Source organism: Psychrobacter sp. HII-4 (assembly GCF_904846595.1).
GTDB lineage: Bacteria > Pseudomonadota > Gammaproteobacteria > Pseudomonadales > Moraxellaceae > Psychrobacter > Psychrobacter celer.
This window is the reverse complement of the sequence record NZ_CAJHBJ010000001.1, coordinates 57,672-115,342: the sequence shown is the minus strand read 5'-3', so window position 1 is coordinate 115,342 and position 57,671 is coordinate 57,672. Positions and strand designations below refer to the sequence as shown.

Genomic DNA, 57,671 nt, shown 5'->3' with positions numbered 1-57,671 from the left:
AAATGCTTTCTTCAGGCTCTCTATAGTTATCCAGTACGCTGATCAATGCCCCTGAGGCCAGATATTGCTGCACATAATAATCAGGCAGCTGCACAATACCTAGACCCTTTAATGCTGCATCCACCAAGCTATGGCCGCTGTTATATTGCACGCTGCCTGAGACGCGTAGGTTTTTTTCTGTATCCGTTGGTTTGTGCGCTTGCTGATCCACTGTCTTGTTAGCCTGTTTATTATTTTCGATAAAGTGCCAATAATCACGTGTACCAAGTAGGCAGTTATGTTTGCGCAGATCAGACAGCATGTGTGGTGTACCATATCTTTTGAGGTAAGCAGGTGCAGCGCAGACAAAGTTGGTACGGCGACTGAGTTTTTTTGCCATCATGGTTGAGTCGCTTAATTTGCCAATACGCACCGCTAGATCATAGCCGCCCTCTATTAGATCTATTTTTTGATTGCTCAAAAAGGCCGTCACTTCGATATCGCGGTATTGCACCATAAAGTCATTGATTAGGGGCAAGAGTTGCTGCTCGCCATAGGTGACAGGGGCGGTGAGTTTGATTCTGCCTTGCGGCTTAGATTGTAAGTTACTCACCGCTTGCTCGGCGGCATCCAAGCCATCGAGCACGCCGCGGCAATGCTGATAAAACACCCGCCCTTCTTCTGTGAGCGCCACCTTCCGCGTCGTACGATAGAGCAATTTAATATTCAGGCGTTTTTCTAACGCACTGATCTGCCGACTGACCTGCGCGGTGGAGATGCCCAGCTCCTTTGCTGCTCGGGTAAAGCTCTCGTATTCAGCCACATAGACAAACTCACTAATACCATCCCAGCGCATGATTATTACCACTGTGAAAAAGATATTTGCAAATATAACACATTGTTATCACAGCAGAAACAACTATAATGCACAATATAAAACCAACGCCTATAGACGACTCAAACTAGCGCTTGCCTCTACAGTGTAAGCGCTATAAGCTAAATTGGTCTGAGCGTGATTAACGCCATCACTTATTTATGATTACAAGAGAGAATACTATGTCAGATAATTTTATTAAGTCCAAAGCCGCTATCGCGTGGGGGCCAAATGAGCCGCTATCTATCGAAGAAGTCGATGTAATGCTGCCCAAAAAAGGTGAAGTGCTGGTAAAGATTGTCGCCAGCGGCGTTTGCCATACCGATGCGTTCACCTTATCTGGTGAAGACCCAGAAGGCGTGTTTCCTGCGATTTTGGGTCACGAAGGTGGCGGTATCGTCGAGCAAGTCGGTGAAGGCGTGACCAGCGTGCAAGTCGGCGACCATGTCATTCCGTTGTACACCGCAGAGTGCGGCGTCTGTAAAATGTGTCGTTCAGGTAAAACCAACCTATGCTCGGCAGTACGCGAAACCCAAGGTAAAGGCCTGATGCCAGATGGTACCACGCGTTTTTACAAAGATGGTAAGCCGATTTACCATTATATGGGCTGCTCGACTTTTTCTGAATACACGGTGTTGCCAGAGATTTCATTGGCCAAAGTCAATAAAGAAGCGCCATTAGAAGAAGTCTGCTTGCTGGGCTGCGGCGTGACCACGGGCATGGGCGCTGTGATGAATACTGCCAAAGTCGAGGAGGGCGCAACGGTTGCTATCTTTGGGCTGGGCGGCATCGGACTGTCTGCTATCATCGGCGCGCAAATGGCCAAAGCCAGCCGTATCATCGCTATCGATATCAACGAGAGCAAGTTTGAATTGGCCAAAAAGCTTGGCGCGACAGATTGCATCAACCCAAAAAATTATGATAAGCCCATTCAGGATGTCATCGTCGAATTGACCGACGGCGGCGTGGATTATTCGTTTGAATGTATCGGTAATGTCGATGTCATGCGCTCAGCACTAGAGTGCTGCCACAAAGGCTGGGGCGAGTCGGTTATCATCGGGGTCGCAGGCGCAGGCCAAGAAATCTCAACCCGTCCATTCCAGCTAGTGACAGGCCGTGTTTGGAAAGGTTCAGCATTTGGCGGGGTCAAAGGCCGCAGTGAATTGCCCGGCTACGTCGAGCGCTACCTAGCAGGTGAAATTCCGCTACAAGACTTCATCACTCACACCATGCCGTTAGAAGACATCAACGAGGCCTTTGATTTGATGCATAAAGGTGAGAGTATTCGTTCGGTGGTGCACTTTTCTGAGTAAACATTAAGTTAAGCAGCAAACGATAAGCTGAAAATACCGCGCCTATTATGGGGCGGTATTTTTTTATGCTCAAGACAAACCATAGCGATTAGCCTTGCGCGCGATGAATGATTTGCTCTGCAAGCGTAGTCAAGTCTGTGGCCATAAAGTCCGGTGTTGGCACATTGGGGGCGGATAACAAGGCATTATAAGGACGTTTGAGAAACGCTTATAGCACCAGCTGGGCAAACCACTCTCTGAGCATGTTTTCGTCACCGAATAGGCGTGCAAATAACGGCGCTAAAGTGGTTATGTCGAGTAGTGTCTCGTTGACATCAAAGACGATAACCGCGGGTGTTGGGTGAGCGTGCATAAGATATCCTTTCATCGACAACGCTTAGGGTTTAGTCGGGCATATTAGCCAATTGCCCTAAGATATTGAGGTAATTGTCTACCCCTTGCGCGCCGCTTACCAAATGACGCTCATTAAAAATCATCGCTGGCACACTTTGAATGCCTTGCTGCTGCCAGTGCTGCTCTTCTGCGCGTATCTCTCGAGCAAACCGCTGGTCTGCTAAGACCGCCAGTGCCTCGCTTCGATCTAAGCCGACCTCTGCTGCGATATCGGCCAGTACCGTGTTATCCGATATATCGCGGTTGTCCGTGAAGTGCGCTGCAAAAAGCGCTTGATTTAACTCATGTCTGTGGCCTTGTTTTTCGGCCCAGTGCAAGAGCTGGTGCGCATTAAAGGTATTGTGCATCCATGTGTCGTCGTTGAAGTGAAACTGAAAGCCGACCTCATTTCCCGCCTCTGTTATTCTGGCACGGCTGGCATCCGATTCTGCCTTACTTGAGCCATACTTTTCCATGATGTGCTCACGCATATTTTGTCCTTCTTTTGGCATTTTTGGGTTTAATTCAAAAGGATGCCAATGTATCTCATAGTCTGTATTGCTTTGCTCAAGCGCTGCGGCCAGTTGGCGGTAGCCAACGACGCACCAAGGGCACACCACGTCTGAGACGATGTCGATACGTAGGGGAGTGTTGGTATTTTTCATATCTATCTGCCTGATATTATTTATATAATTGATATTGTTCAAAGTTATTTGAGGTTTATGCGCAATTGCTATCTATCAATTCATGCTAGAAGAATGATATTGCGATTGCAATCATATTATTAAATAAACTTTGGTTTGTTTTTTTTGACCAAGCAATGTCACAGCGGATTTACAAACCCCTAATGGCTCACTGGATCACGCGCCAGCAGTGGCAAGATGCGGCCATCACGTCAGGCGTTTTGTTATTGTTTAAAGTGGTATTACGGTCAAGGAAATACTCAACCGTCGGATGATAGTCAGTTGCAGTAATATCAGCACGTCTGTGGTTGAGTAGCAGGCTAGACAACGCCATGCCGTAGCCGACTTCTAAGATACGCTTACCAGCCGCAAAAACAGACAAGTAAAGGTTGGCATACGTCAAAGGTCAGTATGACGCAATACGGTGCTAGCTACTGTTACGTATGAGGGTAGTATCGTTGCGAAGTGTGCCGCTGTCAGCTATCTCATTGCTTATATAAAAGCATAGCGGTATGGTATAAAGATAAAGGAGGGCGTTGTGGATAAAAAGAGCGCGCACCGCACCAAGTTGTCTGCTATAAACGCAAACATAGAAGTGGGGTGCGTGCCTTTTAATGAGAATATGATACGTCAGTCATGTCTATTTCTATGTTGATGTTTATAAAAGTAATGACCGTCAGGAGTTATGAGCAAGTACGCCATAGGTGCTTAATTTAAAAATCGGAGTCCAGAGGTTTTGAGTGCCCAAACCAGCTCTACAAAAGCGCGGCTATTGGTGAGCGGCTCGCCATCGATGATCAGCACATATCCTGAGCCATCAATCCACAAAAACACAAAACTGGTCTCAGGAATCAACAAGTCAACCTGCTGAAAAAACGAAATTGCTTGGCTTTCTACTGCCCAGCCGCGTTGTTTTTGGCGCAGCATGAAGCCTGAAAAGTCAGCCGCCGCCACACTCAGCATATCCGCTTCTTCTTGGTTATAGCCGATGCGCGCCAGACAAAAGCCCTCATCAGAGCCGATAGCGGCACGGCGCTTACCAGATAGGCTTGCGACGACATAAGGCAAAAACTGATCCAATGGTAAGTTGGGCGCGGGCAAAAACAGGGACAACTTTTCGATCCAGCCGGCCTCTATAAAGCGCTGTAACCACGTCTCAGAGTAGCGCTCTAGCCAATCAGCGGCGAGTAGGGTTTGCTCATAAGAGAGTAGGTCTTGTAACGATAGCTGCTCCTCTGTAGGTTCGCTTTGGGAAAATGCCTCAAAAATACCGGCTGGGGTTAGGGTAAGATAGGTTTTATCAGCATTTAAGTAAGAGGACATAGCGGCTACCATTGTGATGAAGTTATAAAACAGGCGATAAGTTAAGTTTTGATGGTTTTGGTTTGGTCAAGACGTTGTTGGCAGTTGTTCCAGCGCTCATCAAAGTGCCAGTCGCTTTTGCCTAAGCGAAACCAAACCAAAGAAAAAGCCAGACGGTCATTGCGAGCGATACAGTGGGCAAAAAACTCGTTTTCGATTTGTTCAATCGTGCCCCAGTCCTCCTCGGCACGTGCTTGCATCAGCTCGGCGGTGATGTCTTTGGAGATTTCTTTGGCATCGTCGCTACTGATGCGCAGTCGCTGTTTTTGCTCATTGAGCGACGGCGATATCAATACACTCCAACGCGTCGCCAGCATACTGTTGCGCTGGATGTAGCGTTTTTTGTCAATGCAGTCGCGAAAGCCTTGTGCAACATGAGGGTACAGACGGTCTTTAATACGGGTAAATAGGTTATTGACATCGTAAGGAATATCGTACCAGCAGCCATAAAAAAAATCTGCCACCGCGCCCTGTAGCGGCTCTTTTTCGCTCAGCAGTAGGGCAGCGTTGATACGCTGTTCATGAAAGTGACGATTGGCAGGTGCCAAAAATACTTTGCGTGAGTAAAAGCGAAACGCACGGCGCGCCTCGGTCTCGGCTTCTTTGATCAGATCTACATCAGACATAACAGGATCCTTTAGATCACATCTTTGTTGCGGTTATTCTTGCCTTGATAGCGGCTGCGCCTATGGTGTTGCGTTGTATGGACATGACCCAATAATCACGGCGATGACGACTGTCATCGACCATGAAAAATAAAATCAGCCAAAGCAAGATAGCAAGTAACGACTAATCAAGCAAGGTTTCCATCAAATCAATCATAAACTCGGCGTCTTCTTCATCCATGACCTCAAATCCTTGCGGCATACCCAGCTCGGCCAATGCTTCTTGACCGTCTGGATCGTTGTGCAGGTTGAGTATGGCATTCATAAAGATATCGGTATCTGGAAAATCGTCTTTGATCAGCAGCACATGACTGATATCAGCCAAATCACTTTCGATCAGTACCGATAGCTGAGCTTTGGTCAGACGAGAAAAACCGTGAAATACCTCTGCCAAAAAGAACGCTGCCTGCGCATCGCCTTTGATGACTTTACGCGCGGCAGCTTGATATGTTTCGGTGACATCCCAGCTCAGATCAGACTCTTCTATATCGACAGCCTCAAGCAGGCGCAAACCGATCAGCTTGACATCGCGGTTGTTTGCCATCGCGATGGTGGCACCAGCTTTGATATCTTCTAAGGCGTTGATGTCGCTGTTGGCACCAGCGGCGATGACCATTTCGTCAGATTTGCCGATAGGACGTGCGACCGCTTTGTAGCCTTGTTCACGGATCAAAGTTACCGCATCAAAAGGATTGGCATAGATAACCTGAATGTCCCCAGCCGTGATGATTTGTTGTTGCTCTGCGTGTGAGGCTGGCGTATTTAGGTGCATGTTTAAGTTGGCACGCTTTTGAATCAAGGTGTTAAACATATGCCAACCTGCAAAACGCTCAGGCGAAAAATCAGGGGCGATTAACATATTGTGTGTCGTCATGATTTAGCCTTCCTCATCTTGTTTCATTTGGGCGTACTGAGCCATTGCCGCTTCGATTTTGCTGCGTGATGGCTTACGGCGTACTGAAGTGTATCCTACAGTTTCGCCGCGGCGAATATTGGGCACGACCGTGGCATATACCCAGTAGTGACTGCCGTCTTTGCATAAATTTTTGACATAGCCATGCCATTTTTGTCCAGACTCAGCAGTATCCCACAGGTCTTTGTAAGCGGCTTTTGGCATATCAGGATGACGCAAAATATAATGCGGTTTACCGATGAGCTCATCGACGTGGTAGCCACTAATCTCGACAAAGGCGTCGTTGACGTGAGTGATAATGCCGTCTAAATCGGTACGCGAGACAATGAGCTTACCATCTGGGTAGGGACGCTCTACACCTGTATCATAGACAGTCCGAGAGGTGCCATCATAGTAAGTCAGCGTCATCTGCTCAGCTGGCATATCCGGCTTTGGTGCATCAGGGATTGGCGAACCCATAGTAATCTCCTTTATTTATCGTTGTATTTATCTATCGTTGTATTCGTCGTGATTGACTGGCAAATAATGATCGATTAAATAAGTTTTGCTAGGGCTTCTGAGGCGCGTTTGATGTCCAAAAAGATCAAACCGAGCTTGGCGTTTGACTTGGCCATGATGGTCAATACCGCTTCATCGCCTGCTGAGGTCATGATGACATAGCCTTTTTCGCCTTGGATCATAATACGATCGATACTACCACGCGCCAGCTCGCGACCTGCACGGTCACCCAATGACAATAAAGCGGCTGACATAGCGCCAACACGGTCTTCATCAACGCCTAACGGTAGGGCTGATGCGATCATTAGACCATCGTTAGAAATTAGGGCAGATGCTTCGACATCGGCAGATGAGCTGTTTAGGTCTTCCAAGATTTGCTGGAACGAATCTGTACGCATATCACTTTCTCTATGACGGGTTATTGAATAGATGAGATCACTATCAGCGACACTAAAAAGGGCTGAAGCAAACGTCGATCATTATAAACCCTTACTACTTATATTGATATATGTTACAGCAAACAAATGGCTGGGTTCTGCTATTTTTTGACCGTCTAGTTGTCATTATCAACCTTTTATCCGTTGTTTTTAATTTTAAGACGAACTAAAGTTGGCGATAGGGTTTTATTCTCCCTATTTGGCTCAGCCGCTTGCAATCAGACAGTAGGCCTGTAGCAATTTTTGTTTCATTTACCCAGCGCTTTACTTTATGTTCTCAATGCCTAGCAGCCTGCGTAGCGGCCAGACAAACGAATGATTTATACAAAAAACGTTGACCATAACTTTTTATGATGGTGATATTCACTAGACTTATACCCCAAAAAAATGATATATAGTTATACGATAGAAACGGTCATTGCTACTGAGCGTCTTGTTCAGGCGTCACATTATCCCGCTTTTCTACTCCCACGAGCCTCTATATACCGCAGTGTATAGGGGCGATTGTAGTCTTACATCAATGTCCATAATCCCCTTCGTTTGTTGCCATACGACGCGACATCGATGTAAATAAACACGTCCACCATTTTTATCCTAAGGAACCTATATGAGTATCAGTCAGGCCATCGAAAAAGTCGAAGCGCGTTACGCCCATCAACCTGAATTTGTCCAAGCCGTAAAAGAAGTGGCACTGACTATCGCGCCTTTATATGATGCCCATCCTGAATTTCAAAAAATGAAGATATTCGAGCGTTTGGTTGAACCAGATCGTATTATCTGCTTTCGCGTCAACTGGGAAAACGATAAAGGTGAAGTACAAGTCAACCGCGGCTGGCGTGTCCAGTTCAGCAACGCTCTTGGCCCTTACAAAGGCGGCGTACGGTTTCATCCAACCGTCAACCAGTCAGTGCTTAAGTTTTTGGGCTTTGAGCAAATATTCAAAAACGCTTTGACGGGTCTGCCGATGGGCGGCGGTAAAGGGGGCGCTGATTTTGATCCTAAAGGCAAAACAGACAGCGAAATTCGCCGCTTTTGCTATGCGTTTATGCGTGAGCTGCACCACTATGTCAATAAAGACATCGATGTGCCAGCTGGTGATATCGGTGTCGGCGGCCGTGAGGTCAGCTATATGTTTGCCATGTACAAAAACTTAACGCGCGAATACGGTGGCGTGTTGACAGGTAAGGGGGTGGGATTCGGTGGTAGCTTGATGCGTACAGAAGCGACAGGCTACGGTGCGGTGTACTTCTTAGAAAACATGCTCGCTGCTCAAAACGAAAGTATCGAAGGCAAAAAAGTACTGGTGTCAGGGGCAGGCAACGTCTCGCTCCATGCCGCCGAAAAAGCCTGCATGCTAGGCGCGACAGTTCTGACGGTCTCCGACTCACAAGGGACGCTCTATGATGCAAATGGCCTAAATCAAGAAAAAATCGATTGGCTAAAAGCGCAAAAAGCCCAGAGTAAGCCACTGTGCGATTATGTCGATGTCTATGGTGGTGAGTGGTTCGCGCAGCAAAAGCCTTGGCACATCAAAGGTGATATCGCCATTCCATCAGCCACACAAAATGAAGTCAACGAAGACGATGCCAAACATATGGTCGAAAACGGCATCAGATATATCGTCGAAGGCGCAAACATGCCGCTGACAGCAGAGGCAGTCGATCATATCCGTTTGCACCGTGTGCACTATGCGCCAGGTAAGGCAGCAAACGCAGGCGGCGTGGCAGTCTCAGGTCTTGAGATGTCACAAAACTCGGTACGTCAATACAAGACCTTTGAAGAAATCGATGAGCGCCTAAAGCGCATTATGAAAAACATCCATGACGGTGCAGCTGAAGCATCAGCAAACTATGGTCAAACGGACAACGGCTATATCGACTATATGGCAGGGGCCAATATCGTTGGCTTTAAACGGGTGGCGGACGCACTGTGCGCTTATGGTATCTTAAACTAACACCTTCTGGCTGTTGAGGCACTGTCAAATACCGCACTTATCATATATAAGTGCGGTATTTTTTTGTCTGTATAAAATATTTATGAGTGCAAAGACTGGTTGTAAACTCGAGGTATAGTTAGCTGAATGTAAAACTGTTATGGATTTAAACGCGCTACTGGTATAAATTTTACTTGCGTGCTGCGTTCCCAGAGGCTGCGCAAAATTCATCCCAGTAGCGCTATGACATTTTTAGAGTGTGTCGATTATAGTAGACGCCGCCTAAAGTTTTTTGGATTATAAAGTATTAATTTATAAAAGTTTTTACATGTTTTACTTGAAGTTACATTAATCTATTTTTTTAGACAGTTTATAAGTAATTATCACCGATCTTTTTGACTATCATCAATTATCTCAGTGTTTATCGCACGGGTTTATATCATCAATCATTCATATCGCGGGCAAACGATGCCGCTGACAATGTCGATATATTTATCAAAGGATGAATCATGACAGTCAATAAGGAGGTCTATTCTGATGGCCGCTCAGGTATGTCGGACTTATATCCAGTAATACAGGATACGCCAAATGCTGAGCAGTTTGCTTGCAGCGTTGGTCAGAATCATAACGATAATGGCCGTGAAGCTATGAACAATCGAGCGGCGCATGTCTTTGGTGCTTATCTACCAGCGTCCAAACGCGCGCAGACCAGCTGGTATAAAGACCCTGTATTAAACATAAATAACCATATAAACGAGCAAGTAATCAGCCATCTACGTAGCAATGATTGCCTAAAGCCCTACCGCCAAAACACCCAAAAGGGTATAGAAAATGACACAAACAATGGCATGCAACCTGTCGGTAAATTTGAGCGGATCGAGCGTCTAGCAGATGATGCAGTCAGTACTATCGATCAGGCGAGGACTCATGCAGAGGGCGCGCAGCCGATACGCTTGAGCTTTCAGTTGATGACCCGTGCTGAGCCTACCACAATGGTGATTGCGACCATACAATCGCTACTAGCCATCAAAGCGGCCGACGATGAGGTTTTAATCATAGATAACAACCATATTAAGCGTGAGTTTTATAAGCCTTTAGCAGATTTTTGTCATGGCTTAGAGCCGCATCTCAATGTGCATTTTTATCATATCGATGCGGTGGCAGGGTTTAAGTCTGGTGCGCTCAACTTGGCGCTAGGACTGATGGACCCTAGCGCCAGTCATGTGGTGGTGGTCGATAGTGATTATCAGGCGTTGCCACATGCTCGTGATGCCATTATCAGCGCGATCCACGAGTATCCTGAGCATGCTTTATTGCAGTTTCCGCAGTTTTATCGTGATGCAGATAAAGCGGATGTCCATAGCGAATTAAACCATTATTTTAACCATCATTTATATCGATCTTTTAATCGTCAGCGGGCGTTATCTACCGGTACTTACGCGGTGATACGCCGAGATGCTCTGGTGGGTTTGGGCGGCTGGTCAGGAGCATCTATTACTGAAGATGCGCAAATGGGGGTGCTGCTCCATCGTATGGGTTTGTACAGTCGTTTTATACCCAAGGTGATTGCTACTGGTATATTGCCCACCACGCTGTGTGATCTGATCGCTCAGCGGCAGCGCTGGGTATATGGCAATGTACAGGTGCTCAACCGTTACTTTGTTACGCCGTCATCTCTAACCGCTGATAGCAGCGCAAATACAAATGTAAGCCAGACGATGGGCGAGCGTTTGCAGTATATGCGTGCGCATTTTTCGCAGCTGAGTGCCTGGATTAATTTTACGGGGATTTTTATCGTGCTGCATGTCTGTACGCTGCTTATCGTGCTGACGGCACTGGTAATAGGCGCACAGTTGGATATGGCGATGTTGCTTACGCCCTTATATGTGGTTTATGCCGCTTATGGCGTGTTTTTGTTGCGACGGCTGTGGGCCTATGTGCAAGACCGCTCACCGCTTAATCAGCAGGTAGCTCATCACGTTACGCCAACCTTTATCAATAAGCTACGAGCGTGGGCACTGCACCTAAACTTTTGGGAAATCGGCGCGTTGTCATGGTGGCCTGTGCTGTGGGGCCGCGACAAGCCATTTGTGTGTACGCCCAAACAGGCGGTGATTAGTAGCCGCCGCAGCGTATGGCAGGCCAATGTTTGTGCCTTACCAAAACTGCTACTCATACTTAATGTCATTACCTTGGCCGTGACCTCACCGCTATCAGCGCTGTATTCGCCTTTGTTATTTGTCAGTGCGCTTGTGGTCACTGTCCTCAAGCCATGGTCAGCAAAAGTGGCTTTTGATAATTATGGGTATCATCCTGAGGTGGATGATCGCTATGCTGATGAGCATGATACGTATGACGAGATCAATAACACTGTAAACCAAAGCGGTGTGATTAAAAATAATATCGCTAAAAATAACAATACCGCTAGAGATAATATTACTAAAAATAAGCGCCCAAATAACACCGATCCAATAAAAAATATATAGCTGAATAATAAAATAATAAATGGATGACGTATGCTGACTTCTATCAAAACCAACCCAAATAGTCATATAAAAGCTAAAACCCCTAACATCGTTATGGATAAAATATATGACTTGCCTGAGTCATCAGCGGCGTGTGAGACAACCGATGGGGCAAGCGCTAAAGTAAGAAGACCACTACGTATTGCCATCATCGCGCACTCGTTATATCCCATTGCCCAGCCTTATGCAGGTGGTCTTGAGATGATCACTCAGCTGATCTGTGATGAGCTGGTGGCGCAAGGCCATCAGGTGTTGCTCTACGCTCATGCGGACAGTCAAACCCATGCCACACTAGCACCCTTTATGACCCGTGATGAGTTTGAAAAAACAGTTTATGCCGATGAGCATGAGTCAGTAGAGATGAGCCGCGAGGAGCTTTATCAGTATCTGGTCTACCAGCAGGCGCTGCGCGATATCATTAGCCGTGATGAGCAAGGGATGATAGATGTGGTACACAATCATAGCTTGCACCATGTGCCGATGATGATGGGGCAGGCGTTTGGCGCGCGGTTTTTTACCACGTTTCATACGCCGATTTTTCCGCAGCTGCGTCTGGCACTACTGACGCTACGTCTGGGTACGCAGACTCAGTTTACGGCGATCAGTGGTCATCAGCAGCAGCTATTTGCTGAATTTGTGCCCTCGCATGTGGTCTATAACGGCATTGATGTCCACTCATTTACTGCCAATACAAACCCAATTGCTGATGAAGTGTATTTTTGGTACGGGCGCATTTGTCCTGAAAAGGGTACGCATTTGGCGATGGAATACTGCAAAGCGGCAGGCAAGCGCCTAATTATTGCAGGTCCCAAAAGTAATGAGGAATACTTCGATGACTATGTAGCGCCGCTATTAGAAGCCGATGGAGCGAGCGCTGCACCGTTATTTAATTATGTTGGTCATTTAAGTAAGAATCAAATCAACAAGCAGTTAAGCCAAGTCACCGCCATGCTATTTACCAGTACTTGGGATGAGCCTTATGGTCTGACGCTCGCTGAGAGCCTCGCTTGCGGTACACCTGTGATTGGCTTCGATGTCGGTGCCAGTGCTGAGATTATCACGCATCAGACGGGCATCATCGTACCCAAAAAGGATAAAAAGGCATTTATACAAGCGTTTACTGACATTCAGCATATTTCACGAGCAGCCTGTCGTGCTCGCGCTGAGCAGTTTTGTTCAGTCGCTGCGATGGTCGATGGTTATCTGCGTTTATATGAGCAGGCAATAGCGGTTGATGACAGCGATAGCATCCAAGACACGCCCTAGCGTTCTCTCCTTTTTTCTTTATGTCGTGACTATCAATGACTATCAATGACTATCAATGACTGCCTTCATCTCTTAGGAGCTTTTTTACCATGCGTATCGGCTATTATGCTCATCACCACGGCTCGGGGCACTGCCGCCAAGCAGATAAGCTGGCCGCCTTACTACCACCAGAGCTGCGTTCGAAAATGACGGTGTTTACCAGTTTACCGGCTGATGGTTATCGCTTTAGCAGTATAAATGATGAGCACATCGTACGTTTAGACGCGGAGGATGAGCGACCAGATGATGTGCTAGCGGGGCGAGCAGGTGAGTATTGGCAGCCAAGCTGTTTGCACTACTCGCCAGTGGGTAACAAAGACATCCAGAGACGCAGTTGGCAGCTGCTTGATACCATTTATCAGCGCCAGATTGACCTGATGATTATTGATGTTAGCGCCGAAGTCGCTATGCTATGCCGTACCGCTAGCGTGCCTTATCTCTATGTACGGCTGGCAGGCGAGCGTGATGATGCGCCGCACTTAAACGCCTTTGCGGGCGCGCTTGGATTGTTAGCTCCTTATCCTAAAGCATTGGAGGCGGCAGCCACGCCAGACTGGGTACGACAAAAAACGCTATATCTGGATTTTTTGCCAAGCAAAGCCCAAGGTTTGCCTAGCTTTTGTAAGTTTATGGACGAGCTTATGACATTGACCCATGATAATGCTATTCATAAACAACTGGTCGCCAGCGTCGATAAGTCTTTTATCGTTACTGTGATTAAAGGCTATGGCGGGCACGAAGCGATTGATGCCAAGTTGCCAAAGCTACGCCAAATACTACCAGACGCTATAATTGTCTCTCTTGGCCCTATCAATGATGAAGTACGGCATTGTGTCGATATTGCCGCCCACGTCGATGATGTGATGCCATTTATCGCCTATAGTCATCTGTTATTGATGGCGTGTGGCTTGAACGCAATTGCGCAGGCCTATGATTATGCCACGCCGCTTATTGTATTGCCTGATGTGCGCCCGCACCGTGAGCAAGAAGTGATGGCAGAAGCATTAATCGAACAAGGTCGTGCGCTTAGTTGGCCACAGTTTATCGCCAAAGCCTCTAGTATGGATAGTCAGAACCTATTGTCTTCTCTCTCCACGAATAATAAGTCAATTGACCATGAGCAGACTGCTTTGACAGATAGGCAAGCCAATCTGGCAGTGCAACGCTTTATGAATAGCATTGCTGACTACATTTCCGTAAAAGATTGGTTTGCAGAATGGCTATTGCCGCAGTTGGACTTAAAACCTAAAAAATAACAAATAACAAAGAAACTTATAATAATAAGAGCAAATATTTCCATGACAACGACAACCAGAACTCAAGACGCCGCACATAACACCATTCCCGTGAGTGTAATAACGACTTGCTATGGGCGCAATCGTCATCTTTATAATCTACTTGCTAGTCTGGCGCAGGGTAGCGTTAGGCCGCGCGAGGTGGTTATCGTTAATGATGACGCCGAGGCTGAACGTCTGGCAGATTACGATTTAAATATTATTAAGATAGCAACGACTACAGCGACTGAGCATGGATTGACGAGTAGCGCCTCGTTTGATATCGGTCGTAACCGTAATCTTGGCGCTGCACGTGCTAGCTATGAGGCTATGGTTTTTTTGGATGTGGATTGTATCGTCGCCTATGACTTTATCGACGGGTTATATGATAAATTGCAAACGTATCCTGATGCGCTACTGATGGGCCAGCCGCGTTATTTAACGCGCCCTTTGACGGATGATGAGGGTAGTCAACTACAGCAAGGTAAATTGGCCGCCGACGCCTTAGACCAGCTGTCGGTATTTAACCCTTATCGTGATAATTTTACCCAACATCGCAATGACAATGTCGATGCTAATATTAAAAAAACGCAAGACTATGACGCATTTTGGAGTCTTTGCTTTGCGATAATGCGTCATCAGTTTGAGCGGATCGGCGGTTTTGATACCGATTATGTCGGCTACGGCGCTGAAGACACCGACTTTGCTTTTATGGCACGTGCTTTAGACATTGATTTTTATTTGACCAACGACGTGGTTTACCATCAGCAGCATAGTGTCTACCGGCCGCCGCTCAATCATCTCGATAGCATAGTGATTAATGCCAATCGCTTTTATGATAAATGGCAACATTGGCCGATGGCAGGCTGGCTGGTAGCGTTTGCGCAGCTAGGTTTGATTGACTGGCAAGAGGCGCAGACAGTGCCCATTGAGATTCTTCGGCAGCCAAGTAGCGCTGAGATTGACGCCGCCCATTGTCCAGCTGCGCCGTATGTGTAGACGGCTCTTAGTTCTGCTAATCCCGATGCGTCACTAGTATCAATGAGTAGTTAGTATCAAAGAGTAATGAGTTTTGATGGGCAACTAATACTGACGGATAATCTTCACACCTGTCGGCGGCGTTGCAAGCGCTTGCCGCTCAAACGCCCAATTATGACCTTCCCAAAAATGCGCGGTCTTATCATCATGATTAAAACCCAACATCACTATTGATAGCAGCGTCTCAGCTTTCTGTTTTTGCTGAATATGCAGGCGTGCAGACAACAGTAACCGATATAATAAAAACCCTGACGTCGGCGCAGAGGAATGAATATCAGTAAAGATAGGATAATCCGCCACTACTTTATGCTGCTCTGATAGCACAGCGCAATACTCATCGCTATGTAATAGTTTCTCAAGCGGTTCTGGAATCTCTAGCACTCGGTTGGCCGTTATGGGATCATCAGCGGGGTTTGGATCATCGCATGGCATGGGAAACTGATAGGCAGTATTGCCAAACAAGATGCCAAGCGGTGCTTGCTTGGTCATATCGAGCATCGCTGTCACATTATTGCTGCGTGGTGGTAGGCCAAAATGCAGTTTACTGTCACCGATTTGTCTAAAAAATAGCAGCTTTGGCAAATCTTTGGCGAGCGGATGATGGGCAAAGAAGTCTGCATGAATAAAATCATTAAATAACACCAACATATCAGTAGGCTGCAACAGCGCCTTTAAGCTTGCTGTGTCTATCGACGGGTTGTTGGCGATCAATATCACACGCTGGCTTTGTATTAGCCGCGCCTGCATGATAGGCGGTAGCGCAGCAAATGCTTCTGCGGCAAGATGGCTACTACTGGTGTTTGATAATGGTTGATCAGGCATATCTGGCATATCAATATAGTTAAGGTATAGACGGTGGGTTAGGTTTTTGTCATGTGCTTATTATAGTATAGTCAATACACTCTAAAAATGTCATAGCGCTACTGGGATGAATTTTGCGCAGCCTCTGGGAACGCAGCACGCAAGTGAAATTTATACCAGTAGCGCGTTCAAATCCATAACAGTTTTACATTCAGCTAACTATATAAAGAAGAAGGTGCCTAGGCTCGTTTGAATTTTGAAAATAGAAAAAATCTGGCAATAAAGTATTGCCAGATTTTTTGTTGTGAATAGGTTTTTATAGTGGTTTGTTATACCGTCTCACGCCATCTGCCTTGTACCATGATACCTGTGATAGGGTTTAATCCCATCTGATAAGCAAGGTCAGCAGGGCGGGCGATGTCCCATAATACCAAGTCAGCATCACAGCCCACTTCTATCTTGCCTTTTTTGGCGAGGCCTAATGCTTGCGCTGCATGCACGGTTGCCCCTGCCAACACTTCTTCAGTAGTGAGATAAAATAGTGTACAGCCCATATTCATCGCCAATAACAGCGAGGTGAGCGGCGAGGTGCCGGGGTTGCAATCGGTTGAGATAGCCATTGGCACCCGATGCTTGCGCAATACTTCAATCGGTGGCAGCTTGGTATCACGCAGCGTATAAAAAGCCCCTGGCAATAGCACGGCTACCGTGTTGCTTGTGGCCATTTTTTTGATATCATCTTCTGCCAAGTGCTCAAGATGGTCGCTTGATAATCCTTGGTATTCTGCTACCAAAGCGCTGGCACCTATGTTTGAGAGCTGCTCAGAATGCAGCTTCACAGGCAAATCTAATGAGCGAGCAACATCAAAGACGCGCTTAATTTGCTCACTACTAAAGGCGATGTTTTCACAAAAACCATCGACCGCATCGATTAAGCCCTCGCTATGTAAGATGGGCAACCACTGGCAAACTTGCTCAATATAGTCATCGGCACGGTCTTTATACTCAGGCGGTAGCGCATGGGCGGCCAAATACGTGGTGCTAACATGAATGTGGTGTTTGTCGCCGAGCGCACGAGCGACTTTTAGCATTTTACGCTCAGTGTCTAAGTCCAGTCCATAGCCTGATTTGATCTCGATACTGGTCACGCCCTCGCGCAAGAGGGCGAGCAGACGTTTTTCACTTTGGGTAAATAATTCTTCCTCACTTGCTGTACGAGTAGCGCTAACAGTTGAGACGATGCCGCCACCTTGTGCGGCGATATCTTGATAACTGGCACCTTGCAAGCGTGCTTCAAACTCGTTGCTGCGATTGCCGCCATACACGATATGGGTATGACAATCGATAAGTCCGGGCGTGATCCAGTTGCCATGTACGTTTTTGATTTGATCGCTTTTATAATGAGTCAGATGCGGCTTGATTTGCTCATACGTACCAATCCATGCGATTTTGCCGTCTTTGATACCGATAGCGGCGCTTTCTAACTGACCATAAGGAGTGCTTTTGTTTTGATCATTGTTTTGATTGGCGCTTTGATTGTCGCGATAAATATCAAAGCCGTATTGCGCTGAAAAGGTGGCAAGATTGGCATTGATAATGATGTGATCAAATGAAGTCAGGATGGAGTCGTTTATATGCATTTGATCTGTAGGATTTATTGTATGAGTCATGGTGTGCTCCTGCTTATTAGTATAGATTTAGTGCAGCCATCCATCGTCCGTTTACTTTAAAATAGACAGTGTGTCGTTGGTAAAAACGCTTCTTGCTGTGGTGCTGCTGACAGAGGGTGTGCAAAATTTACTTCAGTAACCTTCTATGGTTGGTTTATTTTAAAAATGTTATAGCGTGACTGGTACAAATTTTACTCGCTTGTTGTGCGCAAGCGAGACAAAGGCTTCGCAAAATTTATCCCAGTCACTTATATCAATAGCAACCACATTTTGATTCTATATCGATTTATTTATAATAAAAGTAAATGCTGCTCGATAATAGTCGCTAAGAGGCGCGCGGCGACTTTACAGCTGCGTGCATCAATATCAAAAGTCGGGTTAATCTCAGCGATATCAGCCATTTTTACTTTGCCTGATGCCATGATACATTTGACCGCACGCTCAACGAATGCCAAATTAATACCATAAGCGGCGGGCGCACTGACCCCCGGTACCACGCTTGCTGGCAAGCAATCCATATCAATGGTTAAATAGATGATATCAACGTCATTGATAAAGGTCTCTATTTGCGCCGCAAGTTTTTTCCATTTCTTATTGGCGCAATCTTCGTCACTGATAATATGCACGCCTAACTGCTCAGCACGGTCAAAGAGTGCAGCAGTGTTGGAAAACCGGCTGACGCCGATACAGCAATAGTGAAATGGCTGATCTTGCGCCTCAAGGTGCTCGGCTATTTGGCGAAATGGTGTACCAGAGGTGGCGACATCAGACTGACGAATGTCCAAATGCGCATCAAAGTTAATAATGCCAATACGCAGCGGCGCATCGTTGTTACTGGTAGCATCTGGCTGCTGTAGCGCCTGCCACAATCCCAAAAAGCTACCATAAGCGATGGCATGACCACCACCAAGTCCGACGGGCAGGCCGCCTTGCTGGATAATGTGACTGACTTTATCAGCATAGGTTAATTGAGCTTGCTCAAGGCTACGCTCGGCAAAATCATCATTATCATGACAATGTATGTCGCCCGCATCCCCCAGTAGCGTTGATAGTTGCCCATCAAAGCGTTGTTGCAGCTCAGCGATGACGGGCAGCGCAGCAAATGCCTGACGAATCAAAGGCGGCGCAGCTCGTGCACCCACGCGTCCTTGATTACGTCTGACACCTTGGTCACAAGCGAACCCAACCAGTCCAATGCGCTGGCCGTTTTGCTGGTTGTTTTGTTGACTGCTGCTATCAAAGGTATAAGGCTGCGCTATTTGATACCAATAGCGGGCGCGTGCAGACTCAAACGGCTCGGCACGTCCAGTCCAGCGGCTCATATCAGCGGCGCTGTGGCTCACGGCTGTGTCAGACATTGATAGGCTCATCGCTGATTTCCTTTAATCCGTATTGCTTGTGTATAGTCGATCCGCTATAAAATAAGTACAGTGCGACTGGTATAAATTTTCTTTGCTTGCTGTGTGACTTCGTCACTCCAGAGGCTGCATAAAATTCATCCCAGCAGCGCTATGTCATTTTTAAAGTGAATTGACTATATAGAAGGATGCTATTTATTTAGACTCGTACCAATCGCTACGCAGTGCCTGCCAATGCTTTGTCAGTGCGCCATCTAATACCAGCTGTTTTGCTGCTTCGATATCGGGGGCTAGGTAGCGATCTTTGTCATAAAAAGCGACTTGTTCACGCAGCTTTTGATGCGCAGCCTGTAATGCTTCGGAAGTAGCAAGGTTATGATGGAAGTCAATCCCTTGACCAGCAGCCAATAGCTCAATACCAACGATGGTAGCGGTATTTTGCGCCATCTCATATAGGCGGCGGGCGCTATAGGTGGCCATCGACACATGGTCTTCTTGGTTGGCAGAGGTTGGGATGCTATCGACACTGCCTGGGTGAGCCATAGACTTATTTTCTGAAGCCAGCGCTGCGGCCGTCACGTGAGCGATCATAAAGCCGGAGTTTACCCCTGCATTTTCTACCAAAAATGGCGGTAAGCCACCTGATAAGGTTGCATCAATCAATAACGCCACACGGCGCTCAGACATAGAGCCAATCTCAGCGATTGCCAAAGCGAGCATATCTGCGGCAAAGGCCACTGGCTCGGCATGGAAATTACCCCCTGAGATAGCTACTGGACCATCTTCATTGTTAAAAATAAGGGGATTATCCGTCACCGCATTGGATTCTATTAATAACGTCTTGCCTGCTTGGTTGATGATATCAAGGCAAGCACCCATCACTTGTGGCTGACAGCGTAAGCAATACGGATCCTGCACGCGATCGTCTTGCTCGTCATTGTGCGAAGCACGAATAGCACTGCCTTTAATCAGCTGACGATGCGCTTTGGCGATCTCTATCTGACCGTGATGGCCACGCACCTCATGAATACGGGCATCAAATGGCGCATCCGAGCCTTTGGCGGCGTCAATTGACATAGAGCCGACGATGGTGGCGGTCTCAAGTAAATCTCTTGCTAAGAAATAACCGCGCAATGCCAGTGCCGTTGAGACCTGTGTACCATTGATAAGGGCAAGGCCTTCTTTGGCTGCTAGGGTGATAGGCTCAAGACCATGCTGCGCTAGTGCCTCAGCGGCGGGGACTTTTTTGCCGTCAACATAGACGTCACCTTCGCCCATCATCGCCAGCGTCATATGCGATAAAGGCGCAAGGTCACCAGAAGCACCAACGGAGCCTTTGGCCGGAATGTTTGGGGTAATTTGATGATTAATTAAGCCAAGTAAACTATCGACGACCTCGCGGCGGACGCCAGAGACGCCTTGTGCGAGGCTGGCTACTTTCATCACCATAATTAGCCTGACCACGTTGTCTGGTAGCGCCTCACCAGTACCCACTGAGTGCGAGATGATCAGGTTGCGTTGAAGCAGTTCGAGCTGGTCATCGTTGATACGGGTCTTTGCTAACAGGCCAAAACCAGTATTGATACCATAAGCGCTCTTATCACGTGCGATGATGGTACGTACATCGTCATGTGAGGCATCGATTGCCTCATAAGCGCTGGCGGGTAAGGTGAGGTGGACTGGGTGATTATAGATATCACGTAGCATCTCAAAGCTTAGCTTACGTGGATGGAGAGTCAGAGTTTTGATAGCAGTCATAGGAGAGTCCCAAAGTTAAAAACAATATGAATAATATGCTTTAGTGTTCTGATTTACTTAATGGTATCGGCGCTGATGCTGGCAGATGACGCGATTTAAGCCATCCAGCCTACATACATAGCAAAATGTCCGAACGCGGCTGCGAGTAGGACGCTAAGGGCCACACGCTCAAACCATATGACGATCATTTTGCCAACCGATAATGGAATTTCTGTTGCGAGCACACACGGAATCATGGCAGAAAAAAACAGCACGCTGCTAATCGATATCACCCCAGCGACGTAGCGTGTTAGGATATCTGCCTCACTGAGTAGTAGGGCTGGCAAGAACATTTCAGCGAGCCCAGCAGACATACCTTTAGCAGCCACTAAAGGCTCTGGCAAGCCGCCGAGCCACGTAAATGGATACAAAAGCAGACCCAATACATCAAACACTGGGGTGTATTTGGCTAACAAAAGACCGGTCAGCCCGACAGCAATAATCGAGGGCACAATGGCAGCAGCCATCATAAGACCATCGCGAAAATTGGACCATAAAATCTGTTTTAGGTCAGTTGCCTGACGCGACGTCGCTAAGCCTAAATCAAAAGCGGCGGCCAGCCGTTTGCCACGGGTATGATCGAGTGGCGGGCGTTCAACGTCATTGTCAAAAAGGCTGATGGGCGGAATACGAGCGGTAATAGCGGTGACGATAAAGGTAATCACCAGTGTTGACCAAAAAAATACATTCCAAAACTCCATCAAGTTTAAGGTTTTGGCAACAATCACCATAAACGCTGCCGATACCGTAGAAAACCCAGTCGCAATAATGACGGCTTCACGCGCTGAGTATTGTTTTTGTAGGTACACACGATTGGTAATCAATAAACCAATAGAGTAACTACCCACAAAAGACGCAACGGCATCAATAGCTGATGAGCCAGGCGTTCTCCAAATCGGTTTCATAATCGGCTGCATCAGCACACCGACCATCTCAAGCAAACCAAAACCCACCAAAAATGCCAAGATTAATGCCCCAATAGGTACAATCATACCCACGGGTAATGCCAGCTTTTCAAACAAAAATGGCAGCATATCAGCTTCCATCATATAGGCAGGGGCGGTGCCAGTCATATACATCACCGCCAAAACCAAACCGATTATCTTAAACACGGTCAGGGTCTTGTGGGTGAGGTTTTTGCGCCATGAACCGTCTATGAATGGCTTGCCAACACCAAATATCATCAGCAAAAACAACAAGGTCACAGATAAGGTGTGTTGCTGAGTGACCAGATAAGTGGCCCCATGATCAAACAAAATCGTGCTTTTGTCACCGATGGTAAAGGGCACAAAAAACATCACCAAGCCAATAGCGCTACATACGATTAGCTGTATTAGTGCGATGGGTTTGGATAGCAGCTTTTCAGACCGTAGGCTAGCAGGTGCTGGACTGTCTAGAGGCGTTCTAGACACAGAGCTGCCTGGAGGCAAAATATCACGTTCAGACATATTATCGTCCTTGATAAAGTGTTGATGATGTCCTTATATCATCCGAGCATATAAGGACAGGAGCAAGCTATTTAATCATCGGCAGATGTAAACCATAGTCCTTGGCGGTTTTGATTGCCAGCTCGTAGCCGGCATCGGCATGACGCATCACCCCTGAGCCGCAATCATTGACCAGTACGCGCGCCAAGCGCTTGGCTGCGCTCTCTGTACCATCGGCGACGATGACCATGCCAGAGTGCTGCGAGTAGCCCATGCCCACGCCGCCGCCATGATGCAATGATACCCAAGTGGCGCCGCCTGCGACATTGAGCATACCATTTAATAGCGCCCAATCCGACACCGCGTCTGAGCCGTCTTTCATGCTCTCAGTTTCACGGTTTGGGCTGGCGACAGAGCCAGTATCTAAATGGTCACGGCCGATGACGATGGGGCCTTTGAGCTCACCGTTTTTGACCATCTCGTTAAATGCCAAGCCTGCTTTATCACGCTCGCCCAGACCTAACCAGCAAATGCGGGCAGGCAAGCCTTGAAACTGAATACGCTCTTTTGCCATATCCAGCCAGCGATGCACATGGGTGTTTTCAGGAAACAGCTCTTTGATTTTTTGATCAGTTTTGTAGATATCTTCTGGGTCGCCTGATAGCGCCACCCAGCGAAACGGCCCTTTACCTTGACAAAACAGTGGTCGTACATAAGCGGGGACAAAACCTGGGAAATTAAAGGCGTCTTTTACCCCTTCATCAAAGGCCACTTGGCGGATGTTATTACCATAATCAGTGGCAGGGATACCCATGTCTTGTAGATCAAGCATGGCCTGTACGTGTACGGCACAAGAGGCAGCGGCAGCTTTGCTCAACGCCGCGTGTTGCTCTGGGTTTTCTTGTGCTGCTTTCCACTCATCAACGCTCCAGCCACTTGGTAAGTAGCCATTGATTAAGTCATGAGCAGAGGTTTGGTCAGTGACCAAGTCAGGTTTGATTTCACCTGCATTGGCGCGCTTGACCATCTCAGGCAGGATATCGGCGGCGTTACCAAGTAGGGCGATAGAGACGGCTTCACCAGCGGCGGTATGCTGCTTGATCAGCTCATAAGCATGATCGAGATCGTCCGCTTGCTTATCGACGTAACCGGTGCGCAAACGAAAATCGATGCTGGATTGCTGACATTCGATGTTCAAAGAGGTCGCACCAGCAAAGCTTGCGGCCAATGGCTGCGCGCCGCCCATACCGCCAAGACCAGCGGTCAATATCCAGCGTCCGCTCCAATCGCCATCATAATGCTGGCGGCCTGCCTCGACAAAGGTCTCATAAGTGCCTTGAACGATGCCTTGGGTGCCGATATAAATCCAGCTCCCAGCGGTCATCTGCCCATACATAAACAAGTCTTTACGATCCAGCTCGTTAAAATGCTCCCACGTTGCCCAGCGTGGGACAAGGTTAGAGTTGGCAATGAGCACGCGCGGTGCGTTTTCATGAGTTTGAAAGACGCCAACGGGTTTGCCAGATTGTACGAGTAAGGTCTCATCGTCTTCTAACTCTTTAAGAGAGGCGAGGATTTGATCATAGCTCTCCCAATTACGGGCAGCGCGTCCGATACCGCCATAGACGACTAGACTCTTTGGGTTTTCGGCCACGTCAGGATGTAGATTATTTTGAATCATACGATAAGGCGCTTCGGTCAGCCAGCTTTTACAGTGCAGCTCGCTACCAGTGGGCGCAGCGATTTCACGGCTGTCATCACGGCGGGTAAAGGTGTTTGCCTTGAGGGTGTTGTTTGTGGTGGTTTCTTTGGCAGTAGTCATGAACAGATCCTTTTGAATGTGCATCGCTTATTTATGCCGCATGTTTACGTGGTCTATTTGCGCGGCATTTAGTGATAATATTGAAAGTACCTAATAAGTTGTATATACAAATTATCAAAGATTTATTTTTCATGCAAGCATTTTTTTGTATGGGGTAAGATCTTTGACGTACGTCTGTCTTGGTGACGGCTTTTCTTTGTCTTCTGTGGTCGGTGATCCAACGCAGGTAGTGATTAATGGATGAGGGCTGCCGCGGCGACGGATGGTCATGGTATTATGAAGCTATTATTTTGCTAAAACTGACGGTAAAACACGGACATGACAAAACAAGTTCCCGCTTATCAGCGGATCAAAAACGCAATCTTGGATAATATTCACTCAGGGAAGTGGCAAGCAGGTGAGGCCATCTCTACAGAGATGGCGCTGGCTGAGGAGTTTGGTGTATCGCGCATGACGGTCAACCGCGCGCTAAAAGAGCTGAGCGAGGAGCGAGTATTAGAGCGCCGGCAAGGCTCTGGGACCTTTGTCGCCCAGCAGCAGTTTAATCATACCTTTGTAGAGGTGCGCAATATCGCCCAAGACTTAAAGTCAGCTAACCGCGATTATCAAGCGCAGGTGGTGAGCAAACGTGTGATCACCGCAAGTATGCTAGATGATGAGCTGCGCCGTAAGTTTGCTATCGACAGTGCGGCAACCACAGGTGAGAGGAGCGCGGCGGATAGTAGTGCGGCGGTCTTATACGAAGTAAAAATCATTCATTTTGCGGATGCTCAGCCCATACAGTTTGAAGAGCGCTGGGTCGATGCAAAAAAGCTGCCTGAGTTTATCGAACAAGACTTTAGCATTATCAACACCAGTGAGTACTTGATTGCCAAAAGTCCACTGGAGCGCGGTAGCTATACCATTCAGGCGCTAGCAGCACCAGATGAGATCGCCGCGCTGCTACAGATTGCCCCGCAGTCTCCCACATTGGTGCTGAGCCGTCAGACATATTCAGCAGGGAAGGTGTTGACCTTTGTCAAAATGTGGCACGCAGGGGAGCGCTATCAGTTCTCAGGCGAGCTGTGACCACAAACGGACAGAGCTGACTGTTACTCACTGTTTTTGTACGTTTATTCTTACCTAAGTGCGCTAGTATAGAAACAATTGAGCTTTTGTGTTTGAAAATCCTTTGTTTGAAAGATAGGGACAGGCTGTGATAAGAAAATGCAGAAAGTAGCCACCACAGTATTGAAAAATTTATCTGCAGTCCTCAAATCGGGCAGCTAAAGCCGATGCGCGCTGTGCGGACACTGTCCAAATACGATTTGTTTGTAAAGGTGTTTACCTGCATGGTTTTATCATACTGTTTTCTTATACAGCTTTTGCCTACAGCATGGCACCCTATACTTTTGCTAGACACTTTTAGACTTATTCATTCATCTTATAAGGACGCCTTATGAAACGTCGTACTCTTTTAGCCCTCGCCGCCAGCACAGTCCTGCTCGCTGCTTGTGGTCAGTCTACTACCAATGACGCCGACAGCAATGCGACTGATAACGCCGCGAGCGGTGGCTCTGATATGCTGCAACGCATCAACGATGGCGGCACGATCAATGTGGGTACTGAGGGTACCTATCCGCCGTTTACCTATCACGATGAAAGTGGCAAGCTGACCGGCTACGACGTGGAAGTCACCCGTGCGGTGGCGGATAAGTTAGGCGTCGATGTTGAGTTTAAAGAAACTCAGTGGGATGCGATGCTTGCAGGCTTAGACTCGAAGCGTTTTGACATGGTGGCCAACCAAGTCAGCCTAACGACGCCTGAGCGCCAAGCAAAGTACGACCTCGCGCAGCCTTATAGCTGGTCTGGCGCTGTGGTACTAGCGCCCACCGACGACAATCGTTATGGCTCGTGGGATAACCTAAAAGGTCTACGTAGCGCCCAGTCGCTAAGCAGTAACTATGGTGAGCTGGCCGAACGCTATCAAGCCGAAATCGTCCCTGTCGATGGTATGGCGCAAGCGATTCAGTTGGTCAAGCAAGGCCGCGCTGACTTTACCATGAATGACAATTTGGCCGTACTTGATTATCTAAAAAAATTCCCAGATAGTGGCCTTGAGATCAAGCTGGTTGCTCCGGCCGACGAGCAGCGCGGTTCAGGTTTGGTACTATTAAAAGGCAATGATGCTGTCGTGACGAAGTTAAATGAAGCCATGAGCGAGCTGCATGCCGACGGCACGCTGACCGAGCTTAGCGAAGAATTCTTTGGTGCTGATATAAGTCAACAAAAATAATGCTAGCGTCTCTTACCTCAGCGTTAACCGATTTATTGGCACTACTGCCCTTTATGAGTCCTGATCGGGCGCAAATCGTCATCGACTCGTTTTGGCCGATGCTCAAAGGCGGTATCTACTATTCGATACCGCTGGCACTGATTTCGTTTGCCATCGGTATGATGATTGCGCTGGTCGTGGCGCTGATTCGTATCGTGCCACGTACAGGCTGGCTGCATGAGATTGTCTACCGTCTGGCCCGTATCTATGTCTCGGCGATTCGCGGGACACCGATGCTGGTGCAATTGTTTATTATCTTTTATGGCCTGCCAAGCGTCGGCGTCAAGCTCGACCCGTTTCCTTCAGCGATTATTGCCTTTTCGCTCAATATCGGTGCTTATGCCTCAGAGACGGTACGTGCCTCGATTTTGTCGATTCCAAAAGGCCAGTGGGAAGCAGGCTCGACGGTCGGTTTGACGTATCTGCAGACTTTTCGCCACGTGATTTTGCCGCAAGCGTTACGGGTATCGGTACCGCCGTTGTCCAATACCTTTATCAGTCTGGTCAAGGATACGTCATTGGCGTCGCTGGTATTGGTCACTGAGCTCTTTAAACAAGCGCAGATCATCACCGCGCGTAATTATGAGTTTATGCTGGTCTATACCGAAGCGGCTTTTATTTATTGGGCCATTTGTTTGTTTTTGACCTTTATCCAAGACAAGCTTGAGACCAGACTCGATCGTTATGTGGCAAAATAGCTTAACCATTAACTGCTAGCTTTTCATCTGTAAACGGAAACCTCTATGATTCAAGTCAGTAATATTCACAAAGCCTTTGGTGACAATCAAGTGCTAAAGGGCATCGACTTGACCATCGAAAAAGGCAAGGTGGTGGTGATACTTGGGCCGTCAGGGTCGGGCAAAACCACGTTTTTGCGTTGCTTAAATGCGCTGGAGATACCCGATCAGGGCGTTATTGCTTTTGAAGACGGTAGTTTGACGGTCGACTTTGCCACCAAGCCTAAGAAAAAAGCCTTGTTGGCACTGCAGCGTAAGTCTGGCATGGTGTTTCAGTCTTATAATTTGTTTCCGCATAAAACAGCGATAGAGAACCTAATGCTTGGGCCGACGGTGGTACAAGGGCAAAGCAAAGCCCAAGCGCGTACGCAGGCGCTGGCCTTGCTTGATAAGGTGGGGCTTGCGGACAAAGCCGATCTGTATCCGTTTCAGCTCTCGGGCGGGCAGCAGCAGCGCATCGGCATTGCCCGCGCTTTGGCCATTGAGCCGTCGCTGTTATTGTTTGATGAGCCGACCTCAGCGCTTGATCCGGAGCTGGTACAAGACGTACTTGGCACCATGAAGCAGCTGGCAAGTGAGGGCTGGACGATGGTGGTGGTGACCCATGAGATAAACTTTGCTCGTGATGTGGCCGATCATGTGGTGTTGATTGAGGGTGGCCATGTGGTCGAAGAGGGCAGCGCCAAGCAGCTGTTTGAAGACTCTACCCATCCTCGTACGCAAGCGTTTTTGCAGCGTATCGAGCAGTAATGGGGCGCAATAGATACTGTCTGGCGCAAATTCACTACTTTTAAATAAGCCTTTATGCAAAAAATAGCCCCAACGATAACATCATGGTTGGGGCTTTATTTGTTTTTAAGCTATTTTTTTACTGAGGCTTTTATTTTGTTAAAAAGGTTTTGGTCGCCGTCTGAGCCACCTTGGTACGCGCGTAGTCGTACCATTTAACATGGCATTTAATAAAGCTGCCAGTAAAATTAGCACCACGCCCATATATTGTATCCATGAAAGCGCCTGATGCAGGAGCAGTAGCGCCAAAGCAATGGCGGTCAATGGCTCAAAGATAGTAAAGACCGATGCGCGCGTGGCAGGCAGTTTCTCTAATGCTTTCATATACAGCGCAAATGGCACTACCGTACCAATCAAGGAAAGCCCCAGTGCGTAGCCCCAGGTGGCCAGCGGTAAGGTGGATAACTGCCCGTAAGTACGATACGTCTCAGGCAACAACAGCAGTACCCCAGCACTGATGATAATCGAGGTAAAAAACACCAACGGGGCAGGGTGGGCATAATGCATCGCGCGTTTGCCAAGCACACCATATAACGAATAACACACCCCTGCTAATAGTCCTAACCCTATACCCCAGTTGACTTGCGCGCCATCTCCTGCCATCGTCAGACCCACCCCAAATACTGCAACTAAGGCAAGTAGCGCTGACTGACGAGTGATAGGCTCCTGCAATAACACCGCAGAAAACAGCAGGCTAAACACTGGTGCGGTATATAGCAAAGCAACCGCAGGGCCAGCGCCGACATAGATGACGGCAAAAAAATAGCAGAGCGACATACCAAGCACGCCTATCAAGGACTGCAGTGCCAGCCCCAGCCACTGCTTTGGACGTAGCTTAATCAAATGGGGCCAGAGCGTTGGTAGCATGACCAGCACCAAAAAAGCGGCGCTCACGATGCGCAAAATAGTAATCTGCCAGCCACTAAAGCCGCTCTGGTTTAGATAGGTGGAAAATATCCCAAGCGTGCCCCAACAGACTGCAGCACTAATGATTTGAATGGTGCCTATCCATGACTGCCGCGCTGTCATCGCGCTCTCGGTGTGTGCCATATCGCTCTCTATTTTATTTTCTAGAAAATTAAAACAATAAGCTGTATCAGTCTTTAAGCTAATGGCGCTTTTTTTTGACTTGGTGCTCGTTGCCTATTGCTCATCACTCATTACTATGCTGAAATAACAAAAGACAACCTTGTTAAAGGCTGCCTTTTGTTTGTTGTTTTCAGTCTAACATTAAAGCGTTAATGAAGGACTAACACAAGTCCGTTAAACTTAAAAGTCGATTTATTTGGGCTGCATGATTTAAACTTGCAGTAAAAAATTGCTTAGCAAGCGTTTGGCACCTTCTGTGGCAAATGACTCTGGATGAAATTGCACGCCCTGAATCGGATAGTCGGTGTGGGCAAGTCCCATTATCTCATCGCCTGCGAGCGCCGCCTCTGTCAGGCTCAAGTGATGATGGGCGTCATTGGCAACGACAGCAGTGACGGTTAAGCAGTCAGGTAGCGTATCCGCCTTTACCATAAGCGAGTGATAGCGCATGATTTCTACCTCTTGTGGCAAGCCTTGATAAACACCTGCATCGTCATGGCGAATGGCAGAGACTTTGCCATGCATCGGTACGCGAGCTCGTATCACATCGCCGCCGAATACGTGGGCGATACCCTGCATGCCTAGGCAGACGCCCAATATCGGCGTGGTTTTTCCCATGATTTTGATGACTTCTGCACAAATACCAAAGTAAGCAGGATCATCAGGTGCGCCTGGGCCAGGTGAGATGATAATGCGGTCCAGATTCATCGCTTGTACGTCAGCCAAGGTGATCTCGTTGTTGCGTTTGACAATGACGTTTGCAGCGCTAGCGCCGTCTTTATCATCCTCCATGGTTTGCAAGATCTCGCCGATATATTGATATAAGTTAAAGGTAAACGAGTCGTAGTTGTCGATAATCAAAACATTCATAAATCATCACTCTTTGCTGAAGTAGAGAGGGGTTTAGGCGGTCATAAAGCTGTCTAATACCACTTTCATGGCAGAGAGCTTACGCTGGATTTCTAAGTATTCATCAGCAGGGTTGGAGTCGTAGACATTGCCGCCGCAGGTTTGCGCGTAGGCGGACTCACCATTGATAAATAGACTACGAATAGGAATGGCAAAAATACAATCGCCATTAAAATTAAACGAGCCAAGCGCGCCGCCATACGCACCGCGGCCATCAGGCTCTAGCTCGTTGATGACTTTGATTGCCTCGACTTTTGGCGCACCTGATAAAGTACCGGCAGGGAAGTTGCTGGCAAGCGCGCTAAACATATCTTCATCAGGGTGCAAAATCCCAACGATTTCAGAGGAAATGTGCTGAACATGTGAGAAGCGCTTGATGTCCATCAGGCTGCGCACCTTTACCGTACCAAAGCGCGCGACACGGCCGATATCGTTACGATGTAAGTCGACCAGCATATTGTGCTCGGCGATCTCTTTGGCATCATTTAGCAACGCGCGGGCAAGCTGACGGTCTTCTGCGACATCGACGCCGCGTTTGGCGGTGCCAGCCAGTGGATAGGTTTCCATCTCACCTTGTCGCAAGCGAAACAGCAGCTCGGGGGAGGCACCAATGATGCACTGCTCAGCAAATTTCATAAAGTACATGTGCGGTGACGGGTTGACTGCCCGCAGCTTTTCATAAATCGGTATCTTATCACCGGCGATACGATATTTGGATTTAAAACCCACCTCGCACTGAAAGATACGCCCAGAGATGATGTCTTCTTTGACTTGCATGACAGCGCGCGCATGCTCATCTTGGCTCATACCATCAGCCAAAAACTCAACCGAGGGCGGCTCATAGTTAGGCGTTGGCTCCTCAAGTAAGGCTTTGATTTGCTCGATACGATTGTCTTGCTGAGCAGTCGGGTAATAAAAATAAAAAATCTCACCGGTCATCTTATCAAGCGTTAGGCCATCGAGATAGACGCCAAATTTAAAGGGTTCAAAATCGTCGCTTGCCTTTGCATTGAGACTTGGCTCAAAAAAATTGACACTGTCATAACCTAAGTAGCCGACCAGTCCGCCTGTCTGATCACGAGCGATGACGTGCTGCGGGGTGATGCTGCGTAGAAGCTCATAAGGGTTGTCCGTTTGATAGTGCTGGGTTTTGGCGGTTTGATTATCAGTAATTGCCAAAGTCGTGCGGTCAATAGCGGCAATGGTCATCACAGGGTCAAAACCAATGGCATGGTGGCGCGCCATATGCCCATCTTCGCCCAGTGATTCAAGCAGATAGCAGGTCTCAAAAGCACGCTCAATACGTTTAAATAACGCAAAAAAATCGATATCTTGGGTGAGTTTGATGCGTTTCGGTTTGCTGGGAATCTCAATCGCCGCAGGCGGATTGTGCTGTAGGGTAGGTGTCATAGTGATGTCCAAAGTGAGTTAGATAGGTGTCAGATAGAGATAGGCAGAATTAATACTAAGCAAAATTGATACTAAGCAAAATTGATATAATGGCTAATCGCTTACGCATTTTCTCTATGCGTCGCCAATAAAGCGCTGACGTCATGCGCCTGCATCGCTTTGGCGCCGCGCGAGACAGTGGCGATACCAACCCCTAATTGCTCAGATATCTCACGCTGGGTCACGCCGCGCGCCAGCAAATCAAAGATGCGTATACGATTGGCAATCTCTTGCTGCTCTTTTTCTGTCAGCAGCGCGCGAAACAACGCCTCGATATCCGCACTATCAGGACAGTTTGCCAAATGCTGTAATAAGCTGTGATAAGGGTTGGTGCTCATAGTATGTCGTCTTATAATAATCAGTCAGATAATAAATAACAGAACAATGGCTCTTGTTTCAGAATTCTAGTACAGTAGTACAAGAAAAACAAGGTATCCGCCTATCTTTTTATGATATTGGTTTATGATGTTGATACGTCAACCGACATCCTCCTCCCTTAGGTTTTTCGACGGCCTTTACAAATTATCATTAAAACGCTTAATTTCTCACATTCATTATTGCCAAATTGTTAATACTTGGTTATGATGCCTGTCATTATTTAAATGCTAACAATTATCATTAATATTCATAATGTTATTCGTATTTGAGCCATGCTGTAGCGTCTTGGTGTTTGTCAATGTGGCGATATAGCAATGCATTGATAAATGCCGGACAGGCTACAGTCACAGCTAAAATTTAATATTGATCGTCATCAAAGTGAGTGTGTTATGCGTGAAGTAAAGTTACCAATCTCATCCAATCAATTAACCGTATTATCTATGGGCGTGGCAGCCATATTGTGGACGCAGGCGGCTAGTGCGGCAGCAGAAGACATGCCAAGTACTACGCTACAGACCATTACCGTCACGGCAAACACCTCAGTACGTGAAAATGTACAAGAAGACTCAGTCTATATCGACAACTATACGCCCGCAGCGCAGGCAAGCCACTTAAGTGATTTTTTGGATGTGATACCTGGAGTCGAGGTCGGTGGTACCTCAACGGTGAATCAGCGTATCAGAGTGCGTGGTCTTGACGATACTAATCTTAAAGTCACCGTCGATGGCGCGCGTCAAGAAGGTGCCCTCTTTTATCATATGGGCGATGTCACTCTTGATCCTGACTTGCTAAAACAAGCTGAGGTAGCGGTCGGTAATAACTCAGTCACGCTGGGTAATGATGCCATCGGCGGCGCGGTCGCGTTTGAAACGGTAGATGCTGCAGATTTATTAAAGCCCGGTCAAAAGATCGGCGCAAAACTAAAGGCAGGTTATGCCAGTAATAATGATGAGCTACTTACGTCAGCGACTGTGTATGGTGCGCCAACAGACAATATCGACCTATTGGCTTATTATGGCAAGCGCGATACCGACTCTGGTGAAGATGGCGACGGCCGTGAGCTTTATGAGGACAGTGAGAGCGAAAACATCTTATTAAAAGCAGGCGCGTATATTGGTGACGATCATCATGTCGGTGCAAGCTTTAGCCGTACCGAAAAAGAAGGTGTTTTCCCATTCCGTCCAGATTTTCCAAGTCTTCCTAACAGTCGTGGTCTTGATGTAATCCCACAAGAAATAAAGCGCGATACTTATACGCTCGATCATAACTTTAATCCAGCAAACTCACTCATTGACGTTGATACCACCGTTTATCAAACAGAAACGCAGATTCTGCGTGATTCTGAAGACGTAGGCAACTTTGATTTTGATGCAAAAGTAAAAACCACAGGTGTTAAGATTGAAAATACCAGTGTTATTGACACAAATAACGGTCGTCATAAGCTAATCGTAGGCGCCGAGCACTACGAAAAAGAGTCAGAGATGGCACGCGATGGTTCTGCAACTGCGAATGATGATGCCAATAACACCTCAGTCTATCTAGAAGACCAATGGCAAATAGGCAAACTGACGCTGACACCAGGTGTACGCTACGACCGCTATGAATCTCCTGAATTTGTGGCGGGCGGTTCTACTTACGACAATGTGGTTGGCGCGCTAGCAGCCAGCTACGAGGTTGCGCCGCGTACGCAAGTGTTTGCCAGCTACACAGAGCTGTTTAATGGCCCAGATTTAGGCCAAACTGTCTTTAACAGCAATGGCGAAGGTATTTATGTCAATGATGACCTTAAGCCAGAAGAAGGCTATAACTCTGAGGTAGGTGTGGCCACCACGCTACGCGATCTAACCACTGCTGATGATGCGCTACAATTGAGTGCAAAATACTTTAGATCTAATATCGAAAACTATCAGCAGTTTATGCGTACAGGTAGTCGCCCTGGTAGATTTGGGATTGACTGTGAGACCGGCGCGATAGGCGGTGACTGTCAAGGTATGTTCAACAGTGATGAAGACTATAAAATAGATGGTGTTGAGCTGGCTGCTAACTACACTACTCGTGACTTTGGTATGGGGCTGAGCTACTCACGTGCTCGTAGCGAAGGCGATAAGACAGGCAATAGCATCCCATCAGTGAGTGGCAGCGGTGCCGACTCAGGCGATCGCTACATGGTGAACTTAGATTATGCAGCTAATGATATGGTTGATTTAGGCTGGCGCAGTACTTATGTGGCATCTATTACTGATAATCAAGGTGAGACTAAGCCAAGCTATGATGTGCACGATGTGTATGTGAACTATTCACCACGTCAGTTTGATGGTCTAAAAGCCACCGTTGGGGTTTATAACTTATTTGATGAGACTTATGCCAGCCACGCTTCACGCTTAAATACGGCTGATGCTACGGCTACAGATTTTGAGATGGGTCGTAATATCAAAACCTCTTTGACCTATCAATTCTAATCTAACTGTTATTGATAATATCTAAAAGCCAGCTGTCTTTGTATGAGAGCTGGCTTTTTTACGATTGCTACTAGAGGTAAAGTATGTCTGAGTCGCAGTCATTGCATAATTAAAGCACAAACATGTCAAAGTGTTAAAATGATAATAAAAGGATAAAAAATGACCAAACCTAACCCAAGAGTATTAGAAGTAAAAGGCATTGCCGATATCACCCCAAACATGCGCCGCATTACACTTGGTGGAGCGGGCATGCAAGACTTCCCAGCAGATCAAGAAAGCGCCTATATCAAACTGATGTTTGCAGGGGAGGCAGGAAAAAAGCCCATCATGCGCACTTATACCATTATCCAGCAACGTGACGATGAAATCGATGTCGATTTTGTCTTGCATGGTCTCAATCACAAAGGCGCTGAAGGCCCTGCCTCACATTGGGCTAAAACCACCCAAGTCGGTGATACTATTTTGATCGGTGGGCCTGGTGCCAAAAAGCTTATCAATCACGAGGCGGATTGGTTTTTATTGGCGGGAGACATGACCGCGCTGCCCGCCATCACGGTAAACTTAGCACAGCTGCCCGAGGATGCCGAGGGCTATGCCGTCATCGAGGTGCTGAGTGAGGATGATATCCAGCCGCTACAAAAGCCGAAGAATATAACGCTTGAGTGGGTAATCAATGCCGAAGCAAGCAGCAGTCATTACCCCATTCTTGAGCGTATTAAGACGCTAGGCTGGCCGGCTGGTGAGGTGGCAGTGTGGGCGGCGTGCGAGTTCAATAGTATGCGAGCGCTGCGTCAGTACTTCAAACAAAAAGAAGTGGCTAAGAGTCATCTTTATATCTCTAGCTACTGGAAACTTAATAGCAATGAAGATGAGCATAAAATCGTCAAACGCGAAGATGCTGCATTAGGGTTATAAGGTGACGTAGCCACAGTCCTGCTTAACTATAACAATGTATCGACAATCACTGGCCGACCTTGATGGTTAAGTACCGTCACATCGACGTTATATAAGTCTTTCATGGTATCTTTAGTGATGACATCGACAGGCTGCCCAACCGCCATCACTTGGCCAGTTTTCATCATGACCACAGTATCGGCAAACTGCGCGGCTTGGTTGATATCATGTAGGACGATGACCACGGTTTTTTGCTGACTGCAGCTAAGCTCGCGCAGCTCACGCATCAGACGCCCTGCATGGTACATATCCAGATTGTTTAGCGGCTCATCGAGCAGTAGATACGGCGTGTCTTGGCAGACAATCATCGCAATCAGCACGCGTTGCCGTTGACCACCAGAGAGCGTCGATAAAAAACGCTCGGCTAAGTGCTCAAGCTCAAAACGCGCGATCACTTCTTGTACTTTTTGCTCGTCCTGTGCGCTCGGCTGTCCTTGATGATACGGGTAGCGCCCAAACATCAGCAGCTCATGCACGCGCAGGCGACCTTGCACTTGGTTGTCTTGCCCGAGCATCGCCACCGTCTTAGCCAAAGTGCGCGCAGGGCAGCTGACAATATCATGCTCACCAAACATCACCTTCCCAGACTGTAGCGGTTGTAGCCTCGCCATGACCGAAAATAAGGTGGATTTGCCCGCGCCATTGGGGCCGATTAGGGCAATGACTTGGGCGCTTGGTAAGGACAAGCTGATGTCATGTAGGATTTGTTGTTTGCCGATATGGTGGGAGATATTATCGAGTTTAATCATAATAATTCTTATTTTTTAGATAAATTTTAATCAGTTTTAAATAGTTTATGATTTTTATATAGGTTAATACGACATGTCATCAACGCCGCTGGGTCACAAATATCAGTAGCAAAAACACCAAGCCGCCCGCCAGTTCAATCACCACGGATAACACTCCCGCCATACCCAATACTTGCTCAAACAGCGTCTGACCGAGGACCAAACAAATCATCGCCACCAAACTGACCAATATCAAACGCTCGCTATGATACATATGCCGTGCGATGCGATTGGTCAAGGCGCAGACCAGCAAGCCAAAAAAAGTCACCGGCCCGACCAGTGCCGTGGCGGTGGCGACCAATACCGCAATGACCGTCAACAGCCCAAATGCGAGGCGTTGATAATTAATGCCCAAATTAATCGCTTGCGCCTTACCCAGCATCAAGACATCGCATTGATAACGCCACCGCCAAATACACAGCGCGCTAATGGTGCAAATAATAAAGCTAATCCCCAATAGCTGCGGGTTGACGGTATTAAACTGCGCGTAACTGGCCGACTGTACCACGACAAAATCATCGGGGTTAATCAGGCGCGCAATCAGTGCTGATAAGCTGCGAAACAACACCCCAAAGATAACGCCCACCAGTATCAGCCGCGTCAAATCCTGACTGCTTTTTGAAAACAGCACTCGAAACAATAATAACGACGCGCCAAACATCAGGACAATCTCAAGGGTGAATTTGGCAATAGGATTGATGCTGGTAAAGCTCATCGCCCCCAAAAAAAACACCAATAAGCTTTGGAGTAGAACATAAAGCGAGTCAAAGCCCAGTAGAGAAGGGGTCAAAATAGGATTGTGTGTTAAGGTTTGAAAGAGCAGAGTCGATACGCCAATCGCATAGCCGACCACCATGAGCGCCAGCAGTTTTTTACCTCGTAGTGGTAGGGCAAAATCCCAATGACCATTGACATTGAGCGTCAAAAATAGCGTCATCGAGACCAGTAAAATAACAGCGGCAATCGATTTTGGATGGTTGCTGATCCATGCCCAAAGCTGAGCCAAGCGATTCTGGCTAGAGGGGGCTGCGTGGTGCTCGTTATTTAAATTATTATTTTCTAAACGACGCTTCGCTGAGTCAGTCTTTGTAGAGCGGCCAGTTATAGAGCCATGCTTAGACGATGAAAACATACGTAAATCCTACTATGCTACCTGTAATAGTAACAACGCCACGCTTATCTAAGCAGACAACAGGACGAGTAAATAAAGAAAAGGGTCGATGGTGGTGAGTCAGCTGCTTGATGGCCAGATGCGTTATTATGCGTTACATTGTTATGAGGTGCCTTATTACTTACAAAACGCCTTATCGCTCAGCAGGCGCGCGCAATAACAACCATAAAAACAGCACCGTGCCGACCACACCAAACACCGTGGCGACCGGCACTTCAAAGGGGTAGCGGATAGAGCGCCCGATGATATCGCAGAGCAATACTGCCGATGCACCCAGTAGCGCGACAGCTGGCAAGCTACGGCGCAGCTTATCGCCCATCAGTCGGCTGACGATATTTGGCACCACCAAGCCAATAAAGGGAATCATCCCGACTGTGACTACCACGACCGCGCTCATCATCGCCACCATACCGACGCCAAGCCAAGTGACCTGCCGCTTACTAATGCCTAAGTTTAGCGCGATATTATCGCCTAGCCCAACGATGGTTAGCTTATCAGCGATGATATAAGCCAGCACGCACAGCGCACCCGTTAGCCATAGCAGCTCATAACGCCCTGCCAAAACGCCAGAGAAGTCACCAAATTGCCAAACACTGAGCATCTGTAACGTCTCGGTCTGATAGGCAATAAAGGTCGTCACCGCTTCAATGATCCCGCCAAATACAATACCGATGAGCGGGATCATCAAATAATCTGTTGGCGGTATGCGGCGGATAAGGAGCATAAATAACATCATGCCACCGACTGCCGCAATGGTGGCGACACTCATCTTGACCAGTAGCGCACTGGCAGGAAACAGCAAGCTGACGACCAATAAACCCAGTGCTGCGCTTTGGGTGGCCCCTACCATTGATGGCTCAACAAAGCGGTTTTTTAGCACTACTTGCATGATCATCCCTGCCACCGCCATGGAGACACCGGTCAAAATAATGGCAATGGTACGCGGTATGCGGCTGACCAGCATCAACGAGCTGTCTGAGTTGGCGCTATGGTTGATGAGGCTATGAAAAATACCAGACCATGAAAAATCCGCCACCCCAATGGACAAACTTAATAACACCAAAAGCCCCATCATGATGAGGCTAGCTGTGTTGATAAGCCATGGCGGTAGGGCCGCATGCCGACGCGTGTGGCTCAGAGCCTTGCTGCCGCTTTGCCAAGGTGATGATGTGGACAAAGCGGGACTGGCCTCAAGACTATTGGCGCGGGTCTGGGCACGCGATGAAAATAACGACATAACGGCTACTGGCTCATTAAATAATAGGTCAAAAAATAGCTGGTATGGTTGCCGCGTTTATTTTGCGCTTGCAAACGCATTTTTTATCGTGGTCAGATCTTGTATCCACTGATAATAACCACCAAAGGCGAGATAAGAATCTGGACTTAGATAAACCACTTGGTCTTTTTGCCACGCGGTGGTTTGGGCGACCAGCGGATTGTCTAAGACTGCTTTGGCACCCACGCTGTCTTCACCGATAGCGGCGCTACGATCGACGACGAATAGCCAATCAGGGTTGGTCTTTTGTAGATATTCAAAAGAGATCGGCTGACCATGACGACCGTCTTTGATTTGATCGTCAGCGATCGGCACATTGACGACATTATGAATAAAGCCATAGCGTGAGTCAGCGCCATAGACAGACATTTTATTGCCATTGACCATCACCACCAGACCGGTGCCACTGTCTTTGGTGACAGCTTTGGCCTCTGTGATTAGGCTGTCAATATCGTTTTGTAATTTGGCCGCTTCCGCGCTTTTACCAAATAGTGCACCTAAATCATGCAAACGCTGTTTGCTGGACTCATAGATATTAGCCGTATCGATAGTCATATCTAGGGTTGGCGCGATGTTTGCGAGCTCATCGTATTTTTCCGCCATACGCGAACCGACTAAAATCGCTTGTGGCTGCATGGCGTTTAGAGCCTCAAGATCAGGCTCAAATAAAGTACCCACTTCTTTTGGTTCAGGCTGCGTCTCTGAATGCAAGTTGTCTAAAGGCAGGTCACTTGGCGCCCCATCGACAGCCACATCCAGCGCCGCCAAATCCTGTAGCAAGGTCATGTCATAGACGACCAATGGCGATGGATTCATTGCCAGATCGATATCCCCTCTGGCGGTATCGACAGTAACGGTATGCGTCGAGACAGCATCGTTATTGGCGACGTTTTCGGCATGGTCAGCGGTTGGGTTTTCGGTCTGAGCGTCCGCAGGCTCTGAGTCGTTGGACTCAGGAGAGCTGCAGCCTGCCACGCTGATCGTCGCGGCAAGGGCGGTGGCCATCGCCGTCCATAAGGGACGTTTAAAAAAAGTGCTAGAGAGGCGGTTGGATAATACAGTAGTAGACATAAATAACTCGGTAAATCAGCTGGGTGAGCGGTGTATAGACAAAGTAATCAGCTTGTAAAACATCAACGACGGTCTGAAAACCATCACAGTCACCACACGGCTCATATAAAAAAAAGAGCTGGTCTTGCAGGATGTATCACATAGGGTGATAGGCAGGACGATGCTCAGCGGTATTATTATCATTCGTACATTCACTATCCAAGCGCTCGTTGATGTTGATATTGTAAGTTAAGTGTACTCAAGCGGTCTTATCGGATAGATAATCGGTCATGATAAATTAATTGAGACTTATTATCAATATAAATGATAATGGTTTTTATTAACGTGTTGCCAATTACAAATAAAACAAGCACGTTTTTATCGGGTGCGACTGATTTAGGCTTGTCTAATAAAATTAACACAATTTATTATTGATAATAATTATCGTTTGCACTATCATCTACATCATTCTACCTCGGTCACTGAATATTAGAGTGTTATGAGTTCAACGATTTTAGACGCGCCATCTCCCAAACAGACGCTCGCCGCTGCCGTGGTCGTCGTCGGCCTTCATGCCTTGACTGTCGCTGCGCTAGTGGCGATGAAAGCGCCTGAAAAACCAGTAGAAGCAAAAATCCAAACGCCGCCCATTGAGATAGAGCTTGTGACATTGCCGCAAAAAGAGCCTGTCGCCGTGGTAGAGGAGGAGGCGCCAAAAGTGCAGCCAGCGCCGCCAAAACCTAAAGCCGCGCCTACCGTCAAGGCTCAACCAAAACCGATCAAAGAGCCGGTTATCAAAGAAAAACCGCCTAAAGCAACGCCACCGAAGAAAGCAGCGCCGCCTAAAAAAGTAATAGAAAAGCAGCCTGATATCATTAAAACAGAAGCGCCAAAAATACCGGCAACTGAGCCTAAATTCGATACCCAAGCGGCTGATGAACAACGCAAAGCTGAGGAGCGTCGCAGAGCCGAGGAGCGTCGTATTAGAGAGCAAGAACAGCAGAAGGCCGAGCAAGAAGCCCGTGATAGAGCAGCAGCGCAAGAGGCTGAGAGATTGGCAGCAGAGAAAGCGGCTAAAGAGCAAGCGGCTAAAGAAGCTGCTGAGGCTGCGGCACAAGCCAAAGCAAAAGCTGCAGCAAGCAATACGCCAGTGAACTTTACTGCCAGTAATGCTGATTGGGCATCGCCGCCGAGATTGAGCTTTCCTAAGCGTGCTGCTCGAAATGCTCGATCAGGTGATACGTTTAATGTGGTGTTGGTGTTGAGGGTCAACAAGCAAGGCGGCATCGATAGTGTGCGAGTGTCGCAGCCGTCAGGCAACCCAAGGGTGGATAATGCAGCGCAGCGTCAAGTTCGCTCTGGCAAGTTTACACCCTTTACACAAAATGGCGTGCCCGTGGTGGGCAATGTAACACTAACAGTTAGCTACGCTGTACCTTAGCGCGCATTTTATTGAACTCATCTCATTAATTTTAAAAGATATTTATAATTCTATGATTCTTTATGATAAGGCGAGCTGTGATATACGCCGCGCTATCATAGGATGATATTAAACATTAAGGAGTCTGGCATGGACTTTATGCATTACTGGCAAATCAGCGACATGGTGACCAAAACCTTGTTTTTTTTGCTATTTATCTTGTCTATCGTCTCTTGGGTGACGGGGGTTATTCGCGTACTACAAAGCCGAAAACTGGCCGCTACTGTCGCAGACGATTTGAGTCAGCAGCTTACCGCTAAGCAGCCTGAGCTGGCCGGCTGTGATGCCGCGCAGCGTCGCCTAGTCACCGAGCAGACATTGCTCAAGCATATCGGCCGCTACCGCTTTGCCAGTGAGCGCGGCTTGCCTATCCTTGGCACGACCGCTGCGATTGCGCCTTTTATCGGGCTATTTGGGACGGTATGGGGCATCTTTCATGCGCTGCACAATATCGGTATGACCGGACAGGCAGGACTCGGACAAGTGGCAGGGCCTGTCGGTGAGGCGCTGATTATGACAGGCCTTGGCATCGCCGTTGCCATCCCAGCGGTGGTGTTTTATAACCTCTCGGTGCGTATCAATCGCCGAGTGATGTACCGTGCCAATGACCGCGCCCATGATTTGTTGGCGACATCTGCTAAGCAGGTAGCGACCAATAGCCGTCCAAGTACCGTACCCGCCGCACAGGTGGCAAAAGATCAGCAGGACACTCAAAAAGACGCACAGCACACCGCGCACTATCGCAACTCAGCCCCATTACAGGGATAATGGCTTCCCTCTAACAAGGTCATTAAAACTGATGAGGGTAGTGATTAGGTAATGAATGTAAGTGGTAGCGTGAATAACCAAACGAATTGAAAGCAGTATATCGAGGGAAATTATGGCATTTCAACTGGGTGATGATGATAGTCAGAGTATGAATGAGATGAACCTCATTCCGCTGATTGATATCATGCTGGTATTGATGATTATATTTTTATTGACGGCGACGGTGCTCAATCCAGCGGTACCATTGGACTTGCCAAAAACCAGCGCAGCAGTCACTGAGCCGCCACCAAAAGCCATTCAAATCAGTATTGATAAAGACGCGGGCATATTTTGGGACAGCGATCCGATTAGTATGGACGCGCTAGAGGCGAGACTACAAGAGGAAAGTGCAACAGGCGAGGACCCTTCGGTGCAGCTACGTGCTGACAAAGACAGCAAGTACGATACCGTGGCACAAGTACTGGCCGCCGCTAGCCAAGCAGGACTGACCAAGATAGCCTTTGTCAATGAGTAGCCTATATAAAGTAGGTCATATAAAGTAGGCGGTATAAAGTGCGGGTAAACGGGCAGTTATAGCAGCAGATTGGCAAAAAGTAGCAGTGCGCTGATCAACAGAAAAACCACCAAAACAACAATAAGAAAAATCAAAATAATAAATGCTTTCTCCAGCCTCGCTCGGGTAACCTTGCGAGGTTTCCTTTATTTTGTATTTTGGGTTTGGTAGACCCTATTACCAAGCGTAACCAAAAGGACGATAACCATAGTCAAAGCGTCCAAATCCATAGCCGAATGGATAAGGCGTGCGCAAATAGTCGAGGTCGCGCTGACGAATATAATAGTAGCGCCCTTGCGAGTAGGCTTCTTCTAGCTTTTCAATGCCTTCCAACGGACAAACAGGCTGCCAGTCGTAGCCTTCACGGCCCAGCTTATAGGCGTTGAGCTCAGTGCAGTAGGTTTTTAGGCCTTGCTGGCGCCCTTGCTCCCATTGGATGCGATTGGGCATCGCACCGCCGACGCTTGCGCACTGATTGGTATAGTGTCCAAAGTACGCGCCAGAACGACCACGGATACCATCTGCGTAGCCGACCTCCTGCCAATTGCTGGCTTGACACTGCTGCGGCGTTAGGCTCTGGGTCGTGGCGCAGCCTGATAATAGTAGCACGGCCGTGCCTATCATCGCCAAGCTTAGGCCTGCTCGGCTGGTTTGTATATCGCTTGCTAGCGTGGCGACTTTGCGGCGTGACGCGGTGCTCGATGAGTTTTGCTGAAGAAGATAATTCATAATAAACCTGCGCGCGTTTAAAATTATGGTTTATCATAGCACCTTTTAGCGCCACCAGCTTTTTGTATCTTGTGAGTATTGGTGTTTTTGTATATCGATAAGTAATTGATATACCAGTGAATCCATAAGAGTGATAGCACGGAGGCGCGCTACAAGCGTTTGCGGCTACTGTGTATGGCTTGCTTGACTTTTAGGCGTTGATACGCATTATAAGTGTCTATCTGCGCGCTTTTTAGCCGCCAGCGGTGAGCGTTATATTTTTCATATCATTGTTTTTAGTCAAAAGGCCACACCATCATGGGAATATTGATCGGCGTTATCATTGTACTATTTGTGTTAGGGAGTATGATGGCGCTCAAACCGAACGGTATTGATCAACGTTTGGATAAGCTGCGCATGACAGCGCGCCGCTTGCAGCTCAACCCAAAGCTAGTCAGTTGCCCTGATTGGATCAAAGGCCGTGACAACGAGTATGGCCGCGGCATGCTTGGGCAGTACTGCCTCATACTGGACGATATCCAGCTGCCCCATGCGCGCTATCAAGTGATTGATGGACAGTGGCGACCAGATAGTAGCTTTGTCGATACGAGTGCAGATGACAGCAAGCTTGTGGTGCCAAGTGCGATTCGCGCGACTCATAGCAAGCCTGTCATCAAACCGGCCAACTTTGCTTTGGATAAAGCGCCGCTGGACTTGCCTTCGAGCATCGAGCCTTTTGTCAAAGGGCTGTTGACCAAAGCCAATAGCATCGTGATTTACTGGGAAGATATCGCCTATGTGCGTCCAGCGACCAACCCCGCCTATCAACAAAAAATGATTGAGACTGATCTATTAGTCCTAAAGGCAAACCTAGACAAATGGGCGCGACAAATGCAAAAAAATCCCTAAAGCTGGTAAAGCAATTTTTCGTCTCCATTTAATAGCAATATGCAAGCACTTTTGGCAAACTCTCAGTCATTTGCAGTTGACAGCTTAATACTTAGCAGTGTAACGTCTTTATAACGTGCGCTTTGTATTATGGTTAGTGTTTGTTTCATAACCGTTTTTATTGGCAGCCATTACTACAATAAATCGCTGAGCGAATATACTTAGCTACCATAAATTGCCATGCTGCTGAATTTAAACCTACTTTTCATCTACTTATATTATGGTGTCGTCACATATGGCAAAAACCACAACCAAAAAAACTCAAGCATCCTCGACCGATAGCTCAAAAAAAGGCAAGTCGTTGGTGATTGTCGAGTCACCCGCCAAAGCAAAAACCATTAATAAATACCTTGGTGATGACTTTATCGTACGCTCAAGTATCGGTCATGTCCGTGATTTGCCCGTTAGTGCCAGTAAAAGTGCAAAAAAGACAACCGCTGCCAAAAAAGATGAGACGCTGAGCAAAGAAGAAAAAGCGCAGCAAGCACTGGTGCGCCGTATGGGTGTCGATCCAGAGCATGACTGGGCGGCCGTCTATGAAGTGCTGCCAAACAAAACCAAAGTCATCAAAGAGCTAAAGGCACTGGCCAAAGACGCTGACAAAATTTATCTGGCCACGGATATGGATAGAGAAGGGGAAGCCATCGCTTGGCACCTAAAAGAAGTCATCGGCGGCCCTGATAGCAAATACCAGCGTGTGGTTTTTAATGAGATTACCAAATCCGCCATTCAAAATGCGTTTAAAGAGCCATCAAAGCTCGATATCGACCGTGTCAACGCCCAGCAAGCGCGGCGCTTTTTAGACCGTGTCGTCGGCTTTATGGTATCGCCGCTGCTATGGCAAAAAATCGCACGTGGTCTGTCGGCGGGGCGTGTGCAGTCGGTTGCGATGCGCTTGGTGGTCGAGCGTGAGCATGAGATTCGCGCTTTTATTCCAGAGGAATACTGGCAGATCCATGCCGATACCCACGTTACTGCTAGTAATGCCAAAAAACCGACAGATGCTGAGCAAAGCTCGATTCGCCTAGAGGCGACCAAACAAGGCGGCAAAACGCTTAAGCTGGCCAATAAAGAGCAGACCGATAAAGTCTTAGCAGTACTCGAAACCAGCGATTTTATCGTCAAAGAGCGTGAAGAAAAACCCACGCAGTCGCGTCCGAGTGCGCCGTTTATTACCTCAACCTTGCAGCAAGCGGCCAGCACACGCTTAGGGTTTTCAGTGAAGAAGACCATGATTTTGGCGCAGCGCCTGTATGAGGCGGGGCACATTACCTATATGCGTACCGACTCGACTTTTTTGTCTGGTGATGCCTTGGCAGCTGTGCGTGGCTATATCGAAAACAGCTATGGCGATAAATATGTGCCAGAAAAACCAAACTTTTATGGCAACAAACAAGGCGCACAAGAGGCGCATGAGGCGATTCGCCCATCTAATGTCCATATGAAATCCACCCAGCTCAAAGGCGTTGAGCGCGATGCCATACGTCTGTACGAGCTGATTTGGCGTCAGTTCGTCGCCTGTCAGATGCTGCCAGCAAAGTATCTATCGGTGAATTTACTTGTGGCGGCAAGCGATGTCGAGCTAAAAGCCCGCGGCCGTACCATGGTGTTTGATGGCTATACCAAAGTCATGCCGCCTGCCAAGACGGACGATACGCTACTGCCTGATGTCAAAAAAGGCGATCAGTTGACCCTAGATAAGCTCGACCCAAGCCAGCACTTTACCAAGCCACCACCGCGCTATACCGAGGCCAGCCTTGTCAAAGAGCTGGAGAAAAAAGGCATCGGCCGTCCATCGACATATGCCTCTATCATCTCCACCATTCAAGACCGCGGCTATGTCAAGCTTGAAAACAAGCGCTTGTTTGCTGAAAAAATGGGCGATATCGTCACCGATAGATTGACCGACAGCTTCCCAGACTTAATGGACTATACCTTTACTGCCGCATTAGAGGACAAGCTAGATCACGTCGCAGAAGGCGATCAAGACTGGAAAGATGTGCTAGATAACTTTTATGGCGACTTTAAAAAGACGCTTGAGCGCGCCAAAGAAAAAGACGGCATGCGCCCCAATGACCCGACCGATGTGCCAGACGTACACTGCGATATATGCTCGCGTCCAATGCAGCTGCGTACCGGCTCGACGGGGGTGTTTTTAGGCTGCACGGGTTATAACTTACCGCCAAAAGAGCGCTGTAAAGGCACTAAGAACCTCATGCCAGTCGAAGCGTTTGCCAGCCTTGACGATGGCGACACAGATGATGAGGCCGCTGAAGTCAAAGACCTGATGGAGAAAAAACGCTGCCCCAAATGTGGTACAGCGATGAACGGCTATATCGTCGATGGCGGCCTTAAACTGCATATCTGCGGTAACAATCCTGACTGCGACGGTTATATCTTAGAAGAAGGTAAGTTTGAAGTCCCAGGCTCAGATGCGCCAACCATTGATTGTGATAAGTGCGATGGACAAATGGAGCTAAAGACCGGACGCTTTGGCCCTTACTTTGCCTGTCAGCAGTGTGACAACACCCGTAAAGTGCTAAAAACCGGTGAAGCTGCACCGCCGCGTATGGATCCGATTCATCTGCCAGAGCTCAAATCAACCAAGCATGATGACTATTTTATCTTGCGTGAAGGCGCTGCAGGCCTGTTCCTCGCCGCCTCAAAGTTCCCAAAAGTGCGAGAAACTCGTGCGCCCAAGCTGGCTGAGCTGCGACCTATCAAGGATAAGATGGAAGATAAATTCCAGTATCTGTTTGACGGGCCAGATGAAGATCCAGATGGCAATCCAACGATACTGCGCTGGTCACGTAAGAAAAAAGAGCAATATATCGGCTCTGAAAAAAACGGCAAAGCCACGCGTTGGGGTGTGTACTGGCGCAATGGCGAGTGGGTTGAGGAGTAATCCATATCAGTCCAAACGATAGCCAATCTTCGATACCGATACAGTGAGCGATCTAATAGCCGCGTATCTGATTTATTTGGATTCGACCATACCTTGCGATGTTAATGCCTATAAAAAAAACCTCTTAGATGCTCTAAGAGGTTTTTTATTAGCAAACGGCTATGTTTTACGACCGAACTACTGCGATTAGGTCTTTTCGATGATACCGCAAGCAACGCGATCGCCTGCATTACCAGCTGGCTGGCTAGTATAATCATCAACCCCACTATGCACGATAAATGCTAAACGGTTAACACTATATTTACCGGCATCAGCAGCGGAGATTTTCTTATTTACAAAGTTGATAGTAGCAACACCATCTTCGTTTGCTGTCAAGTTAGGTAGATCGCCTGCATGGCCATTCATGTCATCAGGGTTTGAGTGCGGTTTATTATCTGGATTAAAGTGGCCGCCTGCTGCTTTACCCATATTGGCACAGCTGCCTGTCTCATGAATATGAAGCGATACGGTCTTACCAGGCTGCAAGTTCATCAGCTTACCATATACCTGTACGCCGCCATCTACTGGACGTAAAAATACTTGTCCGACCTCGTTTTGGTTACCAGCGACGGCTTTGATGGTAGATTTTAGTGCTGGCTGATTGACAGGGTTGCCTGTTTGCATTTGACCTTCGACCGTTTGACAGCCAGTCATGGCAAGAGCCGAACCACATAATAGGGCACTACTAAGCATTAACTTATTCATTATTCTCTCCATTTATATTTATTTGTTGTGATGAATGTCTATTGTTTTCTCAAAGTACTCATGTTTTCTGAGTACTTAAACACTGTACTCAAAAACTGTCCTCAAACACTGCTTAATTACTCAAGCATTGCTTAATGTCGCAATTAGTATAGCCAAGCATTGGGTATAGTTATTCATCAAATGCGCAACAATCGGTTAATAAATGTAAGTATCGTATGGGTTTAAAAAGCATGAGGCAAAAAAGCCGCCCATCATGACGATGAGCGGCTCTTTACTTTGTAAGACGGGATTAGTAACGAATCAGATTAGTTATGCAGCGCTTTACTTGAGGTTTTATCGACCGTTACTTTGGCAGGCTTGAGTGGCACTGGCATACTGACCAGCGCTACTTTTAATATCTCATCAATTGTCGCCACTGGCTGAATGGTCAAGCCTTCTTTGACGTTGTCGGGGATATCAGCTAGGTCGCGCTCATTACTCTCTGGAATCAACACATGTTTGATACCACCGCGATGCGCAGCCAGCAGCTTTTCTTTGAGACCGCCGATGCGTAAGATTTTACCGCGTAAGGTAATCTCGCCTGTCATGGCAATATCCGGGCGAATGGCAATGCCAGTTAAGGCAGAGACCAGCGCTGTGGTCAGCGCACCACCAGCCGATGGACCGTCTTTTGGTGTTGCGCCTTCTGGCATGTGCACGTGGATATCAGTGGTTTTGACGGTCTCGTAGTCGATACCTAGGCTGTCGCCACGCGCCCGTACCACACTCATCGCAGCACGGATCGATTCTTTCATCACGTCACCAAGCGATCCGGTAAAGCTCAGCTCACCTTTGCCTTTCATCGCCACCGCTTCGATGGTCAATAGCTCACCACCGACTTGTGTCCAAGCAAGACCAGTCACGCGGCCGATCTCAGGCTCTTCTTCTGCCAGACCGTAGTCGTACTGATGGACGCCTAGATAATCATCGATGTTTTTGTCATCGACCACCACCAGCTGACGCTCTGCTTTTTTCGGTGCGCGGGCACCATGGGTTTCGACCGAACCACGAACCACTTTACGGCAGATCTTATTGACTTCACGCTCAAGGTTACGCACACCCGCTTCACGCGTATAGCTACGCACGATGCTGTGCAGTGCTGCTTCAACGATTTCAATTTCACCTTCTTTAAGGCCATTATTTTTAATCGCTTTTGGTACAAGGTATTTCTGGGCGATATTGACCTTTTCTTCTTCGGTATAACCCGGTAGACGAATGACTTCCATACGGTCTAAGAGCGCAGGCGGGATATCCATGCTGTTGGCAGTACAGATAAACATCACTTGTGAGAGATCCAAGTCCATATCGAGATAATGGTCGTTAAAGGTATCGTTCTGTGAAGGGTCTAATACTTCAAGTAACGCTGATGCTGGATCACCGCGGAAGTCTTGCGCCATTTTATCGATTTCATCTAATAAGAATAGCGGGTTTTTAACTTCGACCTTCGCCAGTGACTGTACGATTTTACCCGGCATCGCACCGATATAAGTACGGCGATGACCACGGATTTCCGCCTCATCACGGACGCCGCCAAGCGCCATACGGACAAATTTACGACCGGTTGCCCGCGCAATCGACTCACCCAACGAGGTTTTACCAACACCCGGAGGACCTACCAGACACAGAATCGGACCACGAAGCTTTTTCACTCGTGATTGTACGGCGAGATATTCTAAGATGCGATCTTTGACATCTTGCAAGCCGTAATGATCTTCGTCTAAGACGGTTTTGGCTTTGTCTAAATTAATCGAAACTTTGGTCGTCGCATTCCACGGCGTGTCCAAAATCCACTCAATATAGTTGCGCACCACTGATGATTCACTCGATGCAGGCGGCATCATTTTTAGCTTTTTCAACTCTTGCTCTGCTTTTTTGCGCACATCTTCTGGCAAGTCAGCATCTTCTAGACGCTGCTCTAGCTCAGCGACATCATCTTCACCATCGAACGCGCCGTCATTCATCTCTGATAGCTCGTTTTTGATCGCTTTCATCTTCTCGTTTAAGAAGTACTCGCGCTGATTGTCTTCCATTTGCTGACGCACGGCATCTTGGATATCTTGCTCGATATTCTGCTCAGCGCTTTGCTTGACGAGATATTCGGTCAAGGTATTGATATGGGTTTTGATATCGTCTTCTTCTAAAAACGATTGCTTAACCTCAAGATCCATCGACACGCGGGTTGAGATGAAATAGACCAGTTCAAGCAAATCATCGATGCGTTTGGCCACGCGAGTTAGCTCACGCGCATTACGCAGACGAGAATCAGCATAGCCTTCAAACAACGTGGTTAAGGCTTGAATGGTATTTTTTTGCTGGCTCTCATCCATACTGACATCGAGATCAGCACGCTCAAAAGTCGCCATCAAGACGTCGTCTTGGCTGTCTGCATGGTTTTCTATAGCATCAACGCGGGCACGATATTGGCCTTCGATCAGCACCTTGATGCAGTTTTCATCGCTATCATGCGGCATCGTGCTGACGATGCGGCACACCGTACCGTACTGATAGAGGTTATCTTGGTCGATATCTTCGGTCAGCGAGTCTTTTTGTGCGACGACGAGTACTTTATCGCCATATTCTGCTTGCGCAAGCTCCACCGCTTTGACCGACGGCGTGCGACCTACAAATAGGGCAATTTGCATGTGCGGATAGACGACCACATCGCGTAGTGCCAATAGTGGCAAATGATTGTCTGAGCCATTATCGGCAGTGTTTTTATCAACATTTTGTTCATCAGTATCAGGCGTTGCTGCTGACACATCGATGTCGATATTGTCTTTATCAATATTATAGTCAGTCATATATTCATTCCTTATTCACTAAACTTGTTCAGTCAAGTTAGTGTTTCATGATAGATAAATGGTGTTGCTATACAAAATTGCAAGGCTCTATTGCCAACAGAAACGAGGATATTGTCTCTTTATTTGCTCGGTTTTATTTGTCTGCGGGGTTCTGCGCGTGGGTTTTGTGGGCAAAATCAGGTAAAATAGCGCCCGTCTTAGCCGCAATCGGCAGGTAAAGCTATCTATCAGGCAGAGCGGGTAAAATGCAAAAGCGCCATCACAAGGCTAAAAACATAGGGTAAGGGGCGAGAATATGACCATTAATGCGGTGCTACTAGCGGTAGTGATTATGCTTGGGCTGTCACTGGCGCGGGTACACGTGGTACTGAGTTTGCTCATCGGTGCTATAGCGGGCGGCTTGCTCGCCGGTTTAGGTATCACCGCAACTTTAGAAGCCTTTCAAGAAGGCATCCAAAACGGGGCAGGTATTGCCCTCTCTTATGCATTATTAGGTGCTTTTGCGGTAGCGATTGCGCATTCAGGATTGCCGCAGTCACTCGCAGGAACGGTCATCAAGCGTATCGATGCGGGCGGCACCAGCGCGATGATTAAGTATCTGCTGTTTGCAGGCCTAGTGATGATGAGCTGTTTTAGCCAAAACCTAATCCCCATTCATATCGCTTTTATCCCGCTGCTCGTGCCGCCACTATTACTCGCCTTTAATCGTATGCAGATAGATCGCCGTCTGATCGCGTGCCTGTTGACCTTTGGTCTGGTCACCACTTATATGTTTATCCCTTATGGTTTTGGTGATATTTATCTCAATCAGATCATGCTCAAAAACGTTGGAGAAGCGGGTATCGATATTAGCGATATCTCCGTCACTAAGGCAATGGCGATTCCAGCGCTCGGTATGTTTCTTGGCCTTTTGACTGCGGTGTTTATCAGCTATCGTAAGCCGCGTCAGTATCAGCAATTAACGATAGATCAGCAAGCGCATGATGCCGTCGTAGAAGGCGATGCATTAAGTAAAACAGCCGCTGGCGCTAAGACACAAAGTAAGCTCAAAACCCTAGTGGCGCTAGCGGCTATCGTCACCGCCTTTGTGGTGCAGCTGTATACCGACTCGTTGCTGCTCGGCTCGATGTTTGGTTTTGCGGTATTTATGGCGACGGGTGTGGTCAAATGGCGTGAAGCCGATAGCGTGTTTAACGACGGTATCAAGCTGATGGCGATGATTGGCTTTATTATGATTACCGCGCAAGGTTTTGCAGAAGTGATGAAAGCGACAGGGGAGATTGCGCCGCTGATTGATGGTGCGACCAACCTGTTTGCAGGAAATAAAGCGATCGCTGCATTTGTCATGCTAGGCATTGGTTTAGTGGTCACCATGGGTATTGGCTCGTCGTTCTCGACCATTCCGATTGTGGCGGCGATCTATGTACCGCTATGTATGTCACTAGGATTTTCACCACTAGCAACCGTCGCTATTATTGGTACGGCAGGAGCGCTTGGTGATGCTGGCTCGCCCGCGTCCGACTCGACGCTTGGGCCAACGTCTGGTCTAAACGTTGATGGTCAACATGACCATATCAGAGATAGCGTGGTGCCAACATTTATTCATTACAATATACCGCTACTGGCGTTTGGCTGGATTGCAGCGATGGTGCTTTAGTAAATGATTTGAATGATTGGGTTTGATAGGAGAGGCGAGTATAAACAATCACTATACTCGCCTTTTTTCGTTTCTATTAATTGCTCAAACTGCCTATATTTTTAACAATCCTCATCAAAATCCCCTATCTCACCAGTTAAACTAGCCAAAAACGCGTCACTCTGCGCCAATAACTCATTCAAACGCGCCTCATTAATAACGTTTGATAGCTCATCAGAACTAAAGTTTTGTTCTTGACTGTAATAAAGCATTTCCCTAGCGTCATCATTACCTAGTGTTTGTAAGTAGCTATCAACCGTATCGGCGCTAGAGGTTTCTAGTTCAGACTCATCAATATGAGTGGGTTTAAACCACATTAAGCCACTTGGCGTAATCAAACCGTCTAACGGCACATCCCATGGTTGACGCTCAAGCTTATCTACCACTTGAAAGTCGTAGCACCAGCCAATTTTTAGCGGCCTTGAAGCGCCAGACTGATAGCTTCTTCCAAGAGTCGTATCATAAAAACCACCACCCATGCCCATACGATTGCCTTGTTTATCTACCGCTACGAGTGGACAGATGATGACGTCCAGTTCTGTTGCCCATAATAAATGCCGATGTCGGTTTTGCGGCATCCCTAAACGATGAATATAGGTCGGTACGTTGATAAGTTTTGAGTGATAAATGGGCACAAAGCGCAAGCGTTTATCGTCATCTCTTTTATTGTCACGACCGAGCGAGCCGACCACTGGCAGATATGCCCGGTAGCCTGAGCGCCGACACCAGTCCAGTAGCGGCTGAGTAGGAAGCTCACCAAAGCCATCATAATATAAGCCAATACGCGCACGCGGAGGCAAGCGTTGTTGCAATTTAACCAAGTGCAAACTTGCCATGCGTGCGTATTGTCTGCGCTCACCATCTGTTAGTTGGCGGCGCAGGCGAGTAAACTGACGTCTAGGTGGATTGGTTGTCATAATAGTATTTACAGTATTGGTTAAAAAGAGTATTGGTTAAAAAGATATGTGGCGATCAATCACTTTTACTTAGTATCTATTTGTTCAGTGTCTAGTAAGTATAAATACTCGCATCGGCGTGGAGAAATTTATGATAAGCCATGCTATCATAACCTCACTTTACAGCCTATTTTCCTTATGTGCAGCTTTAGTTGCACTTTTTATGATAAACCATTTATTAACTACTAATAAAAGAGGATCGTTATGTCACAAAATCAGGCCACCCGTACCGAAAAAGATACCATGGGCAATGTCGAAGTCCCAGCAGACGCTTATTGGGGCGCGCAAACCCAGCGTAGCCGTGAGAACTTCAAGATTGGTGGTGAGACCTTGCCGCGTCCGATGATTGAAGCGATGGCATTAGTCAAAAAGGCCGCTGCGATTACTAATGCTAGCCTAGAGCGTATCGAAGGCGATAAGCGTGATCTCATCGTACAAGCTGCTGACGAAGTCATCAACGGCGGTCTTACCGATCAGTTTCCATTAGTGGTTTGGCAGACGGGTTCGGGTACACAGTCAAACATGAACATGAACGAAGTGCTTGCTAACCGTGCCAACGAAATCGCAGGCTCTGAGCGTGGCACTTACGCACCGATTCATCCTAACGATCACGTCAATCACGCTCAGTCTACCAATGACAGCTTCCCAACGGCGATTCGTGTGGCGGCTGCGCGTCAGATCAATAGCCTACTTATCCCAGCGGTCAAAGCGCTACGTGATACCTTAGATAAAAAGTCCAAAGAGTTCGATAGCATCGTCAAAATCGGCCGTACGCACTTACAAGACGCCACGCCTTTAACCTTAGGCCAAGAGTTTAGCGGTTACGTCAGCCAGCTTGACCATGCATTGACTCGCATCGACAATGCGCTACAAGGTCTATATGAGTTACCACTAGGCGGCACTGCAGTAGGTACGGGTCTAAACGCTCATCCTGATTATGCGGTAAAAGCAGCTGAGCAATTGGCGACATTGACAGGCTTACCCTTTGTCACTTCACCAAATAAATTTGAAGCACTAGCGGCGCGTGATGCCGAAGTCTTTGCGTCTGGCGCGCTCAAAACCCTAGCAGGTAGCCTCAATAAAATCGCTAACGACGTACGCTGGCTCGCTTCAGGTCCTCGTTGTGGTCTTGGCGAGCTGACCATTCCAGAAAACGAGCCAGGCTCATCTATCATGCCAGGTAAAGTAAACCCAACGCAGTCAGAAGCAATGACCATGGTTGTGGCGCAAGTGATGGGTAACGACACGACTATCAGCATGGCGGGCGCGTCAGGTAACTTTGAGCTAAATGTGTATAAGCCAGTGATCGCATTTAACTTGTTGCAATCTATCAAACTACTGGGCGATGCGTGCAACAGCTTTAACGACAACTGCGCCGTCGGTATTGAGCCAGTCAAAGAAAAAATCGATGACTTCTTGCATAATTCGCTCATGCTTGTGACGGCATTGAACCGTCATGTCGGTTATGAAAATGCAGCGAAAATCGCTAAGACCGCGTATAAAGAAAACAAAACGCTCAAGCAAGTCGCCGTTGAGCTTGATCTAATGAGTGAAGCGCAGTTCGATGAGTGGGTCACTCCTGCTGATATGGTACATCCTAAGTAAGTTATCTAATAGTTTTTAGAATAGTAAAAAGACCTTGTCATGTGGCAAGGTCTTTTTTTAACAGTATTATTTAGATGGACTATTGATCATAACGTTCACAACATTTTTTACCGTAATCTTCCATGACAGCGCCTGTTAATCCTTGCTGTGCAAAAGAATGAGCAATGCCTGCCTTAAACTCTTGACCTTTATAACGTAAAATCAAACGTGAGAATTTTGCATTGTTTTTTGATAATGAGCCATCAGTTTTTATCAGTTTAAAAGAATAGTCTTCTTTTTTTACTATATGAGCTCTTAATAAGCTTTCAAATACTTTACCGCAAAAAATGACATAATCTCTATCTGTTTTAATAATAGTATCTAATAAGAGTTCTATGTAAGGTTGCAACGCTTCGTGAGTCATCAAATCAGTTTTAAATGAGCTTGAACCAAACGGAACCAGCTCGAGCTGTAGTTTGTCATCTATGACGCACTGTAAGTTGACGAACTCATCATCAGAGCTTAAATTCAAGGCATTAAAGGGGCGAATAAAGTGAACTTGTTTAGTATCAAATATTGATTTACGTCTGTTCTTCAGAGATTTACCGTAGTGATTTTCACCAAAGTGCTGATAATACATAACGTAGTCTGTAAAATCTTGAAATTTTAACTCACCTTGATATGTTGCATCTAAGTTATCGTTTTGTTTAGGCATAAGGTGCACTAAAACGAACTTGGCATTGAGATCACCAAAAAAATACTCAGGATATTCGTTATGGTTCATGTGCATGCCTGTTATTCGTGTTAACGCTTTAGCCCGCTCAATTTTTCCGCTACTGTGAAATTCATCAAAATCGCGTTTTATTACACTTAATAAGTCAGCCATCTTCTCTCCTTTTATCATGTCACTTAACAAAAAGCTGGGCTAAAAGCCCAGCCTACGTCAAATATCGTAACTGAAGTTTTAACATCAATCCCTAAAACTTATAAAGCAAACCAAGCGTCGTCGTAGCATCAGTACGCGAGTTGACCATTGGGCTGTCTTTTTGCTCATTTGGCAGATAGCTTAAGCTTTGGTTGGCAAAACCTGCCCAGCGCTCATTGAAGTCATAGTTGGCACTGATATTGATATAAGGGTTTAAGCTTGAGTTTGATTTATAAGCGGCGACGCCTGTCTTGGCAGATTCTTCTTCACTAACGCCATAATAATACTCGTTGTAATCTGCATCATGATACTCAAAACCTATGCTCGGATAGACGGTGAGCTTATTCTTAGTGATACGCGCCAGATAGGTTAAGCGGGCAGTATTACCACCACTACGGTCTAAAACGTCAGTAGCGGCTTGAATACGAAAACCGCCAACTGGCGTACGACGTAAATACGTCAAACCTGCCGCTGCCGAGGCCTTACGTTCATCTAGTCCTTGTAGCGTGCCGCGGGCATCATCAGGGTCAAACTCGCTACCAGACAGCTGCGCGTATGCCGAGAGCTGATTGGTACCATCATTGATGAGATAAGCACCAGCTTGAGCGCCGCGCGCATAGACTCTGTTGTTGTCATAAAACACGCCTGGCAGCACGCGTATATCAGTGCTGTCTTCCATATCATAGGCTGGATTGACGGCCATGACGTTGACGCCGACGCTAAGTACCGCGTCTGGATCGGTCGGTAAGTTGTTTTTAAAAATCGCGGCATGAGACATGCTGGCGACACCCAGTAAGGCAGTAGCTGCCAAAGCGTTAAAGGTCATACGTGTAGCGACATGGGGTAGCGCAGATACATTAGACATGGTTTTTTTCTCATCAGTAGTTGGACTAGTAAATGGTGAAACAATTAAACAATATCGTCAAAATTTGAGCAAATAAAGATAAGCAAGATAAGTAAAAAAGTGCTGGTGAATAAATTGCACAAGCTGGTTGGCACGCAGGCTGTTATCAACACTATTGATAGTGACGAATAGCCACGACGCGCTACTCAATGGCGGCGAGCACTTGTAGTAGCTGCTGATGCATGTCTTGCCACCAGTAGGCAAAGCCAACACTCATGACGAGCATCACAATCCAAGGGAGCAGCTGCCATAGTATCGCAGGGTTTTTCGCCTTATTTGAGTCAGCAGGGTGATGACTATTATGATTATTATGATAGTTATTATACCCTGTATGCTGCTGATAAGTGGGATGGATGTGCAAGCTTGCATCAAAGGGCGGGTTTATCTGTGTGACATTGGCACGCTGACGATAGGCAATGGCAAAGGCCAGTGCAATCACCAAACCTGTCACCGCACCGCCGATATGACCAGCATTGTCGATACCAGGGACAGCAAAACCATAGACCAAATTGATACCCATAATAAATATCAAACTTTTGAGATTAAGGACAAGGCCGTTGACTGAGATTTTGAATAAGGCGGCGATGAGTAACGCCGCCCCGATACCCATGATGCCACCAGAGGCACCTGCCGATATGCCAGGCTGTCCCGTGCCATCTAAAATCCCTTGCCAAGTGATATAGTTATTGAGTAAGTTGCCACCGATGGCCGCCAATAAAAACAACGCCAAAAACTTTGCGGAGCCAAACATCGGCTCGGCCACTTGACCGAAAAAATACATCGCAAACCCATTAAACAATAGATGCATCAAACCAATATGCAAAAACGCACTACTGAGCAGCCGCCATGGGTCGTCAGTCATGGTAAAGGGCAGCGCATTGGCGCCCCATTTAAGCAAATCCTCAGTCGAGGGGTTATTGGCATCGACGCCTGTCAGCACCTGCAGGAGAAACAGCCCAATAAAGCTGATTAACAGTAAGGTGGTCACAGGTGCTGTCTTTAACAGTTGTTGTATGGTCATAAGCGCCAGTTTTATTGACAAGTTATAAATAGAATAAATAAGCAGTAGAGATAACGATAAATAAAGCACAAAGACGATGCGTAGAGCAAGTCGTTTGCCAGCGTGCCCGTTTGTCAAACGGCGCTTGTATCAAAAGCCAATCAGCCATCATGGCTCACTTTGAGGTTTTCGTGCGTGCCTTTTACCAAGATGTCTTTTGCGACTGTGTTGATATCGGTATGACCACAAAA

Annotated in this window: 50 protein-coding genes (2 of these 50 cut by a window edge); 19 read left to right on the top strand and 31 right to left on the bottom strand. The window is 47.4% G+C overall.

Annotation, left to right across the window (positions count from 1 at the left end; genetic code table 11):
* A protein-coding gene (locus JMX98_RS00500; protein ID WP_201583589.1) for a LysR family transcriptional regulator crosses the window boundary here: on the bottom strand, positions 1 to 835 show its 5' portion. 80 nt of this gene lie to the left of the window's left edge; 835 of the gene's 915 nt are visible here — the first part of the coding sequence; it begins with the start codon at positions 833 to 835; the stop codon falls past the left edge of the window.
* Between the two features lie 200 nt (positions 836 to 1,035).
* Between JMX98_RS00500 and JMX98_RS00495 the strand changes: the two genes are divergently transcribed.
* Complete coding sequence (locus JMX98_RS00495) at positions 1,036 to 2,166, top strand: S-(hydroxymethyl)glutathione dehydrogenase/class III alcohol dehydrogenase (RefSeq protein WP_201583587.1); 1,131 nt, start codon at positions 1,036 to 1,038, stop codon at positions 2,164 to 2,166.
* A 208-nt stretch (positions 2,167 to 2,374) separates the two neighbouring features.
* Here the strand turns inward: JMX98_RS00495 and JMX98_RS14035 are convergent, their stop codons facing one another.
* The 8 genes from JMX98_RS14035 to JMX98_RS00455 form a co-directional block, all read right to left on the bottom strand.
* Positions 2,375 to 2,518: a hypothetical protein gene (locus JMX98_RS14035; RefSeq protein ID WP_265089341.1), complete on the bottom strand. Its 144-nt coding sequence runs from the start codon at positions 2,516 to 2,518 to the stop codon at positions 2,375 to 2,377.
* Between the two features lie 31 nt (positions 2,519 to 2,549).
* On the bottom strand, positions 2,550 to 3,203 hold the full coding sequence (locus JMX98_RS00485; protein WP_201583585.1) for a DsbA family oxidoreductase: 654 nt from the start codon (positions 3,201 to 3,203) through the stop codon (positions 2,550 to 2,552).
* A 187-nt stretch (positions 3,204 to 3,390) separates the two neighbouring features.
* On the bottom strand, positions 3,391 to 3,603 hold the full coding sequence (locus JMX98_RS00480) for a hypothetical protein (RefSeq protein WP_201583583.1): 213 nt from the start codon (positions 3,601 to 3,603) through the stop codon (positions 3,391 to 3,393).
* A 326-nt stretch (positions 3,604 to 3,929) separates the two neighbouring features.
* Positions 3,930 to 4,544, bottom strand: coding sequence for a hypothetical protein (locus JMX98_RS00475; protein WP_105243993.1), 615 nt, complete (start codon positions 4,542 to 4,544; stop codon positions 3,930 to 3,932).
* Between the two features lie 41 nt (positions 4,545 to 4,585).
* The gene (locus JMX98_RS00470) at positions 4,586 to 5,209 is read right to left on the bottom strand and encodes a hypothetical protein (protein ID WP_075100532.1); all 624 of its coding nucleotides are present in this window, start codon (positions 5,207 to 5,209) and stop codon (positions 4,586 to 4,588) included.
* A 163-nt stretch (positions 5,210 to 5,372) separates the two neighbouring features.
* Positions 5,373 to 6,122 carry a PhnD/SsuA/transferrin family substrate-binding protein gene (locus tag JMX98_RS00465; RefSeq protein ID WP_201583581.1) on the bottom strand — a complete coding sequence of 250 codons (750 nt, stop codon included), beginning with the start codon at positions 6,120 to 6,122 and terminating at the stop codon, positions 5,373 to 5,375.
* Between the two features lie 3 nt (positions 6,123 to 6,125).
* Positions 6,126 to 6,620, bottom strand: a complete 495-nt coding sequence (locus tag JMX98_RS00460; RefSeq protein WP_201583579.1) for a PAS domain-containing protein — start codon at positions 6,618 to 6,620, stop codon at positions 6,126 to 6,128.
* Positions 6,621 to 6,694: 74 nt separating this feature from the next.
* Positions 6,695 to 7,057 (bottom strand): roadblock/LC7 domain-containing protein, encoded by a 363-nt coding sequence (locus tag JMX98_RS00455; RefSeq protein ID WP_192995985.1) that lies wholly within the window; start codon positions 7,055 to 7,057, stop codon positions 6,695 to 6,697.
* Positions 7,058 to 7,703: 646 nt separating this feature from the next.
* On the opposite strand from JMX98_RS00455, the gene gdhA reads away from it, so the two are divergent.
* The 5 genes from gdhA to JMX98_RS00430 all read left to right on the top strand — a co-directional run bounded on the left by gdhA (position 7,704) and on the right by JMX98_RS00430 (position 15,132).
* Complete coding sequence (gene gdhA / locus JMX98_RS00450) at positions 7,704 to 9,050, top strand: NADP-specific glutamate dehydrogenase (RefSeq protein ID WP_198335420.1); 1,347 nt, start codon at positions 7,704 to 7,706, stop codon at positions 9,048 to 9,050.
* 488 nt (positions 9,051 to 9,538) lie between these two features.
* Positions 9,539 to 11,515, top strand: coding sequence for a glycosyltransferase family 2 protein (locus JMX98_RS00445; RefSeq protein WP_201583577.1), 1,977 nt, complete (start codon positions 9,539 to 9,541; stop codon positions 11,513 to 11,515).
* A 30-nt stretch (positions 11,516 to 11,545) separates the two neighbouring features.
* Complete coding sequence (locus JMX98_RS00440) at positions 11,546 to 12,820, top strand: glycosyltransferase (protein ID WP_201583567.1); 1,275 nt, start codon at positions 11,546 to 11,548, stop codon at positions 12,818 to 12,820.
* An 89-nt stretch (positions 12,821 to 12,909) separates the two neighbouring features.
* On the top strand, positions 12,910 to 14,115 hold the full coding sequence (locus tag JMX98_RS00435; RefSeq protein ID WP_201583566.1) for a hypothetical protein: 1,206 nt from the start codon (positions 12,910 to 12,912) through the stop codon (positions 14,113 to 14,115).
* A 42-nt stretch (positions 14,116 to 14,157) separates the two neighbouring features.
* Positions 14,158 to 15,132, top strand: a complete 975-nt coding sequence (locus JMX98_RS00430; RefSeq protein ID WP_201583564.1) for a glycosyltransferase family 2 protein — start codon at positions 14,158 to 14,160, stop codon at positions 15,130 to 15,132.
* Between the two features lie 84 nt (positions 15,133 to 15,216).
* On the opposite strand, the gene JMX98_RS00425 is transcribed toward JMX98_RS00430, so the two are convergent.
* The 6 genes from JMX98_RS00425 to hutU form a co-directional block, all read right to left on the bottom strand.
* Positions 15,217 to 15,993: a hypothetical protein gene (locus JMX98_RS00425; RefSeq protein WP_201583562.1), complete on the bottom strand. Its 777-nt coding sequence runs from the start codon at positions 15,991 to 15,993 to the stop codon at positions 15,217 to 15,219.
* A 308-nt stretch (positions 15,994 to 16,301) separates the two neighbouring features.
* Positions 16,302 to 17,642, bottom strand: coding sequence for an imidazolonepropionase (gene hutI, locus JMX98_RS00420; RefSeq protein WP_227679900.1), 1,341 nt, complete (start codon positions 17,640 to 17,642; stop codon positions 16,302 to 16,304).
* 290 nt (positions 17,643 to 17,932) lie between these two features.
* On the bottom strand, positions 17,933 to 19,000 hold the full coding sequence (hutG, locus tag JMX98_RS00415; protein ID WP_201584078.1) for a formimidoylglutamase: 1,068 nt from the start codon (positions 18,998 to 19,000) through the stop codon (positions 17,933 to 17,935).
* Positions 19,001 to 19,195: 195 nt separating this feature from the next.
* Positions 19,196 to 20,758: a histidine ammonia-lyase gene (gene hutH, locus JMX98_RS00410; RefSeq protein ID WP_201583560.1), complete on the bottom strand. Its 1,563-nt coding sequence runs from the start codon at positions 20,756 to 20,758 to the stop codon at positions 19,196 to 19,198.
* 95 nt (positions 20,759 to 20,853) lie between these two features.
* A complete protein-coding gene (locus tag JMX98_RS00405; protein WP_201583557.1) occupies positions 20,854 to 22,245 on the bottom strand; it encodes a YjiH family protein in 1,392 nt (463 codons plus the stop codon).
* 67 nt (positions 22,246 to 22,312) lie between these two features.
* The gene (gene hutU, locus JMX98_RS00400; protein WP_201583554.1) at positions 22,313 to 24,046 is read right to left on the bottom strand and encodes a urocanate hydratase; all 1,734 of its coding nucleotides are present in this window, start codon (positions 24,044 to 24,046) and stop codon (positions 22,313 to 22,315) included.
* A 318-nt stretch (positions 24,047 to 24,364) separates the two neighbouring features.
* Here hutU and JMX98_RS00395 point away from each other — a divergent pair, with 318 nt between their 5' ends.
* The 4 genes from JMX98_RS00395 to JMX98_RS00380 all read left to right on the top strand — a co-directional run bounded on the left by JMX98_RS00395 (position 24,365) and on the right by JMX98_RS00380 (position 27,847).
* Positions 24,365 to 25,114, top strand: a complete 750-nt coding sequence (locus JMX98_RS00395) for a UTRA domain-containing protein (RefSeq protein ID WP_201583551.1) — start codon at positions 24,365 to 24,367, stop codon at positions 25,112 to 25,114.
* 370 nt (positions 25,115 to 25,484) lie between these two features.
* A complete protein-coding gene (locus tag JMX98_RS00390) occupies positions 25,485 to 26,321 on the top strand; it encodes an amino acid ABC transporter substrate-binding protein (protein ID WP_201583548.1) in 837 nt (278 codons plus the stop codon).
* Positions 26,321 to 27,058 (top strand): amino acid ABC transporter permease, encoded by a 738-nt coding sequence (locus JMX98_RS00385; protein ID WP_320157754.1) that lies wholly within the window; start codon positions 26,321 to 26,323, stop codon positions 27,056 to 27,058. The genes JMX98_RS00390 and JMX98_RS00385 overlap by 1 nt, the downstream gene beginning before the upstream one ends.
* 45 nt (positions 27,059 to 27,103) lie before the next feature.
* Positions 27,104 to 27,847 carry an amino acid ABC transporter ATP-binding protein gene (locus JMX98_RS00380; protein ID WP_201583545.1) on the top strand — a complete coding sequence of 248 codons (744 nt, stop codon included), beginning with the start codon at positions 27,104 to 27,106 and terminating at the stop codon, positions 27,845 to 27,847.
* A gap of 138 nt (positions 27,848 to 27,985) precedes the next feature.
* On the opposite strand, the gene JMX98_RS00375 is transcribed toward JMX98_RS00380, so the two are convergent.
* The 4 genes from JMX98_RS00375 to JMX98_RS00360 form a co-directional block, all read right to left on the bottom strand.
* Positions 27,986 to 28,936 carry a DMT family transporter gene (locus JMX98_RS00375; RefSeq protein ID WP_201583541.1) on the bottom strand — a complete coding sequence of 317 codons (951 nt, stop codon included), beginning with the start codon at positions 28,934 to 28,936 and terminating at the stop codon, positions 27,986 to 27,988.
* A 249-nt stretch (positions 28,937 to 29,185) separates the two neighbouring features.
* Complete coding sequence (locus tag JMX98_RS00370; RefSeq protein WP_201583538.1) at positions 29,186 to 29,845, bottom strand: anthranilate synthase component II; 660 nt, start codon at positions 29,843 to 29,845, stop codon at positions 29,186 to 29,188.
* Positions 29,846 to 29,878: 33 nt separating this feature from the next.
* A complete protein-coding gene (locus JMX98_RS00365; RefSeq protein ID WP_201583535.1) occupies positions 29,879 to 31,294 on the bottom strand; it encodes an anthranilate synthase component I family protein in 1,416 nt (471 codons plus the stop codon).
* A gap of 101 nt (positions 31,295 to 31,395) precedes the next feature.
* Positions 31,396 to 31,671 carry a Trp family transcriptional regulator gene (locus JMX98_RS00360; protein ID WP_100749829.1) on the bottom strand — a complete coding sequence of 92 codons (276 nt, stop codon included), beginning with the start codon at positions 31,669 to 31,671 and terminating at the stop codon, positions 31,396 to 31,398.
* A 429-nt stretch (positions 31,672 to 32,100) separates the two neighbouring features.
* Here JMX98_RS00360 and JMX98_RS00355 point away from each other — a divergent pair, with 429 nt between their 5' ends.
* Positions 32,101 to 34,170, top strand: a complete 2,070-nt coding sequence (locus JMX98_RS00355) for a TonB-dependent receptor domain-containing protein (protein ID WP_201583533.1) — start codon at positions 32,101 to 32,103, stop codon at positions 34,168 to 34,170.
* A 159-nt stretch (positions 34,171 to 34,329) separates the two neighbouring features.
* Positions 34,330 to 35,085 carry a siderophore-interacting protein gene (locus tag JMX98_RS00350; RefSeq protein ID WP_201583530.1) on the top strand — a complete coding sequence of 252 codons (756 nt, stop codon included), beginning with the start codon at positions 34,330 to 34,332 and terminating at the stop codon, positions 35,083 to 35,085.
* Between the two features lie 26 nt (positions 35,086 to 35,111).
* Here the strand turns inward: JMX98_RS00350 and JMX98_RS00345 are convergent, their stop codons facing one another.
* The 4 genes from JMX98_RS00345 to JMX98_RS00330 form a co-directional block, all read right to left on the bottom strand.
* On the bottom strand, positions 35,112 to 35,873 hold the full coding sequence (locus JMX98_RS00345) for an ABC transporter ATP-binding protein (protein WP_201583527.1): 762 nt from the start codon (positions 35,871 to 35,873) through the stop codon (positions 35,112 to 35,114).
* A gap of 79 nt (positions 35,874 to 35,952) precedes the next feature.
* Positions 35,953 to 37,044 carry an iron chelate uptake ABC transporter family permease subunit gene (locus JMX98_RS00340; protein WP_201583518.1) on the bottom strand — a complete coding sequence of 364 codons (1,092 nt, stop codon included), beginning with the start codon at positions 37,042 to 37,044 and terminating at the stop codon, positions 35,953 to 35,955.
* Between the two features lie 172 nt (positions 37,045 to 37,216).
* Positions 37,217 to 38,158, bottom strand: a complete 942-nt coding sequence (locus JMX98_RS00335) for an ABC transporter permease (protein WP_227679943.1) — start codon at positions 38,156 to 38,158, stop codon at positions 37,217 to 37,219.
* A gap of 219 nt (positions 38,159 to 38,377) precedes the next feature.
* Positions 38,378 to 39,430, bottom strand: a complete 1,053-nt coding sequence (locus JMX98_RS00330) for a siderophore ABC transporter substrate-binding protein (protein WP_201583516.1) — start codon at positions 39,428 to 39,430, stop codon at positions 38,378 to 38,380.
* 478 nt (positions 39,431 to 39,908) lie between these two features.
* Between JMX98_RS00330 and JMX98_RS00325 the strand changes: the two genes are divergently transcribed.
* The 3 genes from JMX98_RS00325 (at position 39,909) to JMX98_RS00315 (ending at position 42,171) form a co-directional block, all read left to right on the top strand.
* The gene (locus JMX98_RS00325; RefSeq protein WP_201583513.1) at positions 39,909 to 40,850 is read left to right on the top strand and encodes an energy transducer TonB; all 942 of its coding nucleotides are present in this window, start codon (positions 39,909 to 39,911) and stop codon (positions 40,848 to 40,850) included.
* A gap of 129 nt (positions 40,851 to 40,979) precedes the next feature.
* Entirely contained in the window at positions 40,980 to 41,657 is a 678-nt protein-coding gene (locus JMX98_RS00320; protein ID WP_201583511.1) for a MotA/TolQ/ExbB proton channel family protein, read from the top strand.
* 112 nt (positions 41,658 to 41,769) lie between these two features.
* Positions 41,770 to 42,171: an ExbD/TolR family protein gene (locus JMX98_RS00315; protein WP_201583509.1), complete on the top strand. Its 402-nt coding sequence runs from the start codon at positions 41,770 to 41,772 to the stop codon at positions 42,169 to 42,171.
* Between the two features lie 216 nt (positions 42,172 to 42,387).
* On the opposite strand, the gene JMX98_RS00310 is transcribed toward JMX98_RS00315, so the two are convergent.
* Positions 42,388 to 42,939, bottom strand: coding sequence for a DUF2799 domain-containing protein (locus JMX98_RS00310; RefSeq protein ID WP_227679898.1), 552 nt, complete (start codon positions 42,937 to 42,939; stop codon positions 42,388 to 42,390).
* 297 nt (positions 42,940 to 43,236) lie between these two features.
* On the opposite strand from JMX98_RS00310, the gene JMX98_RS00305 reads away from it, so the two are divergent.
* The gene (locus tag JMX98_RS00305) at positions 43,237 to 43,827 is read left to right on the top strand and encodes a hypothetical protein (RefSeq protein ID WP_201583508.1); all 591 of its coding nucleotides are present in this window, start codon (positions 43,237 to 43,239) and stop codon (positions 43,825 to 43,827) included.
* A gap of 274 nt (positions 43,828 to 44,101) precedes the next feature.
* Complete coding sequence (gene topA / locus JMX98_RS00300; RefSeq protein WP_201583507.1) at positions 44,102 to 46,771, top strand: type I DNA topoisomerase; 2,670 nt, start codon at positions 44,102 to 44,104, stop codon at positions 46,769 to 46,771.
* A 186-nt stretch (positions 46,772 to 46,957) separates the two neighbouring features.
* Here topA and JMX98_RS00295 read toward each other — a convergent pair whose 3' ends face one another.
* Entirely contained in the window at positions 46,958 to 47,515 is a 558-nt protein-coding gene (locus JMX98_RS00295; RefSeq protein WP_201583506.1) for a superoxide dismutase family protein, read from the bottom strand.
* Between the two features lie 305 nt (positions 47,516 to 47,820).
* Positions 47,821 to 50,196 carry an endopeptidase La gene (lon, locus tag JMX98_RS00290; protein ID WP_413786497.1) on the bottom strand — a complete coding sequence of 792 codons (2,376 nt, stop codon included), beginning with the start codon at positions 50,194 to 50,196 and terminating at the stop codon, positions 47,821 to 47,823.
* 454 nt (positions 50,197 to 50,650) lie between these two features.
* Between lon and JMX98_RS00285 the strand changes: the two genes are divergently transcribed.
* Complete coding sequence (locus JMX98_RS00285) at positions 50,651 to 52,012, top strand: Na+/H+ antiporter family protein (RefSeq protein ID WP_201583505.1); 1,362 nt, start codon at positions 50,651 to 50,653, stop codon at positions 52,010 to 52,012.
* A 101-nt stretch (positions 52,013 to 52,113) separates the two neighbouring features.
* Here the strand turns inward: JMX98_RS00285 and JMX98_RS00275 are convergent, their stop codons facing one another.
* Positions 52,114 to 52,968: a 5-formyltetrahydrofolate cyclo-ligase gene (locus JMX98_RS00275; RefSeq protein WP_227679894.1), complete on the bottom strand. Its 855-nt coding sequence runs from the start codon at positions 52,966 to 52,968 to the stop codon at positions 52,114 to 52,116.
* A gap of 243 nt (positions 52,969 to 53,211) precedes the next feature.
* Between JMX98_RS00275 and fumC the strand changes: the two genes are divergently transcribed.
* A complete protein-coding gene (gene fumC, locus JMX98_RS00270) occupies positions 53,212 to 54,612 on the top strand; it encodes a class II fumarate hydratase (RefSeq protein WP_201583504.1) in 1,401 nt (466 codons plus the stop codon).
* A 79-nt stretch (positions 54,613 to 54,691) separates the two neighbouring features.
* On the opposite strand, the gene JMX98_RS00265 is transcribed toward fumC, so the two are convergent.
* From JMX98_RS00265 to JMX98_RS00250, 4 genes are all read right to left on the bottom strand, one after another.
* Positions 54,692 to 55,477, bottom strand: coding sequence for a hypothetical protein (locus tag JMX98_RS00265; RefSeq protein WP_201583503.1), 786 nt, complete (start codon positions 55,475 to 55,477; stop codon positions 54,692 to 54,694).
* A 91-nt stretch (positions 55,478 to 55,568) separates the two neighbouring features.
* Positions 55,569 to 56,381 (bottom strand): MipA/OmpV family protein, encoded by an 813-nt coding sequence (locus tag JMX98_RS00260; protein ID WP_201583501.1) that lies wholly within the window; start codon positions 56,379 to 56,381, stop codon positions 55,569 to 55,571.
* Between the two features lie 181 nt (positions 56,382 to 56,562).
* Positions 56,563 to 57,441: a rhomboid family intramembrane serine protease gene (locus JMX98_RS00255; protein ID WP_201583499.1), complete on the bottom strand. Its 879-nt coding sequence runs from the start codon at positions 57,439 to 57,441 to the stop codon at positions 56,563 to 56,565.
* 140 nt (positions 57,442 to 57,581) lie between these two features.
* Positions 57,582 to 57,671, bottom strand: the end of a protein-coding gene (locus JMX98_RS00250; RefSeq protein ID WP_201583497.1) for an alpha-hydroxy acid oxidase. 1,101 nt of this gene lie beyond the right edge of the window; only the last 90 of its 1,191 coding nucleotides appear in the window; its start codon lies off the right edge, out of view; its stop codon occupies positions 57,582 to 57,584.

Coding starts and splice junctions, on each gene's coding strand:
- JMX98_RS00495 (WP_201583587.1), top strand. CDS start 1,036: ATGTCAGATAATTTTATTAAGTCCAAAGCCGCTATCGCGTGGGGGCCA.
- JMX98_RS14035 (WP_265089341.1), bottom strand. CDS start 2,518: ATGCACGCTCACCCAACACCCGCGGTTATCGTCTTTGATGTCAACGAG.
- JMX98_RS00485 (WP_201583585.1), bottom strand. CDS start 3,203: ATGAAAAATACCAACACTCCCCTACGTATCGACATCGTCTCAGACGTG.
- JMX98_RS00475 (WP_105243993.1), bottom strand. CDS start 4,544: ATGTCCTCTTACTTAAATGCTGATAAAACCTATCTTACCCTAACCCCA.
- JMX98_RS00470 (WP_075100532.1), bottom strand. CDS start 5,209: ATGTCTGATGTAGATCTGATCAAAGAAGCCGAGACCGAGGCGCGCCGT.
- JMX98_RS00465 (WP_201583581.1), bottom strand. CDS start 6,122: ATGACGACACACAATATGTTAATCGCCCCTGATTTTTCGCCTGAGCGT.
- JMX98_RS00460 (WP_201583579.1), bottom strand. CDS start 6,620: ATGGGTTCGCCAATCCCTGATGCACCAAAGCCGGATATGCCAGCTGAG.
- JMX98_RS00455 (WP_192995985.1), bottom strand. CDS start 7,057: ATGCGTACAGATTCGTTCCAGCAAATCTTGGAAGACCTAAACAGCTCA.
- gdhA (WP_198335420.1), top strand. CDS start 7,704: ATGAGTATCAGTCAGGCCATCGAAAAAGTCGAAGCGCGTTACGCCCAT.
- JMX98_RS00445 (WP_201583577.1), top strand. CDS start 9,539: ATGACAGTCAATAAGGAGGTCTATTCTGATGGCCGCTCAGGTATGTCG.
- JMX98_RS00440 (WP_201583567.1), top strand. CDS start 11,546: ATGCTGACTTCTATCAAAACCAACCCAAATAGTCATATAAAAGCTAAA.
- JMX98_RS00435 (WP_201583566.1), top strand. CDS start 12,910: ATGCGTATCGGCTATTATGCTCATCACCACGGCTCGGGGCACTGCCGC.
- JMX98_RS00430 (WP_201583564.1), top strand. CDS start 14,158: ATGACAACGACAACCAGAACTCAAGACGCCGCACATAACACCATTCCC.
- JMX98_RS00425 (WP_201583562.1), bottom strand. CDS start 15,993: ATGCCTGATCAACCATTATCAAACACCAGTAGTAGCCATCTTGCCGCA.
- hutI (WP_227679900.1), bottom strand. CDS start 17,642: ATGACTCATACAATAAATCCTACAGATCAAATGCATATAAACGACTCC.
- hutG (WP_201584078.1), bottom strand. CDS start 19,000: ATGTCTGACACAGCCGTGAGCCACAGCGCCGCTGATATGAGCCGCTGG.
- hutH (WP_201583560.1), bottom strand. CDS start 20,758: ATGACTGCTATCAAAACTCTGACTCTCCATCCACGTAAGCTAAGCTTT.
- JMX98_RS00405 (WP_201583557.1), bottom strand. CDS start 22,245: ATGTCTGAACGTGATATTTTGCCTCCAGGCAGCTCTGTGTCTAGAACG.
- hutU (WP_201583554.1), bottom strand. CDS start 24,046: ATGACTACTGCCAAAGAAACCACCACAAACAACACCCTCAAGGCAAAC.
- JMX98_RS00395 (WP_201583551.1), top strand. CDS start 24,365: ATGACAAAACAAGTTCCCGCTTATCAGCGGATCAAAAACGCAATCTTG.
- JMX98_RS00390 (WP_201583548.1), top strand. CDS start 25,485: ATGAAACGTCGTACTCTTTTAGCCCTCGCCGCCAGCACAGTCCTGCTC.
- JMX98_RS00385 (WP_320157754.1), top strand. CDS start 26,321: ATGCTAGCGTCTCTTACCTCAGCGTTAACCGATTTATTGGCACTACTG.
- JMX98_RS00380 (WP_201583545.1), top strand. CDS start 27,104: ATGATTCAAGTCAGTAATATTCACAAAGCCTTTGGTGACAATCAAGTG.
- JMX98_RS00375 (WP_201583541.1), bottom strand. CDS start 28,936: ATGGCACACACCGAGAGCGCGATGACAGCGCGGCAGTCATGGATAGGC.
- JMX98_RS00370 (WP_201583538.1), bottom strand. CDS start 29,845: ATGAATGTTTTGATTATCGACAACTACGACTCGTTTACCTTTAACTTA.
- JMX98_RS00365 (WP_201583535.1), bottom strand. CDS start 31,294: ATGACACCTACCCTACAGCACAATCCGCCTGCGGCGATTGAGATTCCC.
- JMX98_RS00360 (WP_100749829.1), bottom strand. CDS start 31,671: ATGAGCACCAACCCTTATCACAGCTTATTACAGCATTTGGCAAACTGT.
- JMX98_RS00355 (WP_201583533.1), top strand. CDS start 32,101: ATGCGTGAAGTAAAGTTACCAATCTCATCCAATCAATTAACCGTATTA.
- JMX98_RS00350 (WP_201583530.1), top strand. CDS start 34,330: ATGACCAAACCTAACCCAAGAGTATTAGAAGTAAAAGGCATTGCCGAT.
- JMX98_RS00345 (WP_201583527.1), bottom strand. CDS start 35,873: ATGATTAAACTCGATAATATCTCCCACCATATCGGCAAACAACAAATC.
- JMX98_RS00340 (WP_201583518.1), bottom strand. CDS start 37,044: ATGTTTTCATCGTCTAAGCATGGCTCTATAACTGGCCGCTCTACAAAG.
- JMX98_RS00335 (WP_227679943.1), bottom strand. CDS start 38,158: ATGATGGGGCTTTTGGTGTTATTAAGTTTGTCCATTGGGGTGGCGGAT.
- JMX98_RS00330 (WP_201583516.1), bottom strand. CDS start 39,430: ATGTCTACTACTGTATTATCCAACCGCCTCTCTAGCACTTTTTTTAAA.
- JMX98_RS00325 (WP_201583513.1), top strand. CDS start 39,909: ATGAGTTCAACGATTTTAGACGCGCCATCTCCCAAACAGACGCTCGCC.
- JMX98_RS00320 (WP_201583511.1), top strand. CDS start 40,980: ATGGACTTTATGCATTACTGGCAAATCAGCGACATGGTGACCAAAACC.
- JMX98_RS00315 (WP_201583509.1), top strand. CDS start 41,770: ATGGCATTTCAACTGGGTGATGATGATAGTCAGAGTATGAATGAGATG.
- JMX98_RS00310 (WP_227679898.1), bottom strand. CDS start 42,939: ATGAATTATCTTCTTCAGCAAAACTCATCGAGCACCGCGTCACGCCGC.
- JMX98_RS00305 (WP_201583508.1), top strand. CDS start 43,237: ATGGGAATATTGATCGGCGTTATCATTGTACTATTTGTGTTAGGGAGT.
- topA (WP_201583507.1), top strand. CDS start 44,102: ATGGCAAAAACCACAACCAAAAAAACTCAAGCATCCTCGACCGATAGC.
- JMX98_RS00295 (WP_201583506.1), bottom strand. CDS start 47,515: ATGAATAAGTTAATGCTTAGTAGTGCCCTATTATGTGGTTCGGCTCTT.
- lon (WP_413786497.1), bottom strand. CDS start 50,196: ATGCAAATTGCCCTATTTGTAGGTCGCACGCCGTCGGTCAAAGCGGTG.
- JMX98_RS00285 (WP_201583505.1), top strand. CDS start 50,651: ATGACCATTAATGCGGTGCTACTAGCGGTAGTGATTATGCTTGGGCTG.
- JMX98_RS00275 (WP_227679894.1), bottom strand. CDS start 52,968: ATGACAACCAATCCACCTAGACGTCAGTTTACTCGCCTGCGCCGCCAA.
- fumC (WP_201583504.1), top strand. CDS start 53,212: ATGTCACAAAATCAGGCCACCCGTACCGAAAAAGATACCATGGGCAAT.
- JMX98_RS00265 (WP_201583503.1), bottom strand. CDS start 55,477: ATGGCTGACTTATTAAGTGTAATAAAACGCGATTTTGATGAATTTCAC.
- JMX98_RS00260 (WP_201583501.1), bottom strand. CDS start 56,381: ATGTCTAATGTATCTGCGCTACCCCATGTCGCTACACGTATGACCTTT.
- JMX98_RS00255 (WP_201583499.1), bottom strand. CDS start 57,441: ATGACCATACAACAACTGTTAAAGACAGCACCTGTGACCACCTTACTG.